Source organism: Anaeromyxobacter sp. K (assembly GCF_000020805.1).
Classification (GTDB): domain Bacteria; phylum Myxococcota; class Myxococcia; order Myxococcales; family Anaeromyxobacteraceae; genus Anaeromyxobacter; species Anaeromyxobacter dehalogenans.
The window spans coordinates 334,938-391,529 of the sequence record NC_011145.1 but is presented as its reverse complement, the minus strand read 5'-3'; the positions used below and the strand labels follow the sequence as shown (position 1 = coordinate 391,529).

General features: G+C 76.3%; 45 protein-coding genes (2 of these 45 running past the window's edge). 17 read left to right on the top strand and 28 right to left on the bottom strand.

Annotated features, from left to right (window positions below):
- From ANAEK_RS01690 to ANAEK_RS01675, 4 genes are all read right to left on the bottom strand, one after another.
- On the bottom strand, positions 1–1,157 hold the 5' portion of the coding sequence (locus ANAEK_RS01690; RefSeq protein ID WP_012524416.1) for a reductive dehalogenase domain-containing protein. 766 nt of this gene lie to the left of the window's left edge; 1,157 of the gene's 1,923 nt are visible here — the first part of the coding sequence; it begins with the start codon at positions 1,155–1,157; its stop codon lies off the left edge, out of view.
- 140 nt (positions 1,158–1,297) lie between these two features.
- Entirely contained in the window at positions 1,298–1,927 is a 630-nt protein-coding gene (locus ANAEK_RS01685; protein WP_012524415.1) for a sulfite exporter TauE/SafE family protein, read from the bottom strand.
- Positions 1,924–2,415, bottom strand: a complete 492-nt coding sequence (locus ANAEK_RS01680; protein WP_012524414.1) for a metal-sulfur cluster assembly factor — start codon at positions 2,413–2,415, stop codon at positions 1,924–1,926. The genes ANAEK_RS01685 and ANAEK_RS01680 overlap by 4 nt, the downstream gene beginning before the upstream one ends.
- A gap of 451 nt (positions 2,416–2,866) precedes the next feature.
- Positions 2,867–4,156: a porin gene (locus ANAEK_RS01675; protein WP_232288339.1), complete on the bottom strand. Its 1,290-nt coding sequence runs from the start codon at positions 4,154–4,156 to the stop codon at positions 2,867–2,869.
- 489 nt (positions 4,157–4,645) lie between these two features.
- Between ANAEK_RS01675 and ANAEK_RS01670 the strand changes: the two genes are divergently transcribed.
- A complete protein-coding gene (locus ANAEK_RS01670; RefSeq protein WP_012524412.1) occupies positions 4,646–6,271 on the top strand; it encodes a sigma-54-dependent Fis family transcriptional regulator in 1,626 nt (541 codons plus the stop codon).
- 134 nt (positions 6,272–6,405) lie between these two features.
- Positions 6,406–6,828 (top strand): peptide-methionine (R)-S-oxide reductase MsrB, encoded by a 423-nt coding sequence (msrB, locus tag ANAEK_RS01665; RefSeq protein WP_012524411.1) that lies wholly within the window; start codon positions 6,406–6,408, stop codon positions 6,826–6,828.
- 63 nt (positions 6,829–6,891) lie between these two features.
- Here msrB and ANAEK_RS23585 read toward each other — a convergent pair whose 3' ends face one another.
- Positions 6,892–9,528, bottom strand: coding sequence for a M1 family metallopeptidase (locus ANAEK_RS23585; protein WP_012524410.1), 2,637 nt, complete (start codon positions 9,526–9,528; stop codon positions 6,892–6,894).
- A 124-nt stretch (positions 9,529–9,652) separates the two neighbouring features.
- On the opposite strand from ANAEK_RS23585, the gene ANAEK_RS01655 reads away from it, so the two are divergent.
- On the top strand, positions 9,653–12,733 hold the full coding sequence (locus tag ANAEK_RS01655) for an Ig-like domain-containing protein (RefSeq protein ID WP_012524409.1): 3,081 nt from the start codon (positions 9,653–9,655) through the stop codon (positions 12,731–12,733).
- 68 nt (positions 12,734–12,801) lie between these two features.
- Here ANAEK_RS01655 and ANAEK_RS01650 read toward each other — a convergent pair whose 3' ends face one another.
- Entirely contained in the window at positions 12,802–15,093 is a 2,292-nt protein-coding gene (locus ANAEK_RS01650; protein ID WP_012524408.1) for an immune inhibitor A domain-containing protein, read from the bottom strand.
- Positions 15,094–15,294: 201 nt separating this feature from the next.
- A complete protein-coding gene (locus ANAEK_RS01645) occupies positions 15,295–16,128 on the bottom strand; it encodes a DUF6544 family protein (protein WP_012524407.1) in 834 nt (277 codons plus the stop codon).
- A 210-nt stretch (positions 16,129–16,338) separates the two neighbouring features.
- On the opposite strand from ANAEK_RS01645, the gene ANAEK_RS01640 reads away from it, so the two are divergent.
- Positions 16,339–17,109, top strand: coding sequence for an alpha/beta fold hydrolase (locus ANAEK_RS01640; protein WP_012524406.1), 771 nt, complete (start codon positions 16,339–16,341; stop codon positions 17,107–17,109).
- Here the strand turns inward: ANAEK_RS01640 and ANAEK_RS01635 are convergent.
- The 4 genes from ANAEK_RS01635 to ANAEK_RS01620 form a co-directional block, all read right to left on the bottom strand.
- Positions 17,099–18,232, bottom strand: a complete 1,134-nt coding sequence (locus tag ANAEK_RS01635) for a porin (RefSeq protein WP_012524405.1) — start codon at positions 18,230–18,232, stop codon at positions 17,099–17,101. The two genes, ANAEK_RS01640 and ANAEK_RS01635, sit on opposite strands and share 11 nt — an antisense overlap.
- A 23-nt stretch (positions 18,233–18,255) precedes the next feature.
- Positions 18,256–19,035, bottom strand: a complete 780-nt coding sequence (locus ANAEK_RS01630) for a C-GCAxxG-C-C family protein (RefSeq protein ID WP_012524404.1) — start codon at positions 19,033–19,035, stop codon at positions 18,256–18,258.
- Positions 19,036–19,150: 115 nt separating this feature from the next.
- Positions 19,151–20,008 carry a LuxR family transcriptional regulator gene (locus tag ANAEK_RS01625; RefSeq protein ID WP_012524403.1) on the bottom strand — a complete coding sequence of 286 codons (858 nt, stop codon included), beginning with the start codon at positions 20,006–20,008 and terminating at the stop codon, positions 19,151–19,153.
- Positions 20,005–21,030 (bottom strand): PAS and helix-turn-helix domain-containing protein, encoded by a 1,026-nt coding sequence (locus tag ANAEK_RS01620; RefSeq protein WP_012524402.1) that lies wholly within the window; start codon positions 21,028–21,030, stop codon positions 20,005–20,007. Before ANAEK_RS01620 ends, ANAEK_RS01625 begins: the two co-directional genes overlap by 4 nt.
- Positions 21,031–21,522: 492 nt before the next feature.
- Here ANAEK_RS01620 and ANAEK_RS01615 point away from each other — a divergent pair, with 492 nt between their 5' ends.
- Complete coding sequence (locus ANAEK_RS01615) at positions 21,523–23,469, top strand: BTAD domain-containing putative transcriptional regulator (RefSeq protein ID WP_232288338.1); 1,947 nt, start codon at positions 21,523–21,525, stop codon at positions 23,467–23,469.
- Between the two features lie 2 nt (positions 23,470–23,471).
- On the opposite strand, the gene ANAEK_RS01610 is transcribed toward ANAEK_RS01615, so the two are convergent.
- Both ANAEK_RS01610 and ANAEK_RS01605 read right to left on the bottom strand, forming a co-directional pair.
- Positions 23,472–24,032 carry a carboxymuconolactone decarboxylase family protein gene (locus ANAEK_RS01610; RefSeq protein WP_012524400.1) on the bottom strand — a complete coding sequence of 187 codons (561 nt, stop codon included), beginning with the start codon at positions 24,030–24,032 and terminating at the stop codon, positions 23,472–23,474.
- A gap of 3 nt (positions 24,033–24,035) precedes the next feature.
- Positions 24,036–24,572, bottom strand: a complete 537-nt coding sequence (locus tag ANAEK_RS01605; protein WP_012524399.1) for a peroxiredoxin — start codon at positions 24,570–24,572, stop codon at positions 24,036–24,038.
- 116 nt (positions 24,573–24,688) lie between these two features.
- On the opposite strand from ANAEK_RS01605, the gene ANAEK_RS01600 reads away from it, so the two are divergent.
- Positions 24,689–25,660, top strand: a complete 972-nt coding sequence (locus tag ANAEK_RS01600; RefSeq protein ID WP_012524398.1) for a LysR substrate-binding domain-containing protein — start codon at positions 24,689–24,691, stop codon at positions 25,658–25,660.
- Here the strand turns inward: ANAEK_RS01600 and ANAEK_RS01595 are convergent.
- Both ANAEK_RS01595 and ANAEK_RS01590 read right to left on the bottom strand, forming a co-directional pair.
- Complete coding sequence (locus ANAEK_RS01595) at positions 25,633–26,409, bottom strand: spermidine synthase (protein ID WP_012524397.1); 777 nt, start codon at positions 26,407–26,409, stop codon at positions 25,633–25,635. The two genes, ANAEK_RS01600 and ANAEK_RS01595, sit on opposite strands and share 28 nt — an antisense overlap.
- Before the next feature lie 46 nt (positions 26,410–26,455).
- Positions 26,456–26,764, bottom strand: a complete 309-nt coding sequence (locus tag ANAEK_RS01590) for a 4-oxalocrotonate tautomerase family protein (RefSeq protein WP_255344373.1) — start codon at positions 26,762–26,764, stop codon at positions 26,456–26,458.
- Positions 26,765–26,796: 32 nt separating this feature from the next.
- On the opposite strand from ANAEK_RS01590, the gene ANAEK_RS01585 reads away from it, so the two are divergent.
- Positions 26,797–27,690, top strand: coding sequence for a transposase (locus tag ANAEK_RS01585; protein WP_012524396.1), 894 nt, complete (start codon positions 26,797–26,799; stop codon positions 27,688–27,690).
- Positions 27,691–27,708: 18 nt separating this feature from the next.
- Here ANAEK_RS01585 and ANAEK_RS01580 read toward each other — a convergent pair whose 3' ends face one another.
- Both ANAEK_RS01580 and ANAEK_RS01575 read right to left on the bottom strand, forming a co-directional pair.
- A complete protein-coding gene (locus ANAEK_RS01580) occupies positions 27,709–28,917 on the bottom strand; it encodes a YbfB/YjiJ family MFS transporter (RefSeq protein ID WP_012524395.1) in 1,209 nt (402 codons plus the stop codon).
- A complete protein-coding gene (locus tag ANAEK_RS01575) occupies positions 28,917–29,900 on the bottom strand; it encodes a DUF1028 domain-containing protein (RefSeq protein ID WP_012524394.1) in 984 nt (327 codons plus the stop codon). The genes ANAEK_RS01580 and ANAEK_RS01575 overlap by 1 nt, the downstream gene beginning before the upstream one ends.
- A 246-nt stretch (positions 29,901–30,146) precedes the next feature.
- On the opposite strand from ANAEK_RS01575, the gene ANAEK_RS01570 reads away from it, so the two are divergent.
- Complete coding sequence (locus ANAEK_RS01570; RefSeq protein WP_012524393.1) at positions 30,147–30,770, top strand: NTP transferase domain-containing protein; 624 nt, start codon at positions 30,147–30,149, stop codon at positions 30,768–30,770.
- On the opposite strand, the gene ANAEK_RS01565 is transcribed toward ANAEK_RS01570, so the two are convergent.
- Positions 30,765–31,904 (bottom strand): hypothetical protein, encoded by a 1,140-nt coding sequence (locus tag ANAEK_RS01565; RefSeq protein ID WP_041454008.1) that lies wholly within the window; start codon positions 31,902–31,904, stop codon positions 30,765–30,767. The genes ANAEK_RS01570 and ANAEK_RS01565 overlap by 6 nt on opposite strands.
- Positions 31,905–32,109: 205 nt before the next feature.
- Here ANAEK_RS01565 and ANAEK_RS01560 point away from each other — a divergent pair, with 205 nt between their 5' ends.
- On the top strand, positions 32,110–32,805 hold the full coding sequence (locus ANAEK_RS01560; RefSeq protein WP_012524391.1) for a fibronectin type III domain-containing protein: 696 nt from the start codon (positions 32,110–32,112) through the stop codon (positions 32,803–32,805).
- A gap of 17 nt (positions 32,806–32,822) precedes the next feature.
- Here ANAEK_RS01560 and ANAEK_RS01555 read toward each other — a convergent pair whose 3' ends face one another.
- The 3 genes from ANAEK_RS01555 to ANAEK_RS01545 form a co-directional block, all read right to left on the bottom strand.
- A complete protein-coding gene (locus tag ANAEK_RS01555; protein ID WP_011419362.1) occupies positions 32,823–33,302 on the bottom strand; it encodes a DUF456 domain-containing protein in 480 nt (159 codons plus the stop codon).
- A gap of 81 nt (positions 33,303–33,383) precedes the next feature.
- Positions 33,384–34,781: a sigma-54 dependent transcriptional regulator gene (locus tag ANAEK_RS01550; protein ID WP_012524390.1), complete on the bottom strand. Its 1,398-nt coding sequence runs from the start codon at positions 34,779–34,781 to the stop codon at positions 33,384–33,386.
- Positions 34,778–36,250 carry an ATP-binding protein gene (locus ANAEK_RS01545; RefSeq protein WP_012524389.1) on the bottom strand — a complete coding sequence of 491 codons (1,473 nt, stop codon included), beginning with the start codon at positions 36,248–36,250 and terminating at the stop codon, positions 34,778–34,780. Before ANAEK_RS01545 ends, ANAEK_RS01550 begins: the two co-directional genes overlap by 4 nt.
- A gap of 245 nt (positions 36,251–36,495) precedes the next feature.
- On the opposite strand from ANAEK_RS01545, the gene ANAEK_RS01540 reads away from it, so the two are divergent.
- A complete protein-coding gene (locus ANAEK_RS01540) occupies positions 36,496–36,933 on the top strand; it encodes a cupredoxin domain-containing protein (protein WP_012524388.1) in 438 nt (145 codons plus the stop codon).
- A gap of 76 nt (positions 36,934–37,009) precedes the next feature.
- Here ANAEK_RS01540 and ANAEK_RS01535 read toward each other — a convergent pair whose 3' ends face one another.
- On the bottom strand, positions 37,010–38,344 hold the full coding sequence (locus ANAEK_RS01535) for a ferric reductase-like transmembrane domain-containing protein (protein WP_012524387.1): 1,335 nt from the start codon (positions 38,342–38,344) through the stop codon (positions 37,010–37,012).
- Positions 38,345–38,529: 185 nt separating this feature from the next.
- Between ANAEK_RS01535 and ANAEK_RS01530 the strand changes: the two genes are divergently transcribed.
- Positions 38,530–41,235, top strand: coding sequence for a pitrilysin family protein (locus tag ANAEK_RS01530; RefSeq protein WP_012524386.1), 2,706 nt, complete (start codon positions 38,530–38,532; stop codon positions 41,233–41,235).
- A gap of 183 nt (positions 41,236–41,418) precedes the next feature.
- On the opposite strand, the gene ANAEK_RS01525 is transcribed toward ANAEK_RS01530, so the two are convergent.
- From ANAEK_RS01525 to gluQRS, 3 genes are read right to left on the bottom strand one after another with little or no spacing between them, the layout of a single operon-like run.
- On the bottom strand, positions 41,419–43,542 hold the full coding sequence (locus tag ANAEK_RS01525; protein WP_012524385.1) for an ATP-binding protein: 2,124 nt from the start codon (positions 43,540–43,542) through the stop codon (positions 41,419–41,421).
- The gene (locus ANAEK_RS01520; RefSeq protein WP_012524384.1) at positions 43,542–44,135 is read right to left on the bottom strand and encodes a tRNA-(ms[2]io[6]A)-hydroxylase; all 594 of its coding nucleotides are present in this window, start codon (positions 44,133–44,135) and stop codon (positions 43,542–43,544) included. The genes ANAEK_RS01525 and ANAEK_RS01520 overlap by 1 nt, the downstream gene beginning before the upstream one ends.
- The gene (gene gluQRS / locus ANAEK_RS01515) at positions 44,132–45,103 is read right to left on the bottom strand and encodes a tRNA glutamyl-Q(34) synthetase GluQRS (protein WP_012524383.1); all 972 of its coding nucleotides are present in this window, start codon (positions 45,101–45,103) and stop codon (positions 44,132–44,134) included. The genes ANAEK_RS01520 and gluQRS overlap by 4 nt, the downstream gene beginning before the upstream one ends.
- Positions 45,104–45,214: 111 nt before the next feature.
- Between gluQRS and ANAEK_RS01510 the strand changes: the two genes are divergently transcribed.
- The 6 genes from ANAEK_RS01510 to tkt all read left to right on the top strand — a co-directional run bounded on the left by ANAEK_RS01510 (position 45,215) and on the right by tkt (position 54,552).
- Positions 45,215–46,774, top strand: a complete 1,560-nt coding sequence (locus ANAEK_RS01510; RefSeq protein WP_012524382.1) for a 4-alpha-glucanotransferase — start codon at positions 45,215–45,217, stop codon at positions 46,772–46,774.
- 38 nt (positions 46,775–46,812) lie between these two features.
- Positions 46,813–49,836, top strand: a complete 3,024-nt coding sequence (locus ANAEK_RS01505) for a malto-oligosyltrehalose synthase (RefSeq protein WP_012524381.1) — start codon at positions 46,813–46,815, stop codon at positions 49,834–49,836.
- A gap of 14 nt (positions 49,837–49,850) precedes the next feature.
- On the top strand, positions 49,851–50,291 hold the full coding sequence (locus tag ANAEK_RS01500) for a histidine phosphatase family protein (protein ID WP_012524380.1): 441 nt from the start codon (positions 49,851–49,853) through the stop codon (positions 50,289–50,291).
- Positions 50,292–50,330: 39 nt separating this feature from the next.
- Complete coding sequence (locus tag ANAEK_RS01495; RefSeq protein WP_012524379.1) at positions 50,331–51,869, top strand: AAA family ATPase; 1,539 nt, start codon at positions 50,331–50,333, stop codon at positions 51,867–51,869.
- Between the two features lie 15 nt (positions 51,870–51,884).
- Entirely contained in the window at positions 51,885–52,484 is a 600-nt protein-coding gene (locus ANAEK_RS01490; protein WP_012524378.1) for a hypothetical protein, read from the top strand.
- A 70-nt stretch (positions 52,485–52,554) separates the two neighbouring features.
- The gene (gene tkt, locus ANAEK_RS01485) at positions 52,555–54,552 is read left to right on the top strand and encodes a transketolase (RefSeq protein WP_012524377.1); all 1,998 of its coding nucleotides are present in this window, start codon (positions 52,555–52,557) and stop codon (positions 54,550–54,552) included.
- 132 nt (positions 54,553–54,684) lie between these two features.
- Here tkt and ANAEK_RS01480 read toward each other — a convergent pair whose 3' ends face one another.
- The 3 genes from ANAEK_RS01480 to ANAEK_RS01470 form a co-directional block, all read right to left on the bottom strand.
- A complete protein-coding gene (locus tag ANAEK_RS01480; protein ID WP_012524376.1) occupies positions 54,685–55,029 on the bottom strand; it encodes a LuxR C-terminal-related transcriptional regulator in 345 nt (114 codons plus the stop codon).
- A 354-nt stretch (positions 55,030–55,383) separates the two neighbouring features.
- Entirely contained in the window at positions 55,384–56,448 is a 1,065-nt protein-coding gene (locus tag ANAEK_RS01475) for an ABC transporter substrate-binding protein (protein ID WP_012524375.1), read from the bottom strand.
- Positions 56,449–56,452: 4 nt separating this feature from the next.
- Positions 56,453–56,592, bottom strand: partial view of a GGDEF domain-containing protein gene (locus ANAEK_RS01470; protein ID WP_012524374.1) — the 3' end only. The gene runs 766 nt beyond the window's last position; only the last 140 of its 906 coding nucleotides appear in the window; the start codon falls outside the window, past its right edge; its stop codon occupies positions 56,453–56,455.

Here is a 56,592-nt window from a genome sequence, read left to right as displayed (position 1 = left end):
CACATGCGGGTGATGCCCCAGCCCTGCTTCGGATCGCCCGCCTCCAGCGGGAAGTCGGTGAAGATGGTGGCGGACTTGAAGCGCAGGCCGCCCGCCGTCGGCACCACCGCGTCCGAGAGCCGGCCGTACTCGCCGATGCCGCTGTACACCGAGGCCGGCGTCTCGATGTTCTCGTAGTTCATCCCGCCGAACCCGACGCGGGCCACGTAGCCCATGTCACGGAGCATCTGCGCCATGCGGATGCCGATCCACGCGCTCGTCGAGTACGCCTGGCCGCTGTTCGACACCGACCACCAGGAGGTCCCGGCGTCGTTGTGGATGCGGGTCCAGTCCTGGTCGGTGAAGATCTGGATGACGTACTTCAGGTCCTTCGCGTCCTTCAGCGGCAGCGGCGTGCCGTACGTGCTGAGGTCGTGCGAGTAGAACCAGCGGGGATCGACGGCCGCGATGGCGATGCGCGGCGAGCCGAGCCACGACGCGATCGACTTCACCATGAGCGTGTTCTCGTGCGGCGTGTAGGTCGCCTTCGCCGAGCCCATCGCCTTGGCCACCTCGCCGAGGAGCAGGTCTCCCTTGTTCCAGCCGAGCTTCTTGTCGCGCTTCTCGCCCTGGAAGTTGCTCCAGCTGTAGCGGAGCGGGTTCGCCGGCTCGCCGCCGATGGTGGTGGCGCCGCGGAGGCGCTCCATGAGGATGGTGCCGCCGAACAGCGCCCGGGCGAGCGGGTAGCCGCTGATGAAGTTCGGCGGCCAGCCCCACTCCGTCATCATGCTCTGCTGGTCGGCGGGGTCGCCGTACACCAGGCCGCCCGCCGCGATGTTCGGGCCGGTGACGCCGGTGAGCACGCGCGAGAAGCCGTGCTCCATCTCGCTGAACCGGTGGACCTCGCCGACGATGTACTCCGGCTTGTCGGGGATGGGCCAGGGCGCGAAGAGCAGCGCCATCGCCACCGTCCAGAAGCCGGTCACCCCGAGCGCGGCGTTGCGGCGCATCGGCTCCGTCACCTGGAAGCGGAGTCCCCACCAGGCGAACCCGAGCGCGGCGATCACGAAGAGCGCCAGGAACGCGTAGATGTGGAAGTCGCTGAGGATGAAGGTCGCGAGGTCCAGGGCCCACACCGCGCCGATGCCCCAGAGGACGTAACGGTCCGTCTTGGTCATGGCGCGTTCCCTCGGGTCGATTCCTGTCCGTGTTGGTTGGTCATGGGTGCTGTCCATCTCCTGCTTCGGTCGGATGTCCGTGCTGCATTCCGGGGCATTCACCTCGCTGACGCGGAGGCCCGGGCTCCTGCGCCAGGCATCTACGCCAGGAGCTCCCTCAGCCCCTGCGCGAGGAGCGCGGCGCCGGCGATGACGGACGCGACGCGGCCCACGCGCTGCCAGAGCTCGCGCCGCGGCAGGTACCCGAGCATCGCGATGGGCAGGACGTACAGGGTGGTGGCGACGAAGAAGGCGAGGAAGAAGGCGACGCCGCCGAGCACCTGGCCCGAGCGATCCATCGCGTAGGCGACCGCGAGCAGGAACGGCGGACAGACCGAGAGCGCCGCGGCGAGGCCGAGCAGGAACGGGAACGCGCGCGACCGCACCAGGCGCGTGGTCGCGCCGCAGAGCCCGCGGTGCCCGAGGCCGCGCCCGAGCCCGTGGAGGATCAGCACCACGCTGAGCGCGAGCCACACCGGCGTCACCCAGCGGCGCAGCGGGCCAGCCAGGGACGACGCGAGGCCGGTGAGCACGCCCACCGTCGAGTAGGCGACCAGGCGGCCGGCCAGGAACTTCAGCAGGAACCCCCATCCGCCGCGGCGCGACCCTGGCCCTGCGTCGGGGCCGGGCAGCGCGAAGGGCAGCGCCAGCGGGATGCAGCCGATGAAGCAGAGCGGTCCGGTTCCCAGGCCGAGCAGGAAGCCGCTGGAGAGCGGCCCGAGGAGCGTCATGACCGCTCCTCCGCCCCGGCGCCGTGCTCGATCATCCGCTTGCGGACCTCCGGCGCGACCCGCTCCCAGCTCCACGGAGGATCCAGCGTCACGGTGAGCGACACCTCCTTCACGCCCGGGTGCGCGAAGAGCGCCCGGCGGACGTCCTCGACGAGCTGCTTCGCGAACGGGCAGCCGGGGACGGTGAGCGTCATCACCAGGGCCACCTTCCCCTCCCTCGGCTCGGCGATCTCGTAGACGAGCCCGAGATCGACGACGTCGATCCCGAGCTCGGGATCGAGCACCTCGTGCAGGCGCTCGCGGACCTGCGCCGCCGTGACGTCCCCGCGCGCGGGATCGCCCGCGGGCCGGCTCCACTCGTAGTGCGTGTCCGCCCGGCTCACCGCCGCCGCGATCAGGATGGCCGACGACGCCCCCAGCAGCAGGGCGGCGAAGATCCACTCCAGGGCGCGCGAGGCGCGGCTTCGGGGCTCGGGACCGGGCGACATGCCCGTCCGGGTTACATGGTCCGTGCCACGTGCTGCGCCCGCGGCGCGCTGCAATTGCGCACGGATATCAAGGTGCGCGGCGCTGCGCGGTTTCTCTCTGAAACGGGCGCGGGCAATCTGAAACGCGCCCGGCGCCGCCCGCGCGCGGGCAACGGCGACGTGCTCGCCCGCGGCGTGTCCGCGGAGCCGGTTCCGGGGCGTGGGTGAGGCGGCTCGCTGCGCACTGACCCGCGCGAGCGAGCGCGGTGAGACGGCGGGGACCCGGAGCGGACGATCCCGGGACCGTGGCGGCGAACCAGGGCGTCACGTCCGCAAACGAAGCGCCGCCACCCCCGAGCGTCCTCGGCGGTGGCGGCGCGAGCGCCCGGCGCCCGCCGGGCCCGGCGAAGACTGCGAGGAGCACCCCGGCCGCGGAGGAAGGCGGCCGGGGTGCCCCTCGTCCCCGTGCGCTCTACGGGGAACCCTTCGGCGCGCCGACGTTGGCCGTCGCCGCGAACGTGTACAGCAGGCCCAGGCCGAAGCCGCGGGTGTCGCCGCCCGGCGCGACCGCGCCCGGCCCGCCCACCACGCCGTAGCTGGCGGAGCGGTCGTTCCGCGTCTCGTAGTACGCGACGTACACGTCCGCCGCCTTGGTGAGCGCGTACGAGTAGCCGGCGTTCCACTGCGTGGCGCCGAGGCCGTTGACGGTGCAGGCGCCGCCGCCCACCACCTTGCACTCGCCCGCGTCGGACTGGCCGAACGAGCCGAACAGCTGGTGCGGGCCGAAGCGCTGCTGCAGGAGGGCGTAGTAGGCCAGCCGGGCGTACTCGCGCACCGCGCCCACGGCCCGATCCTCGTTCTGGTAGGAGAGCCGCTCGCCCACCAGCGAGACGCGCGTCCCGGTGGGCAGCGACAGCTGCGCGATCGCCTCGTGGCCCTGGTCGGTGGACGACCGGTTCGTCAGCGACACCGGCGAGCCGCCCAGCTGCGACAGGCCGAAGTAGTCCTGGTGCCGCTCGTACGCGTACCGCAGGAGCAGCGGGCCGTGGCCCCAGCTCACCAGGCCCGAGTAGATGGTCGGGCTGATGGACGGCGCGGTGGCCGACGCCACGGTCCTCGACTCGTTGGCCGAGTACGCGAGGCGCGCCGAGAACCCGTAGAGCTCGGGCGTCCAGTACTGGACGCTGTTGCCCTGGCGGCGGTTGAAGGCCGCGTCGGCCTTCCCGTTCACCCGGCCGCTCTGGGTGGTGGTGCCGGGGACGCCGAAGCCGGGGTTGGCGGTGATGGTGTTGTCGAACGGGTTCAGGCCGCGGACCGCGCCGACCAGCAGCACCGGGTACTTGTACGGCGTGTCCCAGTTGCCGAAGAACGCGCGGCCGAACTTGCCCTTCACGCCGACCGCGCTGTTGCGCGAGGCCCAGGCGTTCGGCGCATCGCCGTCGGGGCTGACCGCGCTCTCCACCTGGAAGAAGACCTGCAGGTCCTCGCCCAGCACGTCGAACCCGCCCTTGAAGCCGATGTTGGACGTGCCGGAGGTGAGGCGGAAGCGCTGCGGGATGGCGACGCCGGTGTACGCAGCATCGGAGACCTGCGTCGCGCCGCCGGTCGCGGGCGAGAGGCCGGGGCGCGTCGGGTCGGACACGCGCGCGTTGTCGAAGAACGGCATCAGCGTGCCGTAGAGGGTCACGTCGCCCTCCAGCGCGGAGGCCGCCGCAGGGAGGAGGAGCGCCGCGAGGAGCGCCAGGGAGCGTCTGTGGGTCATGTTCATGTTCGATCCGCGTCGTGCAGCGGGTTGGACGGCTACGGCACCTCGAGTCGAACGCGTGGCTGTGGGCGCACCCGTTGACGGTCGCCTCGGGCTGGCGGTGGCAGACGGACGCTCCGTCGGCCCCGGTGCGCCGAGTCGTGCGCCGCGGCGCCGCGTCGCGGTCCGGCGCACGGCGAGGAGCCCTCGAGCACCCGACGTGCCACCCGGGGCGTGACGCACCGTTCATGGACTTCACGGTTCTTTTCGGGCGGCCGGCCCGCGACCGGTCGCTCGTTCCGAGAACCGGTGACTCGTTTCGAGAACCGCCTGCGACCGGCGGTCCGCGCCGGCGCCGCGCCCGGCGCGGCCGCGCGCCGCAGCACGGACCGTGAACCCCCGCGACACCTGCAGTCCTGCGACCTCACGCCGCTTTTCCCGGGCCGCGGCCGGGCGCATCACTCGTCCTGAGAAACGGACCTCCCGTTTCGAGAAACCGGAGCGGTGATGCGCATCGAGGACCTCGACCTGAGGGAGATCCTCTCGTTCGATCCCAGGGGCGGGGTGATCCGCTTCATGGGCCAGCGCGTGGTGCTGTTCGACGCGGTGGCCCTCGGCCTGCTGCGCAAGGAGCTCACGGACGCGTTCGGGACGTTCGCGGCCCGCGGCGTCCTGACGCGGTTCGGCTACGCCCACGGGTGGCGCGTGGGCGAGGCGCTCGAGCACGAGCACCCGGACCTCTGGAAGGAGGGGAAGGCCGGCCCGTTCCTGCCGCCGCTGAAGGGCCAGTTCATCCTCGGGGAGAACGTCCGCACCGACGGCCTCGGCGACGCGCCGCTGGTCGAGACCGTGTGGCACCGCTCCTACGAGGCCGAGCAGCACCTGCTGCACATCGGGCTCTCCGACGATCCGGTGTGCTGGACCTCGGCCGCCTTCGCGAGCGGCTACCTCTCGTACAAGGAGCGGCGCGAGGTCTACGTCATCGAGGACCGCTGCGTCGGCAAGGGCGACTCCGAGTGCCACATCACCGCGCGCTTCAAGGAGCGCTGGGGCCCGGAGCTGGAGCGCCACCTGCCCTACTACCACATGGAGTCGATCGATCACGCGCTGCAGGAGGTGTCGAGCAAGCTGCGGCGCACCGAGCGTCGCCTGCGCGAGCGCCAGGCGGAGCTGGAGCGGCTCGCGACCTGCTCCGACCAGGACACCGGCCTGGTCGCGCGCAGCGAGGCGATGCGCCGGGTGCTGGAGCGCGCGCGCAGCGTGGCGCGCACCGGCTCGTCGGTGGTGGTGACCGGCGAGAGCGGCGTGGGGAAGGAGGAGGTGGCGCGCCTCGTCCACCGCTCCTCGGAGCGCGCCGGCGGGCCGTTCGTGGCCGTGAACTGCGGCGCGATCCCGGAGACGCTGCTCGAGCGCGAGCTGTTCGGCCACGTGAAGGGGGCGTTCACCGGCGCCGAGACGGACGCGGTGGGCCTGTTCGAGGCCGCCGACGGCGGCACGCTGTTCCTGGACGAGGTGGGCGAGGTCTCGCCCGCGATGCAGGTGAAGCTGCTGCGCGCGCTCCAGGAGCGCGAGGTCCGCCCCGTGGGAGACAGCCGCTCGCGCAAGGTGGACGTGCGGATCGTCGCGGCGACGAACCGCGATCTCGCCGTCGAGGTGGCGTCCGGCCGCTTCCGCCAGGACCTCTTCTACCGGCTCAACGTCATCGAGCTGCGCGTGCCGCCGCTGCGCGACCGGCCGGACGACGTGGTGCCGCTGGCGCGCTGCTTCCTCGCGAAGCTGTCCCGCAGCGCGCACCGGCCGGTCACCGGGTTCACCGCGCAGGTGGCGGACCTGCTGGTGCGCTATCCGTGGCCTGGCAACGTGCGGGAGCTTCAGAACGCGGTGGAGTACGCGGTGGCGCTGTCCGCCGGGAACCAGGTGGGCGTCGACGACCTGCCGGAGGCGCTGCGCCACGCGCCCCCCGCCCCGGCGCGGCCCGGCGTGATCCGGCCGCTGCACGAGGTGGAGCGCGAGCACGTGCTCGCGGCGCTCCGCACCGCCGGCGGCAACAAGGTGGCGACCGCCGCGGGGCTCCACATCGGGCTCGCCACGCTGTACCGGAAGCTGAAGGAGTACGGCGAGCCGGCGCCCTGAGCCTCGCGCCCGGCCCGTCCGTGCCCGGCGCGCGGCCGCGGGCGCGGTTACGTACCCCGGCGCGGCGAGGCCGCCCCTCGCGCGCGAGGTGCGCCGCGAGGCGCCCCAGGTGCCCCGAGGTGCCCGAGGTCCCCATGGACAAGCTCATCCTCTCCGACGCCGAGTGGCGCGCGCGGCTCACGCCGGAGCAGTACCAGGTGCTGCGCGGCCACGGCACCGAGCCGCCGGGCACCGGCTGCTTCCTGGGCACGCACGAGCCGGGGACGTACGTGTGCGCCGGCTGCGGGAACCCGCTCTTCCGCTCGGGCGAGAAGTTCGAGTCGGGCACCGGCTGGCCTTCGTTCACCCGGCCGGTCTCGGCCGACGCGGTGGTGGAGGTGCACGATCGCTCGTACGGCATGCGCCGCACCGAGGTGCGGTGCGCCCGCTGCGACGGCCACCTGGGCCACGTGTTCCCCGACGGTCCGCCGCCCACCGGGCTGCGGTACTGCATGAACTCGGCGGCCATGCGGCACGTGGCCGAGGGCGCGCCGCTCGATCCGCCCGGCGCGGGCTGAGGGCTCGCCCCCATCCTTCGCCTCGCCCGCCGGAGGGGATCGATCCACGCGGGCCGGGTGCGGCTAGCGCGCGAGGAAGCGCGCCACCGCGGGCCCGTTGCGAGCGCGGGCGGCGCGGCAGGCGCCGGCCTCCTCCAGCGCGCGCGCCAGCGCCGCCGGCGCCCCGTCGAACGCCTCGGCGCGCGGGCGCAGGAACGCGGCGACCTCGGCGGCGCGGCCGGGATCGCAGGCGAGCCCGGCGGCCTGCGCCACCAGCCACGACGCCTCGTCGCTGCGCAGCCGCGGCGCGAGCGCGTCCCACCGCCCGCGCAGGAGCGCCCAGGCGCGCCAGCGGGTCTCCCTTCCGGCGAGCGCCGCCCGCAGGATCCCGGAGGTGTCGCGCAGGTCCTCCTCGCCGGACGCGACCAGCCCGAGCGCGCGGTCCGCGAGCGCGGGCCGCTCGAAGCGGCCGAGGAACGCGAGCAGGCGCGCGCGGACGGTCCGGTCCCGCGAGGCGCGCGCCGCCGCGAGGATGCCGTCGAACAGCGCGACGTCGCCGGTGCGCGCCGCCACCTCCAGCGCCGGCCAGGCCGCCTCGGCCGGCACCGAGCGCCGGTCCGCGAGCCACCGCCGCGCCAGCGCCGCCGCCTCGCCGGCGAGCGGGGCGTCCTCGCCCTCGTCCGCCACCGCGGGCACGACCAGCCGCCGCAGCGCGGCCGTGTCGTCGGGCTCGCCGCGCCGGGGCATCCACCCGAGCGACCGCGCCCGCGGCCCCCACGTCTCCCGCAGGAACGCGCGCCAGCGCGCGTGGTCGTCGGGCCCGAGCCACTCCGGCTGCGCGAGGCGCGCGAGCTCCAGGGAGGCCTCCACCTGCAGGCGATCGTCGCTGGCGGCGAGCGGTCCCACCCGGCCCAGCGCGGCCTCGACCGGGAGGTCACCGCGGCGGGCCAGCAGCGACGCGTCGGTGGCGAGCGCGAGCCGCTCCGCCGGCGCGAGGTGCGGCCACAGGCCGGGGAGCGCGGCCGCGTCGAGCGCGGTGAGGTGGTAGCCGGTCCCGCCCGCGTTCGGCCAGAGCCACTCCGGGCAGAACGGCAGCGGGAGCTCGCCCTCCGGCCCGTCGCCGCCGACGAGGGCGCACGCCGTCTCCACCCGCGCGCCGGCGCCGGCGCGCACGCACAGCGGGATCGCCCACGTGGCCGCGGGATCCGGCGCGCCCGAGGCGAGGAAGCGCTCCTGGCGCACCACCGCCGCGGCGCCGCGCGCGTCGCAGCGCACGGAGGCACGGACGAGCGGGACGCCCGGGCGCTCCAGGAACCCGCGCAGCGACGCGGCCAGCGCCGGGGTCGAGCGGGCCGCCAGCGTGGCGAGGAAGTCCTCGCTCGCGGCGGTGCGGTCGGCGTGCGCGAGCAGGTGATCGCGCAGCACCGCGCGCCACGCCGCGCGCCCCAGGAACCGCTCGTACATGGCGGCCACCGCCGCGCCCTTGTCGTAGGTGATGGCGTTGTCGAACGCCCCCTCGATCTCGTGGCGCGAGCCGACCGGCTCGCGCAGCCGCTTCACGGCGGCGAGCGCGTCCGCCGCGAGCGCCGAGGCCCGGCCCTCGGCGCGCGCGCGCGCGGTGCGGCGCCAGGCCGGCTCGAGGGCGTCGGTGATCACCGGATCGACGAAGCTGGTGAGCGACTCGTTCAGCCAGGTGTCGTCCCACCACGCCATGGTGACGAGGTCGCCGAACCAGTGGTGGACGAGCTCGTGGGCCGCGATGCTCGCGTACCGCAGCCGCCGCTCGCGCGTCTCGGCGACCGGCGGGATGAGCGTGAGCGGCTGGCCCAGCGCCACGATCCCCGGGTGCTCCATGGTGCCCCAGAAGCGCGGCACGACCGCCACGTCGCACTTCTCGTAGGGGTACGGCACGCCGGTCTCGGCCTCGATGAGGTCGAGGAGGCGCGCGGTGACGGAGGCCGCGTAGCGGGTCTCGCCGCCGCGCCCGCGCGGCACCACGAAGCGCACCGGCACGCGGGCGGCGCCGCCGGCCCCCGCCTCCACCACGTCGAACGGCCCCACCACGAACGCGACCAGGTACGAGGGCAGCGGCCGCGTCTCCGCGAACTCCACGCGCGTGCCCCCGCCGTCCGGCGCCTCGCGGAGCGCCGGGGTGTTCGCGACGGCGCGGTCCCCCGGCTTCACCGTGAGCGACAGGCGCCACGGGATCTTGAACGAGGGCTCGTCGAAGCAGGGGAAGGCGCGGCGGGCGTCGGCGGGCTCGAAGAACGTGTACGCGTACCAGCGCCCCTCCTCCGCGGCCGCGTAGACGCCGCGGCTGCGCACGCGGTCGATGGTGCCGGCGAACGCGACCTCCACGGTCGCCTCGCCCGGCGGCTGCGGCGCGTCGGGCACGAGGCCCAGCAGCCCGCCCGCGGCGGGCACGGCCCGCGCCGGCCGGCCGCCCACCTTGGCCTCCTCGATCTCCAGCCCCTCGGCGTGGAGCCAGACGACGCGCGCCGGCGCGTCGAGCACCACCGGGTAGCGGACCCGGCCGCGGTAGCGCTCGGCGGCGGGATCGAGGGTCAGCGACACCTCCCCGCGGATGGGCCGCACGCCGGCGGGGAGGCGCAGGGCGGGCGGGACCTCGCCGGCCGGGAGCGGCGGCGGGCGCGGGGCGGGGTCGGCGGCGGCGGCCGCGGCGAGCGCGGCCACGGTGAGTGCGAGCGCGGGGATCGGCATCGCACCCATTAGCACCCGTCGCCCCGCCGGAGCCAAGTGCCCGACAGCGTCCCACCCCGTCCCGGCCTGCCGCTCGCGCGCGCGCACCCGGCGTGTACACTGCCCGCCTCCCCGGAGGACCCGCATGCACCGCACCGCAGCCCTGCACCCCCTCGCTCTCGCCCTCGCCTCCGCCCTCGCGCTCGCCGGCTGCTCCGGCGGCGGCGGCGGCGCCGGCCCCGGCGGCTCGTCCTGCGCGCTCCCCGCGGCCACGTCGCTGCAGGTGGTCGAGTCCGCGCCGGGGCAGGGCGCGGACGGCGTCTCGGTGAACGCGGCGGTGCGGATCCGCTTCAACACCTGCGTGGACACCCCCACGCTCGCGGGCGCGGTGTCCTTCCGGCGCGGCACGACGCCGATCCCGTTCACGCAGGCGTACGACGCGACCACCGCCACCCTGGTGCTCACGCCGGCGGCGCCGCTCGCGCTCTCGACCTCGTACGTGGTCATGGTCCTGCCCACCGCTCGCGGCGCGCGCGGCGAGCCGTTCAGCGGGTGGGTGCTCGGCTTCGACACGCGCGGCGCGCCGGACACGACGCCCCCCACCATCGCCGCCGACCCGGCCGGCGGCCACTTCAACCACCCGGTGGACGTGGTGCTCACCTGCGCGGACGAGCCCGGCGGCTCGGGCTGCGCGCAGACCGTGTTCGCGGTGAACGGCGGCGCGCCACAGACGTACGTGGGGCTCGTCCGCCTGGAGGCGAGCGCGACGCTGACCTTCTTCGCGCTCGACGGCGAGGGGAACCGGAGCGCCACCGGCACCGGCACCTACGTCATCGACGTCGATCCCCCCGGCGTCGCCTCGGTGTTCCCGCCGGACGGCGCCACCGGGGTCGCGCTGGACGCGGTGCCGGCGGCGGCGTTCGACGAGGACATGGACCCGGCGACGGTGACCGCCGCCCGGCTCACCCTCGCGCCGGCGCAGGCGACCGGCGCCGGGTACGAGCCCGCGACGCGCACGGCGCGGTTCCCGCCCGACCGCCGCCTCGAGTGCGGCACCACCTACACCGCCACGCTGGATCCCGGCGTCACCGATCTCGCCGGCAACGGCCTGCCCGCCGCGGTCTCCTGGACCTTCACCACCGACCCGGACTGCGTCGAGCCCGCCACCACCGCCAGCGTGACCGACGGCGTGTACGCGGCGCCGCAGCAGGTCACGCTCACCTGCACCGACGCGGGCGGCTCGGGCTGCGCGCGCGTGATCTACACCCGCGACGGCAGCGTCCCGGCGCCGGGCAACGGCACGGTGGTGGAGGGCGCCACCGCCGGCCCGATCGCGGTGGGCGAGGGCGAGACCGTGCTCCGCTACTACTCGGTGGATCGCGCCGGCAACCGCGAGGCGGTTCGCCAGCAGCGCTACTCCGTCTCGACGTCCGGCTTCACCTACGTCGCGACCACCGGCGGGCTGGCGCGCGGCGCCGGCGCGGTGCCGGCCCGGTTCGTCGCGCTGGGCGGCGCCGGCTGGACCTACGCGTTCCACCGCGACCCGGTCACCGGCCGGCTCTGGCGCGCCACCGAGCGCGGCGTGGCCGGGTCCGACGACGGCGCCGCGTGGTCGCTCACCCGGCTGCCGAGCGCGAGCGGCGACCGGATGCTCCCGGCGCGCGCCGTGTGGGGTCAGGGCAGCCTGGTCCTGGCGGGCACCGAGGAGGGCCTGTTCCGCTCGGTGGACGGCGGCGCGACGTTCGCGCCGCTCCTGCAGCGCACCGTGGACGGCTACGACGCCTGGGTGAATGCCATCGCGGGCGACGGGAAGGACGTGTACGTCGCGACCTCGCTCGGCCTCGCGGTCTCGCACGACCGGGCCCGCACGTTCGCCTGGACCGTCGCGGACGGTCCCGTCGCGGACGTGGCGCTCGACCCCGGCACCGGGGACCTGTTCGCCGCGACCTCGACCGGCCTGCTCCGCTCCACCGACGGCGGGGCGACGTTCGCGCGGCTCGACACCGGCACCGTCCCCGCCCTCCCCTCCGGCGACGTCCGCGCCGTCGCGGTGACCGCCGACCGCGTGTACGCGGCCACCGCCGCCGGCCTCGCCATCCTGGGCCGCGACGCGGCCGGCGCGCCCGCCTCGGCGACGTCCATCGCGCGCCCGTGCCCGGCCGGCGAGACCTCGATCCTCGACGTGGCGGTCTCCGGCCAGAGCGTCTGGGTCGTGAGCGGCCAGCGCTACTGGTCGGGCTCCACCGACGCGTTCTGCGCCTCGGTGGACGGCGGGACCACGTTCGCGCCGCGCTGGTTCGTGGCGCCGGACCGGACCAGCGCCATCGCCTCCACGGTGTACGCCGAGGGCGCGCGCGTGTACGTCGGCTACGCGCCCGGCTTCTTCCTGTCCACCGACGCGGGCGCGACCTTCCGCTCGGCGGAGCTGCCCGCCGGCGGCGTGCGCGACGTGGCCGCCGCGGGCGGATCGCTCTACGCAGGCCTCGACGCCGGCGTGGCCGTCTCCACCGACGGGTTCCGGACGTTCGTCCTGCGCACCGAGGCGGACGGGCTCGCGAACCCCGGCGTGGTGGATCTCGCGGCGGTGGGCACGCGGGTGTACGCGGTCACCACCTTCGGGCTCTCGATCTCCTCCGACGGCGGCGCCCACTTCGCGCCGCCGGCGACGCTCACGAACGCCTCCATGGCGGCCTGCGTCGCCGCGCCGGACGCGAGCACCGTCTACCTCGGGCAGATGTCCTGGCTGCAGGTCTCCACCGACGGGGGCGCGCACTTCGCGCAGCGGCTCCCGCCCGCGGGCTCGACGGGCTACCTCTCCGACACGGTGGGCGTGGACGCCCGGGGCGGCACCGTCGCGGTCGCCGCGCGCGACACGGTGTTCGTCTCCACCGACGGCGGCGCCACGTTCACCGAGCGTGGCGCGGCGGCCGGGCTGGTCGCACCGAGCGGCTACACGCTGTCGCTGCACGGCGTGGCGGTCGCGCCCTCCGGCGCGATCCACGTGGCGTCGAACGTGGGCCTGTTCAGCTCGACGGACGGGGGCGCCACCTTCGCCGCCGCGGCCGGCGGGCCGGCGTGGCTGGAGGCGGTCTCCGCGGGCGGCCCGGCGCTCTACCTGGGCGGCGACCTGCTCCACGTCTCGACCGACGACGGCGCCAGCTTCGTCTCGCGCGGCGCGCCCGACGGGCTGCCCGGCCGCCCGGGACCCGCGGTGTACGTCCCCTGAGCCGTCGCGCGGCGCGGGCGCGGTGGAGGGACCGGCGGCGTGCCGGCCCCTCCCCGCCCTGCGCACCGCTAGCGCTTCGGCGCGACCACCACCTGCATGAAGTCACCCTGCGCCGAGGTCCCGACCACGCGGATGGTGGTCCCGGTGTTCGGCACGATCACGCTCGACCAGCCGTAGTGGTTGAGTGACGGATCCGGCGGCACCCAGTAGCTCTGCGTGTCGTCGAAGAGCGGGTTGCCCGGCTGGCCGCCGAAGCAGCCCTGCTGGCTGTTCGCGTGCAGGCACACCACGTCGGTCGGCTCGAGGCCGAAGGTCGAGTCGAAGGCCTGGAAGCGCGGGCGCCACGCCTTCCCGTTGTCCGGGCGGAGGATCAACCCGGGGTGCGCGTCCACCGGCAGGAACAGGCCGCCGCAGCGGCCGCTCGCGCAGGCGTCGCCCACGTTGTTGTCCTCGAACGACGTGTCGTAGTACCAGACCAGCAGGCCGTCCTGGTACGGGAAGTGGTCCACCCAGTTCTGCAGGGTCGGATCGTTCAGGTAGCCGAAGGTGTACGGCCCGGTCTTCAGCGACTGGTCGTAGCCGCGGTACTGCCGGTACTCTGCGAAGTAGGCGTTGAAGAACGGCGTCGCGAGCGTGCCGTTCGTGCGGACGAACCCGTCGTAGGTCCAGCCCGGCTCGGTCTCCGCGCCGTCCAGCGGCTGGCCGGAGATCGCGAGGTCGTCGATCGACAGGCCCGCCTCGGCCACCGCCACGTCGGTCCAGTAGCGGAAGCCGAGCGTCACCGTCTGGCCCGCCCACGCGGACAGGTCGGCGGTGAGGTCCACCCAGGCCCCGCCGGTCGAGCCGGTGATCCCGTTGCCGAAGTTCTGGCCGTTCGGGTTCGTCGCGCTCGAGAGGTTGGTGGCGACCGGCGCGCCGTTCACCGTCAGGTACGCGTAGTCCCAGTCCAGCTCGATGTCGAACTTCACCTTGGCCGCGAGCGACGCGCCCGCGGGCAGCGTCACCTGGCGCGTCATGGAGTGGTCGAGGCCGTTGCCGGAGCCGGAGTAGTAGAAGTACGTGCCGGCGTACGGCGTCCCGATCTCGCTCTCCACGACCTTGTCCGGCAGCAGCACCACCAGCGTCTGCGCCTGCTTCGTGTTCGCCTCCGCCGGGCCGAGCTTCAGCGACGCGTACTGCCCGGCGCGCACCACCTGGTAGTTCGACCAGCCGAGGAAGATCTTCTCGTAGGCGCTCATGTGGATGGGCTTCGTGCCCAGGCCGTCCTCCGGCAGCCCGGAGGCGCCGTAGGACCCCACGGAGTAGAGCGTCCAGAAGCCGGTCGAGTTCTCAGCGCCGCCGGTGTTGCCGGAGGTGTCGTAGAGGTCGGGCAGGCCGAGGTCGTGGCCGAACTCGTGGGCGAACACGCCCACCCCGCCGTTCTCCGGCTCGATGGTGTAGTCGCCGATCCAGTAGTTGCTCGCGCCGATGCGGATGCCGCCGAACTTGTTGAACGCCGGGCCGGTGGCGCCGATGTTGTTGTAGAAGGCGTACCAGCGGTGGCTCCAGATCGCGTCGTCGCCCTGCGCGCCGCCGCCGGTCTCCTCGCCCTCGCCCGCGTGGATCGCCTGGAAGTGATCGATGTAGCCGTCCGGCTCGTTGAAGTTCCCGTCGCCGTCGTAGTCGTAGCGATCCCAGACGTCGTACTGCGCCAGGTAGGCGTTGATCTCCGCCACGGTCCGTCCGGCCGCGATCTGCCCGTTGTACCAGGCGTTCACGGCGTCACGGACGAACAGCCAGGTGCGGGCGCACACGATGCCGCCGCAGTAGTTCGAGCCGTAGTTGGCCTCGTTGAACGGGACCTTCACCCAGTCGGTGACCTCGCCGTTCACGGTGTAGCGGTTCGAGGAGAGCTCCTTGTAGAAGTTCCGCATCGAGACGTCGCCGGGCGCGTCCGAGAAGAGCAGGTCCTCGTAGTACGCGCGGCTGAAGTCCGGGGCCCAGATGGTGACGTTGTCCACCGTGCGATCCGGCTCGGGGATCTGGTTGCGCAGCGGGCCGGCGGTGCCGCCGTAGGTCGCGTTCACCTGCTCGCCGAACTCGCCCACCACCGTCCAGATCCGGTCCTCGCCCTGCCGCTCCAGCTCCACGTACTGGCCGCGCGCGACCTGGTGCGTCTTGCCCTTGGTCTTGCCGCTGAGCTTCGCCTGGATCGCGATCGCCTTGCGCGCCGCCTGCGCGTCGCCGAGCGGGTGCGAAGGGTTGTCGGTCGTCGGGGCGACGTCCGGGAGCTGCGGCTCGTCGGCCGCGGCGGACGCGGCGGACGGCGCGAGCGCCAGCGCCGCGAGCAAGGCCAGCGTGGTGGTGCGTGTGGTGCGCATCGGTTTCCCCCGAGTGAGCGTGCGTGTGGGTGAGGCGAGCTGGCAGTGTTCCCCACTTCGCGCCACCGCCGCCGCGCCCCATGGGCGGAACCCGAACGTCGTGCGACGCGCGGAAAACTGCGTGGGGCATCGCGCCCCGCGCGCGGACGATCGGTGCGCGCGATCGTGGCGTGGCTCCCCACCCGGCGAGGGATCCGCGACCTAGAACGGCTGCCGGACCCCGTGCTCGAGGCGCTCCACCTCGAAGCGCGCGTACGGCCGGTCCCGGCCGTCGAGCTCCCAGCTCGCCTCCAGCCGGAACGGGACGCGCACGCCGCCCACCTCGCGCCAGTCGGCGCATCGCCCGGTCCACGGCGTGAGCACGCCGCGCCCCTTCACGTCGCGGTAGCGCAGCGCCGTGATCCGCTCCGGCAGGCCGTCGCCGCCGAAGTGGAACGTCACCTCCACCTCCCGCCCGCGCACGCGGAGCCGCGCCCGCGCGCTCGACGCGTCGCGCGGCAGCCACGCCACGTGCCGCGCGTCGAGCAGCGCCGTCGGGAGCCAGACCAGCTCGGCGACGAGCCGCTGCAGCGCGCCCGCGTCGAGCTCCGGGCCGGAGAGATCGGCCACCACCAGCGCGGAGGCGAGCGCGATCCGCATGCCGCCCTCGCCGCCCGCCGAGCGATCCCGCGCCGAGATCTCGAGGCCGGCCGCGAGCCGCACCCGTCCCCACCACACGAAGCCGGGCGGCTCGGCCGCGAGGTACTGCACGCCGCGGATCGGCCGCCACGCGCCGTCGAGCGCCGGCCGGAACGAGCCGCCGTGCCGGAGCCGGGCCGCCGCGAGCGGGGTCGCCTCGAGCGCCCCCGCCACCTGGAGGTAGCGCCGCACCGGCGCGGGCAGGGCCCCGGGATCGAGGCGCGCCGGCGGCGCGTCCTCCCGGAGCGCCCAGAGCGATCGCGCCTCCGCGGCGATCTCCCGCGCGAACCGGGCGCGCCGGACGCCGACCAGCGCGGCGCCGGCGGCGAGCGCGAGCACGGTGATCCACCCGATCATGGGCCTCCCCGTTCCGGCGGCGGTGCCGTGCCGCGCGCCGTCCACCCGGGCCCCAACCTCGCAGGATCCGGGGCGGCCGCCAACGACCGCGACGCCGCATGGGCTGCGGCGTCCGGCGGAGCCCGCGGTGGCCGCCCAGGACGGCCTGCGTCTGACCTATGACCAGCGTCAGACGCGCCGCGTCAGGCCACCGTGTCACCGTGTCACACCATGACCGCCTCCGACGGACCGCTGCTCACGCTGCTGCTGCCGGGCCTGGACGGCACCGGCCGGCTCCTCGATCGGTTCGTGGCCGCCGCGAGCGGACGGCTCGAGCTGCGCACGCTCTCGTACCCGCCGGACCGGGCGCTCTCGTACGCGGAGCTCGCCGAGCTCGTGCGCGCCGAACTTCCGCGCGGGCGGCGCTTCGCGCTCGTGGGCGAGTCCTTCGGCGGGCCGCTCGCGCTGCGCGTCGCGGCCGGGCGGCCACCGGGGCTGGTCGGCGTGGTGCTGGCGGCGAGCTTCCACCGCCGGCCGGCGGCGCGGCTGGTGTCGGCGCTCCGGCCGCTCTCACCCGCGTTCTTCCGGCTTCCGCTGCCGGCGCACGCGGTGCGGGTTTTGCTCGCCGGGCACGACGCGCCGGACGCGCTGGTGGCGGACGTGCAGGCCGCGGTCGCGTCGGTCCGGCCGCGCGTGATGGCGCGCCGCGCGCACGAGGCGCTGCACGTGGACGCGACCGGCTGGCTCCGCGACTGCCCGGCGCCGGTGCTGTTCCTGGGCGGGCGGCAGGACCGGCTGCTCCGCACCGGCCTCGCCATCGAGATCCGCCTGGTGCGGCCCGACGCCGAGATCCGCATGCTCGACGCGCCGCACCTCGTGCTGCAGCGGCGGCCCGCCGAGGCGATGCGCGCCGTGGAGGCGTTCCTCGAGCGCTCGCCGGCGGCCACCGCGCCGATGCGCGCGGCGTCCGCCGACGAGCCGGAGCTCTCCGCTAGAAGATGACCTGCGCGAACAGCGTGGTGCGGTCGCCGGTGCGACCCGCCGCGCCCGTCTGCCCCTGGTCGAGCTCGTGGTTGAGGATGAGCCGGGCGTTCACCGGGATGACGTCCACGTAGGCGCCGATGGTGTAGCGCTCCAGCCGCCCGCCGGGCGCGGTGCGGTCCGCGTCGAAGCGCTCGGCCCGGAAGATCGGCCCGAGGTTCCAGGGGGTCTTGCCGTACGCGCCCGCGTACCAGCCGCGCGCGGTGCGGCTCGAGCGCGTCACCGTGGTCACCGCCGCGGCGGTGGCGTAGCGCGACTGGTCGCGCTCCGACTGGATGAGCTCGGCGGCGGCGAAGAGCCAGGGCGTGTCGAGCGTCGCGTCCACGCCGTACGTGTGGAAGTAGAAGTAGGTGTCGTCGACCGGCGTGCCCACGCCGTCGAAGGCGCCGTTCCCGCCGGTGCCCTGCACCTGCTGGCCCGTGCCGTACGAGCCGCCCGCCTTCAGCGTGATCGTGCCCTGCTTCAGCGTCAGCCCGGCGCGGCCCCAGAAGTTCTTCGTCTCGAGGTCGTCCTTCTTGTTCGGCCCCGCGCCGTTCACGAACGAGCCCAGCACCTCGGCCGAGACCGGCCCGACCTTCGGCGTCTGGACGAGGAGCCCGGCGCCGAGGTCGCGCGCGTCCGGACCGCGCGCGAGCGCGCCGACCACGTACGAGGTGTTCACCCACAGCAGCTTGGTGTCCGACTCGTACTGCTCGTAGCCGAACGGCGTCTTCCACTGCCCCATGCGCACCTCCACGCCGGGCAGGGCGAGCAGGGAGACGTAGCCGTCCTTCAGCTTCGAGTCGGCGCCGTCGAACAGGATGCTGTAGCCGACGAGCTCGTGGACCTTGCCGCGGGCGCCGATGCGCGCGCGGCGAAGCTCGAACGTGGAGGTGTCGTCGGCGCCGTTCAGCCCCTCGGTGCGCGAGTACTGCGCGTTCACGAAGCCCCAGAACGTCGGCTTCGGGGCGTTCGCGAGCGCGCCCGCGAGCGTGGGCGCCGCCTTCACCGGCGCGGGGGCCGGCTGCGCGGCGGCCGCCGCCGGATCGGCGGCGGGGGTGGTCTGTGCGAGCGAGAGTGCGATCAGGAATGGTGTCAGCGTCATGGTGTCGTTTCTCGGGCGTCGGATCAGATGGCGGGGTGCTTGGTGCCCAGGTTGAAGTGGCACCCTCCGCAGGCCATCTTGGCACGGGTGTTCTCGAGCGTGCCGCCCTTCTCGTGACACGAGGCGCACTCCGCGGTCGCCTTGTCCTCGAGCACCGGGAACGCCTTCCCGGCGTGCTGCGCGTTCAGGATGATCGCCGCGTGGCGCGCCACCGAGGCGGTGAGCACGCCGCAGCGCTCCTTGCGCTCGGGTGAGTAGGCCTTCTTGCCGGAGGCCTTGCACCAGGCCGAGACCGACGCGTGGCAGAGCACCGAGCCCGCCACGGACTTCACGTTCGGGAACTTGGCCGACGCCGGGACCCAGTCCGGCAGCGACGCCTGCTCGTACTGGCGGAACAGCGCGTCCACCAGCGGCTCCGGCTTCGCGGAGAGGAGCTGGAACGCCGCCGCCGCGCCGTTCAGCGCGCCGCAGAGCGTGGCCCAGCCGGCGACGCCACCGGCGCCGTAGGTGAACAGCTTCGTCGGGAACGAGGTGTACGGCGCGCCCAGCTTGTCGGCCACCTGCCCGGCCAGCGCGTCGAAGGCGCCGTACATGCAGTGGCCCTCGAGGTAGCCCTTGAACGCGCGCTCCGCGGTGGCGTCGGGATCGAGGGGCGCGTACGGCCACGGGATGGCCTGCATCCCCTTGCCGGCGGCCGGAGGGGCCGCGCCGGCCTGCCTCGCCACCGCCAGCGCCGCGCCCGCGCCCGCCGCGCCGCCCACCAGCTTGATCCAGCCCCTGCGCCCGATGCTGTCGTCGTGCATGATCCGCTCCGATGGTTGGGCCCCCAACTACGGGCGCGCACCGTACGAGCGGACGCAGGGGTCGATCAACGCGGTCTGGGGTCGCGCGGCGGAGCGTCCGGCCCCGCGCGGGAGCTCACATCAGCACCCGCGCCAGGTCGGCGCGCGACTCGGCGCCGAGCTTGCGGAGCAGGTTCGCCTGGTGGAACTTCACCGTCCGTAACGTGATCCCGAGCGCCCGCCCGATGTCGGCGAGCCCCTCGCCCTGCAGCAGCCGGTTCAGCACCGCCTCCTCTCGATCCGAGAGCCCGGCGCCGCGCGCCAGCGCGCGGGCGCGCGCCCCCACCAGCCCGTGCACCGCGGCCTCGGCCAGCCGCCGGACGGTGAGGCGCACCCGCTCCGCGCCCTCGGGCGCGGCGGTGACGACCTCGTAGCCCGGCGCGGGCGCGAGCGTGCGCGCGTGGACGCGCGGCCAGACGCCGCCGCCGCGGACCGGGCAGTCGATGCACGGCTCGCTGCGGCCGTGCAGCGCCTCGTGGCAGCGGGCCGCCGGCACCGGATCGAGCGCGGCGCCGCCGAGCGGCCTCACCCAGGCCAGGAGGCCAAACGCGCCCGGCCCGGTCTCGATGGCGTAGTCGAGCTCCCCCGCCCCCAGCCCCGGGAGATCGCCGAGCACCTCCAGCACGCGGAGCAGCGCGCCCGGCTCGGCCGCCGGCTCGCACCCCGGCTCGAGCGCGACGCGCAGCCGCCGCCCCGCCGCCGTGGTCACCTCCCGCTCCACCCGGCCTTCCGCCGGCGCGGGCGCCCCCGCGAGCACCGCCGCGACCGGGCGCCCCTCCAGCGCGCGCGGCGCCGCGCCGAGCAGCCGCTCCAGGCTGGCCGTCGCCAGGCGCACCGTCCCGCCCGCGTCCACCCACGCGGCGGGCTCGCGCCCGCGCTCCAGCATGGCGAGCGCGACCGCCCCCCAGTCCGGCTCGGTGCGGGCCCGGGTCACGAGGCCAGCCCCAGCAGGTCGCGGCGCGAGGACGCGCCGAGCTTCCGGAGCACGTTCGTCTGGTGGAACTTCGCGGTGCGTGGCGTGATCCCGAGCGCCGTGCCGATGTCCGCCGCCTGGCGGCCGATGAGGAGCAGCCGCAGCACCTCCTCCTCGCGCGGCGAGAGCTCGAAGCGGCGCACCAGCTCCGCGGTGCGCGCCTCCCGCACCGCCGCGAGCGCCGCGTCGTCCACGCGGCGCACCGCGACCAGGACCTCGTCGCCCGGCAGCGCCGTGGCGGTCGCGACCTCGAACCCGCCCGTGCGCGCCGCGCGCCGCACCTCCACCCGCGGCCACGCCTCGCCGCCGCCGCGCAGCGCCGGGCAGCCCGGGCACGGCGAGGGCCGCCCATGGAGCACCTCGTGGCAGCGGCGCCCGACCCGCAGCGCCGCCTCGGCACCCGCGCCCGACAGCGCCAGCAGCCGGCCGAAGTCCGACGCGCCGGCCGAGATGCGGTAGTCGAGGTCCCCCGCCGCGCCGCACGCCACCGGCGGCGGCGCGCGCTCCACCACCTCGTGCACGTCGATGCACAGCGCCGCCGAGGCGCCGCGGCCCACCGCCGCGAGCTCGACCTTGAGGCCGTACTCGCGGCCGCCGCGGAGGGCGGTCAGCTCGGTCCGGTGCAGCGCGCCGCGGAAGGCCGCGCGCAGCAGGGCCTGGGCGCGGCCCGGCGCGTCGTCGCAGAGCAGGTCGCAGGCGCTGCGCCCCTCGAGCGCCGCCGGCTCGGCCCCGAGCAGCGCCGCGAAGGCGGCGTTCACCAGCCGGAGCACGCCGTCCCGGTCCACCCAGGCCAGCGGGCGGCGCTCGGCGTCCGCGATGGCGCGGGCGACCGCCGCCGGCGCGGGGCCGGCCGGGGCGCGTCCCGCCGACGCGGTCGCGTCCGGTGCGTCCGCGGAGAGCAGGCGCAGGAGCGATCGCCGCGCGGGCGTGGCGCCTTGCGCCGGCAGCGCGCGGCACGGGTGAGCCTCGGGACTGCGGATCATGTGTTTCCCCCCCAGGGAACGGCGCGGGCCACGGGGCCCGGCCAGTGCGGGTCATAGGACCGGGGGCGTGACCGGCGCGTGACGGGCGACAGGAGGGGCGGGGGTGGTGTGGGGGGACCGGATGGGGCCGGGGAATGAGACGGCTTGGGCTCAAACGACCCTGGGTGAGGAGCAGGCCGAACGACTCTGGGCCGAACGACTCTGGGCCGAACGACTCTGGGCCGAACGACTCTGGGCCGAACGACTCTGGGCCGAACGACTCTGGGTAAGGGCGCGCCCGGGCGTGCCGGCCGTCCGACGAGTGCGGGTGGAGGGGTGCGACGCCTCGGGCGGGGCGCGAAGCAGGCAGCAACGACTCCGGGTGAAGAGCAAACGACTCTGGGTCGGGTGGAAGCGGCGCAAGGCGCCCCCTGGTCGGGCACAGCCCCAATGGCCCGTTCGGGTCCGACGAGAGGTAGGCGAGAAACCCACGCTTCACCGCCCCAGGAAGAGATGATGCCCGCCTCACCGAACTGGACCCTTCACCTGCTCGGCGCGCCCCGGCTCGCGGGCGCGACCGTGCCGGTCCGGCTGGATCGTCGCACGGCGGCGCTGCTCGCGCTCCTCGCCATCGACGGTCCGCAGCCGCGCTCGCGCGCCGCGGGGCTGCTGTGGCCGGACTCGCCGGAGAAGACGGCCCGCGCCAACCTTCGCCAGCTGCTGCGCCGGCTGCGCGAGGCCGCGGCAGGGGACCTGGTCGGCGCCGGTGACCCGCTCGAGCTCTCACCGGCGGTGACCGTGGACGCGCGCGACCCGGCGAGCCCGGACGCGGCCTGGCCGGACGGGCGGCTCCTCGACGGGGTCGACCTGGACGAGGCGCCGGAGCTGGCGGAGTGGCTGGCCGGCGCGCGCCGGTCGCTCGACGCCGCCCGCCTCGACGCGGCGCTCGCGGCGGCGGCCCGGCTCGAGGCGGCGGGCCAGCTCGGCGCGGCGCTCGCGCAGGCCCAGCGCGCGCTGGCGCTCGAGCCACTCTCGGAGGAGGCGCACCGCCGCGAGATCCGGCTGCGCTACCTGGGCGGCGATCGGGCCGCGGCGCTCGCCGCCTACGAGCGCTGCCGCGCCGCGCTCCGCGACGCGCTCGGGGTGGAGCCGTCGCCGGAGACGGTCCGCCTCGCCGAGGAGGTGGCGCGCGGGCGGCGCGTCCCGGCCCGGTCGGGCGGCCCGGCGGCGCTTCCACTGTCGGTGACGCGGCCGCCGGCGCTCGCCGGCCGCGAGCGCGAGTGGGCGCTCATGGAGGAGGCCTGGGCCGCCGGCAAGGGCATCGCCCTCGGCGGCGCGCCGGGCGTCGGGAAGAGCCGGCTCATGCAGGACTTCCTCTCCACGCACGCCCGGCCGCTCTTCTTCGAGGGCCGGCCCGGCGACCGCGCCGTGCCGTACGGCACGCACGCGCGCACGTTCCGCGAGACGCTCGGCGCGCTCGCCTCGGCCGGCGCGGCGCTGCCCCCGTGGGTGCGGACGGAGCTGGCGCGGATGCTCCCCGAGCTCGGGCCCTCGCCCGGCCCGCTCGCCACCGAGGCGGATCGCGTCCGCTTCTGGAACGCGAAGCTCGAGGCGATGCGGGTCGCGTTCCGGGCCGGGTTCGACGCGCTCGGCTTCGACGACACGCAGTTCGTCGATCCGGCCAGCGCCGCGGCCGGGGCCTACGTGCTGGAGCAGCTCCTGCGCGACGCCGAGACGCCGCTCCGCACCGTGCACTGCTTCCGGACCGCGGAGATGGCGCCGGAGGTGCTCGCGCACATCCGCGCGCTCGCCGAGGCGGGGCGCGCGCTGTACCTCGAGCTCGAGCCGCTCGCGGACGACGCGGTGGAGGAGCTGGTCCGGAGCCTGGACGTGCCCGGGATCGAGCGGGTGGCGGCCGAGGTGGCGCGCTACGCCGGGGGGAGCCCGCTGTTCGCGCTCGAGACGGTGAAGCACCTGGTGGAGACCGGCGCCGTGGAGCGGGGGATCCCGGATCGCACGCCGCCGCGGCTGGAGGCGCTGCTGCGCGCGCGCTTCGACCGGCTCTCCGCGCCGGCGCTCCAGCTCGCGCGGGCGCTCGGCGTGCTCGGCACCGACTTCACGCTGGAGCGCGCGGCGGCCGTGGTGGAGGCGCGCGCCATGGACGTGGCGGTGGGGTGGAGCGAGCTCGAGGCAGCCCAGCTCGTCCGCGGCGCCGCCTTCGGCCACGATCTGCTCGCGGAGGCGGTGGTGGCCGCCACCCCGGCGCCGCTGCGGGGCTTCCTGCACGGCCGCGCCGCCGAGGTGCTCGCGGCGACCGGCGGCGCGCCGGGCCGGATCGCGGCGCACTGGGAGCGCGCCGGCGATCCGGTCCGGGCGGACGCGTGCCGCCGCGAGGCGGAGTCCGTCGCCCGCGCCACCCTCCTCGCGACGGAGGCGGCGGGGTACTTCCGGGCCGCGTAGCGCTACCCGGCCGCCGCTGCCGCGGACGGGACCGCGGCGTACCCGGCGAGCTCGAGCGAGACCGCCGCCGCGTGCAGGACCGCGGCGATCCGGACGGCCTCGTGGACCTGGTCCTCCGAGAGGCCCCCGGCGACCACCACCTGCTCGTGCGAGCGCACGCACGTCTCGCACCCGTTCACCGCGCTGACCGCGAGCGCGAACAGCTCGAAGTCCACCTTGCTCGCGGCCGGCTTCACCAGGCGGTTCATGCGCAGGCGCGCCGGCTTCTCCGCGTACGACGCCTTCCCGACCATGTGCCGGAACCGGTAGTACACGTTGTTCATCGCCATCACCGCCGCGGCCGCGAGCGCGTCCTCGACGACGGCGGGCTCGACCTCCGCCCGCGCGTCGGCGAGGACCGCCGCGAGCAGCCGCTCGTTGCGGGCCGCCGCGGCCGTCGCCACCGCGACGCCCCAGCGCTGCGCCGGGGTGAGCGTCCCGGGCTGCAGCACCGCCTGCAGGTTCAGCTTGATGTCCCGGGCCGGCTCGGGGAGCGCCTCCCGGATCGCGTCGAGGGTGGCCATGGCTCAGGCCACCTGGAGCGTGGACTCGCCCTTCTTCCAGTTGCAGGGGCAGAGCTCGTCCGTCTGGAGGGCGTCGAGCGTGCGGAGGACCTCGTCCACGTTGCGCCCGACCGAGAGGTCGTTCACCGACACGTGCCGGATGACGCCCTCCGGGTCGACGATGAACGTCGCGCGGAGCGCCACGCCGTCCCTGTGCAGCACGCCGAGCGCGCTCGAGAGCTCGCGCCGGGTGTCGGCGAGCATGGGGAACGGCAGGTTCTTCAGGTCGGGGTGGCTCTTCCTCCAGGCCAGGTGGACGTAGTGCGTGTCGATGCTCGCCCCGAGCACCTGGGTGTCGCGGTCCTGGAACTCGCCGTTGCGACGGCCGAACTCGGCGATCTCGGTCGGGCAGATGAAGGTGAAGTCCATCGGCCAGAGGAAGACTACCTTCCACTTGCCCGGGTGGCTCGCCTGCGTGAGGGTCTCGAACTCGTTGCCGCTCTCCAGGCTGGTCACGGCCTGCAGCGAGAACTCGGGGAAGCGGTCGCCCACGGTCAGCATCGGTGTCTCTCCTCGTCGAATCGGTTCGGGCGCGGCGTCCATCGCCGCGACGGGACACAAGATGCCCGCGGGCTTCTGATTGAGCCATTACATCGTTTCGATTACGTTGTTAGTCCATGGCTATCACTCGCCTGCCCCCGCACCCGTTCTCGCTGCGCCAGCTGCAGTACGCGGTCGCCGTCGCCGAGACGCTCTCGTTCCGCCGCGCGGCCGAGCGCTGCCGCGTGGCCCAGCCCTCGCTCTCCACGCAGATCGCGCAGCTCGAGTCGGCGCTCGGCCTCCGCCTGTTCGAGCGCGATCGGCGGCGCGTGCTCGTCACCGGGGCGGGGCGGCCGCTGCTCGAGCAGATGCGCCGCCTGCTGCTCCAGGCGGACGACCTGCTGGAGGCGGCGCGCCGGGCCGGGGATCCGCTCGCGGGGGCGCTGCGCGTCGGGGTCATCCCGACCATCTCGCCCTACCTCCTGCCCGCCATCGCGCCCGCGCTCCGCGCGGCCTACCCCGCGCTGCACCTCACCTGGCTCGAGGATCGCACCGCCGAGCTGGTCCGGAGCCTCCACGCCGGCACCCTCGACGCGGCGCTGCTCGCGGTCGAGGCGGAGCTCGGCGACGTGGAGGTGGCGCCGGTGGCGCGCGACGCGTTCGTGCTCGCGACGCCCCCCGGGCACCCGCTCGGCGTGGCGCGGGGGCCGGCCTCCGCCGCCGAGCTGCGCGACGCGAGCGTGCTGCTGCTCGAGGACGGGCACTGCCTGCGCGAGCAGGCGCTGGCGTTCTGCTCGCGCGCGCGCACCCGCGAGCTGGAGTTCCGGGCGACCAGCCTCTCGACGCTCGCGCAGATGGTCGCGGGCGGCGCCGGCGTGACGCTCCTGCCCGAGCTGGCGGTTCCCACCGAGACGCGACGGGCGGATCTCCGCCTGCGCCCGTTCGCCGACCCGGCGCCGTTCCGGACCGTCGCGCTGGTGTGGCGCCGCAGCTCGCCCATCGCCGAGGCCCTGCGGCGGCTCGCCGGCACCGTGAAGGCGGCGTACCCCGCGCCCGCGGGCCGGGCGGCGGGATCCGAGCGTCAGCGGCCGCGGGCGCCGCGGGCGTGAGGTCCGGTCCGGCGTCCGGCGCCTCCGTCGCGGGGCGGCGAGCCCGGCCCGCGTGCGCCGCCGCCCTGGGCCGGCGCGGTCGCGAGGAACACCACGTGCCGCACGCCGCCGCCGCCGCCCTGCGTGGCCGGGCCGCGCGCCGGGACCGTCACCGCGCGGGCGTCGAGGCCGGCGCGCTCGAGCCGGGACAGGTACCGCTCGTCCGGCCCCGCCGACCAGACCGCGAGCACGCCGCCCTGGCGCAGCGCCGCGCGGCAGGCGCGGACGCCCGCGTCGCCGTAGAGGCGGTGGTTCGCCCCGTGCGCGAGCGCGGACGGTCCGTTGTCCACGTCGAGGAGGATCGCGTCGTAGGCGCCGCGCGCCTCGGCGATGCGGGCGAGCACGTCGCCGAGCTGGAGGCGCACGCGGGGGTCCTCCAGCGGCCGGGCCGCGAGGTCCGCCACCGGGCCGCGGTTCCAGGCGGCGAGCTCCGGGACCAGCTCGGCCACGACCACCTTCGCGTCGGGCGGCAGGCGGTCGAGCAAAGCACGCAAGGTGAAGCCGAGGCCCACGCCGCCGAGCAGCACCGCGCGCGGGCGGGCGCAGCGCTCGAGGGCCAGCGCGGCGAGCGCCTCCTCGGAGCCGTGGGCGCGCGAGGACATGAGCACGTGGCCCGCGGCGCGGATCACCCACTCGTCCCCGCGGCGCGCGAGCGCGAGCTCGGTACCGTCCGGCGCGCGGGCGCGTTCGACCGTCTCCCAGGGTTGCATGGCTCGATTCCTCGCGTCGCCGCCGGCGGGGGGGCCGCGGCGCGCGTCAGCTCCCGCGCTTGCGGCGGACCGTGACCGACTCGCCGCCGATGCCCCAGTTGTCCGTGTCCACCTCGTCGATGACCACGACCGTGGTGGACGGGTTCTTCCCGAGCTCGTCGCGGAGCAGCTCGGTCACCTTGCGGATGAGGGTGGCCTTCTGCTCCGCGGTCGCGCCCTCGCGGGTGATCTTGATGTTCACGTATGGCATCCGTGCCTCCTCCCCCTCTCCCCGACCCAGAGTAATGCGTTTCGGCCGGTGCGTCCGCGATTCGGACCGTCGCCTCGATGCAAGCAGGCGGACCGAGCGACTCATCCGTCGGCACGGCGTGTGCCTGGGGCCGAGGCATGACCGCACCGCGCCAGATTCTCTCGGGAGTCACCTACCACGTCACGCGCCGCTGCGCGCAGCGTGAGCTGCTCCTCCGACCTTCGGAGCTCGTGAACGAGACGTTTCTTTACGTGCTCGGCGTCGCCCTGCGGCGGTACGGGCTGCTCCTGCACGGGTTCTGCGTGCTCTCGAACCACTTCCACCTGGTGGTGACCGACCCCGGCGCGCGCCTGCCCGCGTTCGAGCAGTACCTCGACTCGCTCGTGGCGCGCTCGCTGAACGCGGCGCTGGGCCGATGGGAGGCGTTCTGGGCGTCGGGGAGCTACAGCGCCGTGACGCTCGCGACGCCGGAAGACGTGATCGACCGGCTTGCATACTCGCTCGCAAACCCGGTGGCCGCGGGGCTGGTGCCGAAGGCATCGGAGTGGCCCGGGCTCTGGTCGTCGCCCGAACGGATCGGTGGCGAGAGAATCGTCGCGCGCCGGCCCGAGCACTTCTTCCGTCCCGGCGGCAGCATGCCGGAGTCCGTCGAGCTCCAGCTCACGCTTCCTCCCGGCTTCGACGACGTGCAGCAGTTCCGGGAGCGCCTCGCCCAGGCGCTCGCCGATCGCGAGCAGCTCGCCGCAGAGCGCATGCGGGCGGAGCGCCGGAGCTTCCTCGGAGTCCGCCGGGTGCTCGCGCAGGAGCCAACCGCCCGCCCGGCATCGGTGGCGCCGCGCCGCGGCCTCCGGCCGCGGGTCGGCGCGCGAGACAAGTGGAAGCGCATCGAGGCGCTCGGTCGGCTCAGGTCGTTCCTGAACGAGTACCGCGAGGCCTTGAAGGCGTTGCGCGCCGGGCTACGCGACGTGGTGTTCCCGAACGGCACGTACTGGCTGCGTGTGGCACATGGCGTGCGCTGCGCGCCCGGGTAGCGCGCTTGATCGTCGCGCTCACGCGTTCGGTTCCGTTCTCGACGCCAGCGATGCACGCGAGGGGATGAGGAGGACGAGCGCCCCGATGGCAACGGCGGCGGACGCGCCGAGGACGGCGGGCCTCGGGTCCCCCAAGCGCTGCGCGACGGCTCCGGCTGCCAGCGGACCGACGATCTGCCCGACCCCGTAGATGGCGGTGAGCGTTCCCACGGCGCGCCCGAGCGCCTGCGGGCGGATCTCGCGCGCGGCCGCCACGGTCAGCGTGGTGATTCCGATGAACGTTCCTCCGAACAGCGCCGCGCCGGCGAGCGCGGCCCACGCTGCGGAGAACAGCGATGGGAGCGCCATGCCCGCCGCCTGGACGAGGTGCGCGGTGATGAGCGCCGACCGGACCCCGACCCGGCGCCCGAGCGCGGCCCAGAGGAGCGCAGAAGGCGCGGCCGCGAGGCCCGCCAACGCCCACGTCCACGGCGCCAGGCCCTCCAGCCCAGGGGTTCGCCGCACCGCCGCCACGGCGAACGTGCCGCTCACGATGTAGCCCAGCCCCTCGAGGAAGTACGCGGTCGCGAGCCGGCCGAAGCCGACCGGCGCGCGGCCCCTTCCGACCGCGACGCCTCCCCCCGACCCAGAGTCGTTTGCGAGGGGGCCGGAAAGGGCGCCCCATGCCGGCGCCCCCAGGGCAGCCGCCGCGCCTCCCAGCACCCACCACGGCACGCGCCAGCCCCCGCCGGGTGGCGCGAGCGCCGCGACCACCGCCGCCAGCGCGATCCCGACGCCCACCCCGCCGTAAAGTACTCCGGGTCGGGGGAGAGGTCGGGGGAGAGGTCGGGGGAGAGGTCGGGGGAGATGGTCGGGCGGGACCTCGAGCGCCGCCGCGGAAGCGAGCACGAACACGAGGCCGCTCGCGACGCCGGAGCCGAAGCGTACGGCGGCCCACCCCGCCTCCGAGCCGACCCCGGTCACCGCCGCGGTGAGCACCGCGGTCGCCGCGAGCCCGAGCCGCAGCGCCCCGCCCCGCCGCGGGCTCCCGGCCAGGCGCCGCGCCCAGAGCACGCCCGCGAGGTAGCCGACCAGGTTGGCCGACGCGATGGCCCCGCCGGCGGCGTCGTCGAACCCGAGCCCGTGCTGCACCCCGGGCAGCAGCGCCGTGTACGCGAACCGTCCGATGCCCATCGCGGCGGCGAGCGCGAGCGCGCCGGCGACCGCGCGGCGTGTGGCGGCGCTCACTACCGGACCAGCTTCTCGAACCCCGCGTCGCCGCGGAGGGCGGCCAGGTCCGCGTCGGTGCGCGCCTGCGCGGCGAGCTTCGGGTTCGCCTCGAGCGCCCGGCGCAGCGCCTCCAGCGCTCCGGCCCGCTGCCCCGCGGCGAGCCGGATGACCGCGAGGTCGTACAGCACCTCGCCGTTCACCGGCGCGCGGGCGGCGGCGCGCTCCTGCGCGGCGAGCGCCGCCGGGAACTGCTTGCGCCGGAACGCGGTCCAGCCCTCGTTCCACGCGGCGTTCATCTGCGCGTAGTCGAGCAGCCGCTTCAGCTCCTCGAACGGCCGCGGGTGGTCGTCCACCCGAACGTCGATCTCGCGATCGTCGAACCCGCCGTACCCGGCGCCCTCCTTCACGACCAGCAGGGCCGCCGACTGCCGCCCGCGCGAGTCGCCCCCGGCCGCGTCGCCGGCGGCGAGCGCGGCGTAGAGCCGATCGGCGAGCGACCCCTTCCCCGCGACGAACGCGCGCTCCATCGCCGCCACCACCGCCTCGCCGGTCAGGATGTTTCCCTGGATCGCGTAGTCGGGCCCGCTCCGCCCGCCCGCCCACGCGTTCGTGCCCTTGCCGGTGTACGTCACGGAGGCGCCGCCGGCCGAGACGATGCCGACCTGCCGCAGCTCGCGCTCCGGATCCGACCGCAGCAGGATCTCGAGCGCCTCGACGGGCGTGGCGCCCTTCGCGAGCAGGTCGAGGCCGCGCGGGCCATAGCTCGTGTTGCAGAAGGCCTGCGTGGCCACCGCGCCGACGCCGGCCCGGGCCCAGGGCACCACCGTGCCCACCGCGAAGAAGCGCGAGGCCACCGCCACGCCGAGCTCGCCGGTCGCCGGGTCGCGCGCGGCGATGGAGAACGTGGCGACGGGCTCGCGCGGCGTGCCCCCGCGGGCGGCGCCGGCGGCGAGCGCGCAGGCGAGCGCGAGGACGAGGCGGCAGGCGGGCAGGTGGGACATGCGATCGCTCCGGCGGTGGATGCGCCGACGCTAGCATCCCGCCCCACCGGGCGCACGCGCGGGCGGGCGCACGCGCCGCGGGGACGGCGTTCCCAGGTGGGGCCGGCGTCGATTCGACCGGCCGCGCGGCCTCGGCGACGACAAGAGATCGCGCCGCACCATGTCCTCGTCCCAGCGCCACGCCCCGCGTCCGCTCCCCGGCCTTCCCCCCGCCGCGCCCCCTCGATCCCCGGCGCCGGATCGCCCGTGACCGAGACCGCCGAGACGCTGGGATTCGGCGGGCTGGTCCTCGCCGCGGGCCCCTCGGTCCGCATGGGCGAGCCGAAGCAGCTGCTCCTCTGGCGCGGCGAGCCGCTCGTGCACCGCGCCGCGCGCGCGGCGGTCGAGGCCGGGCTGTGGCCGGTGGTGGTGGTGGTGGGCGCGTGCGCGGAGGAGGTCCGCGCCGCGCTCGCCGGGCTGCCGGTCGCGACGGTCCTGAACCGCGACCACGCGGCCGGCGTCTCGGGGTCGCTGCGGCGCGGCCTGGCCCGGCTCGGCGAGTGCGCGCCATCGCTCGCGGGCGCGGTGATCCTCGCCTGCGATCAGCCCGGCGTGGACGCCGCCCACGTGGCGGCGCTCGCGGGCGCGCTCCGCGTCAGCGGACGGCCGGTGGCCGCCTCGACCGACGGCGGTGCGCTGCTCGTGCCTGCGCTGTTCTCCGCCGCGCTGTTCCCCGAGCTGCGCGCGCTCGACGGCGACGAGGGCGCGGAGCGGCTCCTGTCCCGCGATCCGGCCCGGGTCGCGCCGGTGCCGCTCGCGCACGGCGGCTGCCACGTGGACACGCCGGAGGACTGGCGGCGCGCCCGCCTCATGGGCGGCGGCGGCTCATAGGCGGCGCGTCCAGGCCACCCCGAGCGCCAGGTCCGGTGCGTTCGAGTCGTAGAACCAGCGCTGCCCGCCGCCGCGCGCGTCGCGCGCGTGCTGCGTGCCCGGCGTGAAGTCCTCGGACGCGTACACCGTCAGCTCGCCGACCCGCAGCCCCGCCGAGACCTGGTTGTGCGCGCGGAACAGCGCGTACCAGGCGCTCGCCTGCGGCCGCTCCACCTCGGGGGAGAGTGTCCAGCCGTGGCGGCCGAACGCGGGCGCGAGGAGCCGGTCCTCCACGACGACGGCGACCCCTTCGCCCAGCCGAGCCACGAGCGACGCCTCGATCCCGGCCTGCAGCGGGCGCAGCCGCAGCCGGGCGCCGCGGGGGAGCGGGCCGACGGCGCGGAGCGAGGCCATCCCGTGCCCGGTGAGCCAGCGCACCGGCGCCCAGGTCGCCGCCAGGCCGACCCCGGCGTCCGGCGACCCGGAGCCGCCCAGCCGCGACGGCGCGCCGGTGGGGAGCTTCACGTCGAGGCGCAGCGCGAGGGCCAGCCGCCCCGGGCCGCCGGCGCCGTCGCCCGCGATGCGGAGCGCCGTCCGGACCGCCACGTCGCCGAGCGCGGTGCGCGGCCCCGCGACGCCGATGCCGCGTCCGTCCTCCCGCCCGAGCCGCACGTCCACCGCGTCGCGCGGCCAGGCCTCGCGCTGGAAGTTCCAGCTCCCGATCGCCCCGTGCCACGCCTCGATGGGCCGATCGGTCCAGCCACCCCAGGTCCGCAGCAGGCGCGCCTCGACGCGCGTGGTGAGGCGCTCCCGGAGCGCGCCGGCCCAGGCGCGCGGCCACGGGATCGCGACCGCCGCCTGCAGCACGTCGGTCTGGGCGTCGAGCCGGACGACCACGCGGTCGCCGCCGCGCTCGAGCACGGTGGGCACGGACCAGGCGTTCGCCGCGAGCCAGCGCACGTCCACGTTTGGTGAAGCAGCGCCGCGCGCGTCGTCCAGCGGCATGTCGAGCGAGAGCCCTCGCAGCGGTCCGGGCGTCCAGGCGCCCAGCGGGGCGTCCGGTGCCGGGGCGGCGGCGCGGGCCCCGGGCGCGAGCGCGGCGAGCAGCGCGAGCGCGACCGCACGAGGACCCGCGAGTCGTGGCCGGCGCCGCATGGGCCGGAGATGGTAGCCGAGCCGGTGGGGCCTGCCCGGCCCGGCGTCGGAGGGGCACATCCGGTCGCACCCGTCGGCACGACCCCGTCCCCCGCCCCTGTGTCAGGGCGGTCCGAAGGTGGCGTGCTAACCTGCCGGCCGGTGCGCGGTGGCCTCGCCGCGCAGCGGTGCTCCCGGGTCTGGGGCGCCGCACTGGGGGGAGGCAATGTTCGGCTCGCGTGTCGCCGTCCTCGCGTCCGTGCTCGCCGCCGCGCTCGCCTGCGAGCGCGCCGCGCCGCGGCCCGGCCCATCGCCGGCCTCGGTGGCGCCCGCCGCCGCGCCGCGCGCGCCCGACCCGCCCCGCGACCTCGACGCACGCGCCGTCACCGACCGTCACGTGGTGCTGCGCTGGAAGCCGGGCGCCGGCGCGACGCGTGCCGCCGCGTACGAGGTGCTGGTGGGCGACCGCGTGCTCCACGCGGAGGCGCCGCCGCTCGACGACCGCGAGGTGGGCCCCGCCCGCGCCTACTGCTACGCCGTTCGCGCGGTGGACGCCGCCGGGAACCGCTCGCCGGCGTCCCCGGCGGCGTGCGTGCGGACGCCGGACCTGGTCGCGCCCACCCCTCCCGGCGCGCCCGGTGCGAGCGCGCTGGGAACGGAGAGCGCGATGGTCTCCTGGTCGCCGTCGCACGACGACGTCGCGGTCGCGGGCTACGAGGTCCTGCGCGACGGGCACGTGGTGGCGCGCGCGAGCGCCGCCGCGACGGACGCGGTGGAGGCGGGGCTCGTGCCGGGGCGGGAGCACTGCTGGTCCGTCCGTGCCCGCGACGCCGCCGGCAACGCCTCGGCCGCGGCGGGCCCGGTGTGCGCGCGCACCTCGGACGCGTCGCGGGCCGGCCGGCTCGGCGCGCCCCGGCCGTAGCGGCGCACCGGCGCCGCCTACCAGATCAGCGCCAGCGCCACCGCGCCGACCACGGCGAACGCGAGCGCCACCTTCACGGCGCTCCCCAGCACGAAGCCGAGGAAGGCGCCGGCGCCCGCCTTGAGCGCCCGCTTCACGTCGGGGTTCCGTGCGTACTCGAACGCGATCGCGCCCACCGCGGGCCCGAGCACGATCCCGGGCAGCCCGAGGAAGAACCCCACCAGCAGCCCCACGCCCGCGCCCGCCACGGCCCAGCCGGACGCGCCGAACGCCTTCGCGCCGAGCACGCTCGCGAGCCAGTCCACCGCCCAGATCGCGACCGAGAGCACCGCCGCGACGGCCACGGTGCCCCAGCCCACGCGCTGGAAGTCCCCGGCCCACGCCACCAGCACGGCGCCCGCCACGAGCAGCAGCGATCCTGGCAGCACCGGCAGCACCACGCCGGCCACCCCGGCGACGAGCGCGGCGGCGCCGAGCGCGTAGAGCAGGATCTCCATCGCCACCTCCGCCTACGGTATGCCGCGCCGGGACCGCGCCGTCCACCGCCGCCGGCGCGCGCGGCACCGGGCGCGGACCGCCTACTTGAAGTCGTCGGAGCGGAGCCCGTACCGGCGCAGCAGCCGGTGGAGGCTCTCGCGCTCCATGCCGGCGCGCTCGGCGGCGCGGGTCACGTTGCCGCCGAACTCGGCCAGCAGCGCCACCAGGTACTCGCGCGAGGTGCGGTCGCGCGCCTCCGCCACCGCCTCCTTGTACGGGAGCTTCGCGAGATCCGCCGGCTCCGGCCCCACCGGCGCCGCACCGGCCACCTCGGCCGGGAGGTCGGCGACGCGGACGCGGTCGCCCGACGAGACCGCCACCGCCCGCTCGACCGCGTTCTCGAGCTCGCGCACGTTGCCGGGCCACGGATAGCCCGCCAGGCGCCGGAGCGCCTCCGGCTCGAACCCGCCGGCCAGCTCGCGCCGGAGCGCGCGCGCGTGCTTCGCGAGGAAGTGCTGCGCGAGCAGCGGCACGTCCTCGGCCCGCTCGCGGAGCGGCGGGAGCGTCACCGGGAATACGTGCAACCGGTAGAACAGGTCCTCGCGGAAGCGGCCGGCCCGCACCTCCTCCCGCAGATCGCGGTGCGTGGCGGCGATGACGCGCACGTCCACCTTGAGCGGCTGCGTGTCGCCCACCCGCCGGATCTCCCGCTCCTGCAGGGCGCGGTTCAGCTTCACCTGCGCCGGGAGCGGCAGCTCGCCCACCTCGTCGAGGAACAGCGACCCGCCCTGCGCCTCCTCGAACAGGCCGGCCTTCGCCGCGGCGGCGCCGGTGAACGCGCCGCGCGCGTGCCCGAACAGCTCGCTCTCCACCAGCTCCGCCGGGAGCGCCCCGCAGTTCACCGGCACGAAGCGCCGCTCGCGCCGGGCCGAGTGGTAGTGGATGGCGCGGGCCGCCAGCTCCTTGCCCGTGCCGGTCTCGCCCAGCAGCAGCACGGTGATGTCGAGCCCGGCCGCCTTGTCGAGGAGCCCGTAGACGGCGCGCATGCGCGCGCTGCGGCCCACCAGGTTGTGGAAGGAGGACGGCTCGCCGGCGGAGGCGTCGTCGCGCCGGGCGGCGTCGGCGAGGCGCTTGTGCTCGGCCGCGCGCGCCACCACCGCCAGCGCCGCGTCGGGGTCGAACGGCTTCTCGAGGTAGTCGAACGCGCCCATGCGCATGGCGCGCACCGCGTCGGCGATGGTGGCGTAGCCGGTCATCATCACCACCTCGGTGTCGGGCGCGCGCGCCTTCACCGCGCCGAGCAGCTCGAAGCCGTCCGCGCCCGGCATGCGGATGTCGGTGACGACCACGTCGTACGGACGCGTGGCGACGAGGGAGAGCGCGCGGGCGCCGTCCTCGGCCTCCTCCACCGCGTAGCCGTCCGCGAGGATCTTCGCGAGCAGCTTGCGCATGTTCTCCTTGTCGTCCGCCACCAGCACGCGCACCGGCCCGCCCGTCATGGCTTCGCTCCTCCCGCGGCCCGCCACCGGGCCGCCGCGGGCGCGGTGGGCAGCGTGAGCGCGAAGCAGGCGCCGCCCTCCGCCGCCGCCGCGACCGCCAGCTCGCCGCCGTGGGCGCGCGCGATGGCGCGCGACACGGCGAGCCCCAGGCCCGTGCCGCCCGGCTTGGTGGTGAAGAACGGCTCGAACATCTTCCCGCGCGCCGCGGCGGGGATGCCCGGGCCGGAGTCCTGCACGGTGAGCTCCGCCACGCCGTCCCGCTCCCGCAGCCGCACCGCCACGCGCCCGCCCGGCCCGGAGGCCTCGCCGGCGTTCCGCACCAGGTTCACGAGCACCTGCCGCAGCTTCTCGGCGTGGCCGGGCGCGCTCGCCTCGCCCTCCACCTCGGCCGACACGCCCTCCAGCAGCCGCGCCTCGCGCAGCCGCGCCACCACGTCCTCCGCGAGCGCGCGCAGGTCCACCTGCTCCGACGGCGGGGGGAGCGGCCGGGAGAGGTCGAGCAGCCCGTCCACGATGTGCTTGGCGCGGAGCGCCTCCTCCTCCACCACCGCCAGGTCCTCGGCGAGCGCGCCGTCGGCCTTCTTCCGCAGGAGCTTGGCGTAGCCGAGGATCACGCCGAGCGGGTTGTTGATCTCGTGCGCCACCCCGGCGGCGAGCCGGCCGATGCCGGCCAGCTTCTCCGAGCGGACGAGCTGCTCCTGGTGGTCGCGCACCGCCGCGGTCATCTCGTTCCAGCGCCGCGCCAGCGACACCAGCTCCGGCGCGCCGCGCACCTCGATGCGCGTGTCGAGGTCGCCCTCCGCGATCCGGGCCGCGCCCGCCTGGAGCTGGGCGACCGGCACCGCGATGGACCGCCCGATGGCGAGGCTCACCGCCGTGGCCACGAGCGGCGCCGCCACCAGGATCGCGACCAGCACCGCGAGCGTGCGTCGCTCGGCCTGGTCGGCGCCGGCGCGCGCCTGCGCGATCTGCGCCTCGAAGCGCGAGACCAGCTCCTGCGTGAGGTCCTGGATGTGCGTCACCACGAGCTGCGCCCGCCCGTGCTCCTCCTGCACGCTCTGGCGCTCGCCGCGGAGCACCGCCGGCACGATCGAGTCGCGGAAGATGCGGTCGAGGCGGCCGCTCTCCGCCTCGATGCGATCGACGAGCGAGCGCTCCTCGGGGCGGTCGGCCGCCTGGCGCAGCGCGCGGGTGAGCCGCAGCACGGTGTCGCGCGACTCGGCGTAGAAGCCGAGGTGGCTGCCGTCTCCGATGATGATGGTGTGCGCCTGGTGGGCGTACTGGTCGCGCACCGCGCTCGCCAGCTCGAGGGAGAGGCGCACGCCCTCCTCGCGCCGCATGGTCTCGGCGATGCCGCGGTGGATGCGGGCGGAGCCGATGATCGCCGCCGCGGACGCGATCGCCAGCAACAGCACGAGCGCCCCGAGCCCGAGGGCGAGCCGCTTGGCGGTACCGGTGGCGTGCATCATCGCGGGAGGTCTCACGGGCGTGGCCTCGACGGCCTGCAGGATCCGAACCGGCGGAGGCTGGGCGGCCTTCCGGGCGCCCTGGGCGGCCGCGGGGCGCGGCGGCCGTGACCGCCCCGGTCACAGTGTAGCGGACGCCGGCACCTCGCGCCCGGCCACCCACGTCGGATCCCGGGCACTTCGCCGCGTTCGCGGGCCGGCACGCCCCATGCTGTGGTGAATGGCCCGAACCCTGTCAGGAGAACCGCATGAACCTGTGGAAGCTCGCCCCCGCCGCCCTGCTCGCCTTCGCCGCCCCCGCGCTCGCCTCCGAGGCCGAGGGCGGGTGCGAGAACTGCCCGGCCCACAAGGCGCACGCCGAGCACGGCGCGAAGGCGGTGCCGGCCGCCGCCACCGCCGCCTCGAGCACGGTGAAGAAGGGCGTCCGGACCATCCCGGTCACGGTGACGTCCGACGGCTTCACGCCCGCCGAGGTCAAGGCCAAGGCCGGCGAGACCGTGAAGCTGGTGGTGACGCGCAAGGTGCAGCGCACCTGCGCCACCGAGATCGTGATGAAGGACTTCGGCGTGAACGAGCCGCTGCCGCTCGACAAGGCGGTGACGGTGACGGTGAAGCCGAAGGCGCCGGGCACGTACCGGTTCGCGTGCGGCATGGACATGATCGCCGGCAACCTGGTGGTCGAGTAGTCGCAGTCGCCGGGCGGATCGCCTGGCCGTGGGCCCGCCGTCCCCCCCCGGGCGGCGGGCCCTTCGTCACCCTGCGTCACACGAGGTCGAACCGCTCTGAGTGGATGTCGCGGAGCGGGACGCCGAGCCGCACCAGCGCCGTCTCCACCGCGTCCATCATCGCCGGCGGCCCGCACACGAAGCAGCCGCGGTGCCCGCGCGGCAGGTGTCGGCGCAGGACGTCCTCGCCCACCACGCCCACCTCGCCCGTCCAGCCATCCGGCGGGTGCTCGAGCACGTGCACCACGGTGAGGTCGAGCCGGGTGGCGAGCTCGGCCAGCGCCTCGCGGAACGGGGTCCGCTCCCAGCGGCCGGTGCCGAACACGAGCTGGTGCGGCCGGCGATCGCCGCGGTCCGCGAGGGTGCGCAGCATCGAGAGGCAGGGCGCGACGCCGATGCCGCCGGCGACGAACAGGTACCCGTCCGCGTCCGGGAACGCGTCCACGCTCATGGTCCCGTAGGGCCCGTCCACCCAGGCGCGCGCGCCGGGCCGGGTCGCCTGGACACGTTGCGTGAAGTCGCCGAGCGCCTTCACCGTGAGCTCCACCCGCGGCGCCCGCTGCGAGCTGCCGGAGATCGAGAAGGGGTGCTCGCGCGCCGCGAACGGCGAGGCGCCCAGCGTGAGCCAGGCGAACTGGCCGGCGCGGAAGCGGAAGCCCTCGTGGCCGTCGGGATCGAGCACCAGCGTCACGGCGTCGCCGCGCTCGGGCCGGACCTCGCTGACGCGGTAGGGCCGGGCGCGGAGCGCGAGCGGCTTCGCGACCCGCACGCGCAGCAGCAGCGCCACCCAGGCCAGCGTCCAGGCGATCCACATGACCCGGGTGACGGGGCCGGCCAGCAGCCGCCGCGCCGCGGCCGCGTGCCACAGGCCGAGCAGCACCGCCGCCGTCGCCGCCGCGCCGTGCAGCACGCGCCAGGCCTCGTACGGCAGGCGCAGGCGCCGCCGGCCGTAGGACGTCACCGCGAGGACGAGGAGCGCGTACAGCGACCAGACCCCGGCGCCGACCGGGCCCGGGGCGCGCCAGGGCAGGAGCCACTCCGCCAACCCGCCCAGCCCCGGCCCGAGCAGGACGAGCGGGTGGAGCAGCAGGAACGCGAGCGCGACCGCGGTGACGTGGCGGTGGAACGCGTAGACGACGTCGGTCCCGAACGGCGGCGCCAGCCACTGGAAGCGCGCCGTGAGCAGGAACTGCATCGCCATGATGGACAGGCCGAGGAACCCGAGCGCCGCGGCGAGCTCCTGCCGGAGATCGCCGCCGCCGCCGGGCGCCGGCACCGCGGCGAGCCAGAGCAGCGGGTACAGCGCGAGCAGCACGTAGAGCGCGATCCAGAGGCCGACCCGGGTCAGGTCCTGGAGGCGGACCGCCCTCACGGCGCGAGGCTCCGGGCCAGCGCGAACAGCGCCGCCGCGGCGAGGAGGATCACCCCGACGGCGAGCGCGGCGAGGAGCGCGAGCTTCTGGCGCACGATCCCGTTCTACCACCCCGGCGCGGCCGTTCGCGCTGCGTGACGCCGTGCCGCAGGCGTGCTTTCCTGCCCGCTCCGGAGGAACCCCGCATGCTCGCGCCGCTCGTCCCGCTCGCCGCCCTCGCCCTCGCCGCCGGCCCCGCCGCGCCGCCGCTCGAGCTCACCACCTTCTCGCTGCCGAACGGCCTGACCGTGGTGCTCGCGCCCGACCACCGGCTGCCGCAGGTGGCGGTGGACACCTGGTTCCAGGTGGGCTCGAAGGACGAGGCGCCCGGGCGCACCGGGTTCGCGCACCTGTTCGAGCACCTCATGTTCATGGGGACGAACCGCGTCCCCGGGAACCGCTTCGACGTGATCATGGAGTCGGGGGGCGGCTCCAACAACGCGTCCACCTCGTCGGACCGGACCAACTACTACAGCGTCGGGCCCTCGCAGCTCCTCCCCACGCTGCTCTGGCTGGACGCGGACCGGCTGCAGGCGCTCGCCGACGCGATGACCCGGGAGAAGCTCGACCTGCAGCGCGGGGTGGTGCGCAACGAGCGGCGGCAGAGCTACGAGAACACGCCCTACGGCGCCGCCGAGCTGGTCGTCCCCGAGGTCATGTACCCGGAGGGCCACCCGTACCACCACCCCGTGATCGGCAGCCACGCGGACCTCGAGGCGGCCACGCTCGAGGACGTGAAGGGCTTCTTCCGGACCTGGTACGTGCCCGCGAACGCGACGCTGGTGGTGGCGGGCGACTTCCGGCCGGACGAGGTGCGCCCGCTCGTGGAGAAGCTGTTCGGCGCCGTCCCGCTGCGCGCGCCGCCCGCGCCCGCGCGCGCGGCGCCGGTCCGGCTCGAGCGCGAGGTGCGCCGCATCCTGTCCGACCGGGTGGAGCTGCCGAAGCTCATCCTCGCGTGGCACGCGCCCGCCGCCTACGCCGAGGGCTCGGCGGAGCTGGAGCTCCTCGCCGACGTGCTGGCAGAGGGGCCGTCGTCGCGCCTCGACCGTCGGCTCGTGCAGGAGCTGCGGCTCGCGGAGTCGGTCACCGCGTACCTCGACCCCGGGCGGCTCGGCTCGCTGTTCCGCGTCGAGGTGACCGGCACGCCCGGCGCCGACCTGGAGCGGGTGAAGCGCGAGGCGCTGGCGGTGCTCGCGGAGCTGCAGGCGAAGGGGCCCGAGGCGCGCGAGCTCGCCCGCGTGCGCGCGCAGGCGGAGCGCCGCCGGCGCGAGGAGCGAGAGCACCTCGTACACCGCGCCGACAAGCTGAACGAGTACCTCGCCTACTACGGCGAGCCGGACGGCTTCGCCCGCGACCTCGCCCGCGTCACGTCCGCCACCGCCGCCGGCCTGCGCGAGGCCGCCCGCGGCCTGGGCGAGGGCCGGCTCGACCTGCGCGTCCTCCCCGCCCGCGCCGGCGTCGCGAAGGCGGAGATCCCCGACGCGCCGCCGCCGCCGCTCGCCGTCCGCCCGTTCGACCCGCCCGCGCCGGAGGTGTTCCGGCTCGCGAACGGGCTCGAGGTGCGGGTCGCGCCGCGCCCGGGCACCGGGCTGTTCGCGGCGCACCTGGTCCTGCCAGGCGGCGCCGCCGCGGTCCCGGCCGAGAAGGCCGGGCTCGCGCCCATCCTCGCCGAGCTGCTCACGTCCGGCGCGGGCGGGCGCAGCGCCGCGGAGTACGCCGATGCCATCCGCGCGCTCGGCGCGAGCGTCGAGGCCGAGGCGCGCCCCGCCTCCCTCCAGGTGTCGGTGAGCGGGCTCTCCGCCCACCTCGCCCCGGCGCTCGACCTGTTCGCGGACGCGGTGCTCCGCCCGAACCTGGCGCGCGCCGACTTCGAGCGCGAGGCGGCGCTGGCGCTGGCGCGCGTGGAGGCCCGGCCCGACGATCCGCGCAAGGTGGCGCCGGTGGTGGCCGCGGCGGCGCTCTTCGGCAGGGGCGACCCGCGCGGCCGGCCGGTGGACGGCTGGGCCGCCACGGTGCGCACCGTCACGCTCGACGACGTGCGCCGGCTCGCGCCGCGGCTGCTCGACCCGCGCGGCGCGACGCTGGTGGTGGCGGGCGACGTCGATCCGGCGGCGCTCCGGCGCCTGCTCGCGCCGCGGCTCGGCGCCTGGCGCGGCACCGGCCCCGCGCCCGCGGCGGCGCCGGCCCCGCTGACCGCCGCGCCGGGCGGGCGCGTCCTGCTGGTGGACCGGCCCGGCGCCCCGCAGACCCGCATCCTCCTGGCGCGCCCGGTGGCCCCCGCGGCCGAGCCGGCGCGCGCGCTCCGCGAGCTCGTGAACGTGGTGCTCGGCGGGAGCTTCACCTCGCGCCTGAACCAGAACCTGCGCGAGAAGCACGGCTACACCTACGGCGCGCGGAGCGCGTTCGAGACCGAGGGCGGGCAGGGGTTGTTCACCGCCGGCGCGGCGGTGCAGACCGAGGTGACCGGCGCGGCGCTCGTGGAGCTGCGGCGCGAGCTGGACGGGCTCGCCGCCGCGGGCGTGGACGCGGCCGAGACCGCGAAGGCGCGCGAGACGGCGCGGCACCGGACCGTGGAGGAGATCCAGACCACCGCCGGGCTGGCCGACGCGCTCGCCGCGGCGGTCCTGGAGGGCCGCCCGCCCGACGCGCTCCGGCGCGAGGCCGAGGCGCTCGCCGCGGTCGAGCCCGCCCGCGCCGCCGCCGAGGCGAGGACGGGGCCGTACGCCTTCGGCGGGCTCACGGTCGTCCTGGTCGGCGACCGGAAGGCCGTGCTGCCCCAGCTCGAGAAGGCCGGGGTCCCGCGGCCGGTGGTGGTGGACCCCGACGGCACCCCCGTCCCCGACCCAGAGTAATTTTCGCGGGCGGGGGAGCGGAGGGGGCGAAACGTTCGTTCCGCGGCCGCTCGCGCCGGAATGCCCGCAGATCGCCGTCCGCGGGACGGACGGCGGACCGCAGCGCAGCCGCCGCTCCTGGATTGCCCGCCCGGCGACGCTCGCTTCGGGGGTTGCCTCCGGGCCGCCCCCCGCGGGCCGGCGTCAGGCGCCGCGCCGACGGACGGCGCGCGCCACCTCGGCGGCGAGCTCCTCCAGGCTGAACGGCTTGTGCAGGATCCCGCGGAACCCGCCCTCGAGCGCCTCGCGCACCCGCGCGTCGAGCCCGTAGCCGGTCATGAGCACGGCGGGGAGCTCGGGCTGGGCGCGGCGCAGGGCGCGCAGCGTCTCGGGGCCGTCGCCGGCCGGCATCGCGAGATCGACCAGCGCGAGGTCGAGCGCGCCGCGCCCCTGCACCTCGAGCGCCTCCTCCATCGAGGCCGCGGGGAGCGCGTCGTAGCCGAGGCGGCGCAGGAGCCGCGCGGTGGTCTCCCGCACGCCGCGCTCGTCGTCCGCCACCAGGACGCGCCCGGCGCCGTGCTCGGGCGCGCCCGCCGGGACCGCCTCGTCGCGCTCGGGCGCCGGCGCCTCGGGCAGGAGCACGGTGAACCGCGCCCCCTTCCCCTCCTCGCTCTCGAACCCGACCCAGCCGCCGTGGTTCTGGACGATGCCGTACACCATGGCGAGGCCCATCCCCGTGCCTTGCCCGGCGGGCTTGGTGGTGAAGAAGGGATCGAAGACGCGGTCGCGCACCACCGCGGGGATGCCCACGCCTGTGTCCGCCACCATGACCGCCACGTGCGGGCCGGGCGCGAGGCCGGGCCGTGCGCGCGTGCCCTCGGCGTCGAGCTCCACCTCGGCGACCTCGAACGTCAGCGTGCCGCCGGAGGGCATCGCGTCCCGCGCGTTCACCGCCAGGTTGAGCACGACCTGCTGGAGCTGGTCGGGGTCGCCGCGCACCACCGCGCTGCCGGCGGCGAGCCGGTGCCGGATGGCGATGCGCTTGTCGAGCGTGCGCTCGAGCAGCGCCGACACCTCGCGCACCAGCGCGTGGACGTTCACCGGCACCTGCTGGTACTTGCCCCGGCGCGCGAACCCGAGCAGCTGCCGGGTCAGCGCGGCGCCCCGGCGCGCGGCCTGGCGGATCCCGGCGGCCGCCTCGTCCGCGGCGGTGCCGGCCTCGCCCAGCAGCTCGGCGTAGCCGAGGATCCCGGTGAGCAGGTTGTTGAAGTCGTGCGCGATCCCCCCGGCGAGCAGCCCCACCGCCTCCATCTTCTGCCCGTGCCGCGCCTGCGCCTCCGCCGCCTGCCGCGCCTCCTCGGCGCGCTGCCGCTCCACCAGCTCGGCCGCGAGCCGCCGGTTCGCGAGCGCGAGCGCCGCGGTCCGCTCGTCCACCGCGCGCCGGAGCTCCTCCGGCAGCCGCAGGAGCCGGTGCGCGAGCAGCCCGCTCGCCGCCGCCACCAGCAGGAGCAGCGCCGCCGGCATGACCAGCCCGCCCCAGCGCACCCAGCCCTCCCGCGGCGCCACGTCCAGCTCCCACGCCTCGCCCGGCAGCCGGACCTTGACCGCGACCGCGTCGCGCGGGAGCGCGCCGCCCGAGGACGCGAACGGCCGCGCGGCGCCGTCGCGCCGGAGCGCCCAGTCGAGCCCGCCCGCCGACAGGGCCGCCACCCGCGTCCGGCTCACCACGTCCTGCAGCCGCACCGCCACCGCCACGAAGCCCCAGAACGCCTCGCCGCCGCCGGGCGCGGCGCGGAACACCGCGATGCGCCCCACCACCCCCTGCCCGCCCTGGCGCAGCTCGAACGGCCCCTCGGCGGTGAGCTGGCGCGACTCCAGCGTGCGCTCGGCCGAGTCGCGGTGCTCGGGATCCGCGAGCAGGTCGAGGCCCAGCGCCGCCTCGTTGCCGGCGAGCGGGTGGATGCGGGTGAGCACGCCGCCGGGCGCGAGCTGCAGGCTGCTGATGCCGCCGTAGTGCGAGAGCAGCTCGTCGGCGATCTGCTCGAACCGGTCGACGTCGGCGTGACGCACCAGCGCGGCGAGCGCGTGGGCGGCGGCGAGGCTGCGCGACAGGTCGTCCTCGATGGCGCGCGCGGCGAGGTCCGCGCGCTCGAGCACCGCGCGCCGCCGGCCCCGCCCCTCTGCGACCTCGTGCTGCTGGAGCACCGCGCCGCCGAGGACGAGCACCGCCGCCGCCGCGGCGACGCCGCCCCACGGCGCCCTGCGCCCGGGGCGCGGCGCGTCACCGGGGCCGGGGGCCGCGGGCGGCGCTGACGCCTCGGGCGCCATCAGTGGATGCGGGGCAGCAGCGGCAGGGCCGCCACCACCCGCGCCTCCTCCTCGGCGAGCACCTCGAGCCGCGCGTCCGCCGCGGCGTCCACCTCGCGCGCCAGGTCCACGAACAGCCGCTCGTGACCGGCCTCCGACTGCGCCAGGCGGGCGTAGAGCTCCCGCAGCCGCGCGTCGGGCAGCGCGCCGGCGAGCAGCCACAGCCGCTCGCAGCTCCGCGCCTCGATGAGCGCGGCGACCAGCAGGCGGTCCACCAGCCGGTCCTCGGGCCGTGGCCCGCCGCGCACGTGGCGCAGCAGCGTCTGCGCGTACGGATCGCCGTCGTCGGGCGGCAGCGCCGTGCCGCGCCGGCCCAGCTCGGCCAGCACCCCCAGGAAGTGCTGCAGCTCCTCCTGCGCGAGCTTCGCGAGCGCCCGCACCATCGCGGCGCGCTCGGGGTGGTCCGCCACCAGCTTGAGCGCGCTCGCCGCGGCCTTCTTCTCGCAGTGCGCGTGGTCCTGCAGCGTGCGATCCAGCTCCGCGAGCGCGACGTCGATCCAGCGCGGGTCGGTGGGAGAGCGGAGCAGGCGCACGCGCGCAGTGTACGCGATCACGGGAGGAGCGCCGCGATCCGTTCCGGGGAGAGGACGGCGGGTCCGCGCGGCAGCCGCGCCATCGAGAAGCGGCCGACCAGCTCCCGGGGGGTACACGCGGCGTGCGGGTCGGCGGCCGCCAGGCCGGAGAGGCCGGCGAGCAGCGCGACCACCGCGCGCGGGTCCGCGCCGCGCGCCCGGAGCTCGCCCAGCGAGAGCGCGCCGTGCCGCTTCGCGAGCCGCGCGCCGTCGGGGCCGACCACGAGCGGCACGTGCGCGAAGCGCGGCGGGACGACGCCCAGCGCGCGGTACAGGAGGAGCTGGCGCGCGGTGGACGGCAGGAGGTCGTCGCCGCGGACCACCTCCCCCACCTGCATGGCCGCGTCGTCCACCACCACCGCGAGCTGGTACGCCGGCACGCCGTCGGCCCGCGCGATCACGAAGTCGCCCACCTCCGCCGCGACGTCGTGCGCCACCGGCCCGTGGACGCCGTCCTCGAAGCCGACCGGGCCCGCCGCGACGCGCAGCCGCCAGGCCGGCCGGCGCGTCGCCGAGCGCCTGGCCACCTCTGCGGGGGAGAGCGTGCGACAGGTGCCCGGGTACCGCGGCCCCTCGTCCGAGGCGCCGTGCGGCGCCTGCGAGGCCGCCGCGATCTCGGCGCGCGAGCAGAAGCACGGGTAGGCGAGCCCTGCGGCGCGGAGCCGGTCCAGCGCGGCGCCGTACCGCGGCAGGCGCTCCGACTGGCGATAGGGGCCGAGCGGTCCGCCCACGTCCGGCCCCTCGTCCCAGTCCAGGCCCAGCCAGCGCAGCTCCTCCAGGATCTGCGCCTCCAGGCCGGGCCGCACCCGCGGACCGTCGAGGTCCTCCACCCGCATGACGTAGGCCGCCCCGGCGGTGCGCGCCGCGAGCCAGGACAGGAGCGCGGTGCGCGCGTTGCCGAGGTGCAGGGGTCCGGTGGGGGAGGGAGCGAAGCGGCCGCGGCTGGACACGGGTGCCCCGGGAGGTCGGTGCCGGTTGGGCGCTGCGAGGATATCCGCTGCGCGCCCGCCCCGCGCGCCGAAAACTTGTGAGGGCGGGGCAACCGCCACACTACTCCACCCATGGCCCGCCAGGCAGGCGTCCTCCTCCCCCTCTTCTCGCTCCGCTCCCAGGCAGACTGGGGCGTGGGCGAGATCCCCGACCTCGTCCCCTTCGCGCGCTGGTGCGCGGACGCGGGCTTCTCGCTGGCCCTGCTCCTGCCGGTGAACGAGGCCTCGCGCGGGCAGAACAGCCCGTACGGCGCGATCTCCGCGTTCGCGCTCGACCCGGTGTACCTCGCGCCCTCGGCGCTGCCCGACTTCCAGGCCGCCGGCGGCCTCGACGCGCTCTCGCCCGACGAGCGCGCCCGGCTCGCCGCGGTGCGCGCCGCCCCCGCGGTGCGGTGGGACGAGGTGCGCCGGCTGAAGCGCCGCGCGCTGGAGATCGCGTTCGCCCGCTTCGAGCGCGAGGAGTGGAACCGCCGCACCGAGCGCGCCCGGGCGCTGGAGGCGTTCGCGCGGCAGGAGGCGGGCTGGCTCGACGACTACGCGCTGTTCGTGGCGCTGCACGACGAGGCGGGCGGGCGCGCCTGGACCGACTGGCCGGCGCCGCTGCGCGACCGCGATCCCGCCGCGCTCGCCACCGCCCGCGCCCGGCACGCCCGCGAGATCCTGTTCCATGCCTGGGTGCAGTGGCAGGCCGAGGAGCAGTGGCGCCGCGCCCGCGCGGCCGCGAACGGCGCCGGCGTCGAGCTGGGCGGCGACCTGCCGTTCATGGTCGCGCCGGACTCCGCCGACGTGTGGGCCCGCCGCGGCGACTTCCGGCTCGACGCGCGCGTGGGCGTTCCGCCCGACGCGTTCAGCGCCACCGGGCAGGACTGGGGCCTGCCGGTCTACCGCTGGGACGTGATGGACCGGGAGGGCTACCCCTGGCTCACCGCGCGCGCGCGCCGGATGGCGGACCTGTTCGACCTCTACCGCGTGGACCACGTGGTGGGCCTGTACCGGACCTACTACTTCCCGAACGACGGCGCGCCGCCGGCGTTCGTGCCGTCCGAGGAGGGCGCGCAGATCGCGAACGGCGAGCGCGTGCTCGGCATCTTCTCCGAGGGCGCGCGGGTGGTGGCCGAGGACCTCGGCGTCGTCCCCGACTTCGTGCGCGCCTCGCTGGAGCGGCTGCGCATCCCCGGCTACCGGGTGCAGCGCTGGGAGAAGAACTGGGAGGCGGGCGGGAACGCGTTCCGCGATCCGGCGCGCTGGCCACCGGTGTCGGTCGCGACCACCGGCACGCACGACAGCGAGTCGGTGGCGGACTGGTACGAGGGGCTCGCGAAGGAGGAGCGCGCGCAGCTCCTGGCGCTGCCGGCGCTGGAGCCGCTCCGTGCCCGGGCGCCCGAGCGCTGGGACGACGGCGTGCGCGACGCGCTGCTCGCGCTCGTGTACGGCGCCGCGTCGGATCTCGCGCTGCTGCCGTTCCAGGACGCGCTCGGCATGCGCGACCGCGTGAACGTGCCCGGCACGGTCACCGGCGAGAACTGGACGTTCCGGATCCCGATGGACCTGGGCGCGCTCGCGGCCGACGCCGCGACGCGGACCCGGCTGCGAGAGCTCGCGGTCCGGGCCGGGCGGGCGCCGCCCGGCTAGGCGGCGCGGGCCGCCGGGGCGCGGCGAAGGGGGGCGGGTTGGGGGCGGCGGAGAACGGCGCGAACGCGGCGAAGGTCGAGGAGCTCCTGGGCGCGCTCGCCGAGGCGCTGGCCCGCGGCGAGGGCGTGACGCCCCGGCCGGCCTCGACGTACCGGCTGCAGCTCCACCCCGGCTTCGGGTTCGACGCCGCCGCCGCGCTGGTGCCGTACCTCGACGCGCTCGGCGTCTCCGACCTGTACCTGTCGCCGGTGCTCGCGTCGGCGCCGGGCTCGACGCACGGATACGACGTGGTGGACCACGCCCGGCTCGACCCGGAGCTGGGCGGGGAGGAGGGCTACGCGCGGCTCGCCGCGGCCTGCCGCGCGCGCGGGATGGGCATCCTGCTCGACTACGTGCCCAACCACATGGGCATCGGCCCCTGGAACGCCTGGTGGATGGACCTGCTCGAGAACGGCCCGTCCTCGGTGCACGCCCCGGCGTTCGACGTGGACTGGACGCCGCTCAAGTCCGAGCTCGCGAACAAGGTGCTGGTGCCGGTGCTGGGGGACCAGTTCGGGCGGGTGCTGGAGCGCGGCGAGCTGCGCCTGGCGCGCGAGGGCGGCGCGCTCGCCATCCGCTACTTCGACCACGCGTTCCCGGTGGCGCCGCGCTCGGTGCCGCTCGTGCTGCGCCACGGCATCGAGCGGCTGCGCGAGGCGCTCGGCCCGGAGGACCCGAGCCTGCAGGAGCTGGAGTCGATCTGCACCTCGCTCGACAAGCTGGCCCCGCGCAGCGAGACCCGGCCCGAGGCGGTGGCGGAGCGCGCGCGGGAGAAGGAGGTCGCGAAGCGGAGGCTGGCCGCGCTGTGCGACGCGAGCCCGGCGGTGCGGGCCTTCGTGGACGAGAACGTGGCCGCGTTCAACGGCACGCCCGGCGATCCGCGCAGCTTCGACCTGCTGCAGCGGCTGCTCGACGCGCAGGCCTACCGCCTCGCGTTCTGGCGGGTGGCGGGGGAGGAGATCAACTACCGGCGCTTCTTCGACGTGAACGCGCTCGCGGCGCTGCGCATGGAGGAGCCGCGGGTCTTCGCCGAGGCGCACCGGCGGGTGCTGGCGCTGCTGCGAGACGGCGCCGCCACCGGCCTGCGCATCGACCACCCCGACGGCCTCTACGCGCCGGCCGCGTACTTCCGGCGGCTGCAGGCGTGCTACCTCGCCGAGCGCGCCCGCGTCCTGGCCCAGGCGCGGGGGACGGCGCTCGAGAACGGCGCCGAGGCGCTCCTGCTGGAGCGGCTCTTCGCGGAGCTGGAGGCGGGGCGGCTCCCGGCGCGGCCGCTCTACGTGGTGGCCGAGAAGGTGCTGGCCGCGGGGGAGCGGCTGCCGGAGGGCTGGGACGTGGACGGCACCACCGGCTACGAGCTCCTGGCCGCGGTGAACGGGCTGTTCGTCGATCCCGCCGCGGAGCGCGCCCTGGACGCGCTCTACGCGCGCGTGGCCGGCGGCCGTCAGGACTACCGGCGCACGGTGGAGGAGAAGAAGCGGCAGGTGATGTCGTCGTCGATGGCGAGCGAGATCAACATGCTGGCGCACCGGCTCTCGCGCATCAGCGAGACCGACCGGCGCACCCGCGACTTCACCCTGAACGAGCTCACCCGCGCGCTGGTCGAGTACGTGGCGCTGTTCCCGGTCTACCGCACCTACGTCACGCGCCGCGGCGAGGTGGACGCGCGCGACCGGGCCTACGTGGAGGCGACCATCGCCCGCGCCCGCCGCCGCAGCCCGCTGGTCGACCCGTCCATCTACGACTTCCTCCGGGACGTGCTCCTGCAGCGCTACCCGGACGGCCTGCCCGAGGCGGCGCGCGGCGCCTGGCTGGAGCTCGCCCTGAAGCTGCAGCAGGTCACCGGGCCGGTGACGGCCAAGGCGGTGGAGGACACCGCGTTCTACTGCTACGTCCGGCTCGTCTCGCTGAACGAGGTGGGCTCGGACCCGGGCCGGTTCGGCACGTCGGCGGAGGCGCTGCACGCGCTCCTGGCCGAGCGCCGCGCGCGCTTCCCCGGGTCCCTCTCCGCCAGCTCCACCCACGACACCAAGCGCAGCGAGGACGTGCGGGCGCGCATCTCGGCGCTGTCCGAGCTCCCGGGCGAGCTGCGGGCCGCGGTCTCGCGGTGGGGCCGCGTGAACCGCGCCCACGTGCGCCGCCTCGAGGGCCGCACCGCGCCGGACCGGCGCGACGAGTACCTGCTGTACCAGACGCTCCTCGGCACGTTCCCCGACGGCGGCCTCACCCCGGGCACGCCCGCGCACGCCGAGTACGTGGAGCGGATCCAGCGCTACCTGGAGAAGGCGCTCCGCGAGGCGAAGATCCACACCAGCTGGACGCATCCGGACGAGGACTACGAGGGCGGCGTGCGCGCCTTCGTGGCGGGCGCGCTGGCCTCCCGCACGTTCCTGCGCGACCTCGGCGCGCTGGCCGAGCGCGCGGCGCGGGCCGGACGGATCTCCTCGCTCGCGCAGGTGGCGCTGAAGCTGGCCGCGCCCGGGATCCCCGACGTCTACCAGGGCACCGAGCTGTGGGACCTCTCGCTCGTGGATCCCGACAACCGGCGGCCGGTGGACTGGGCGCACCGGGCGCGCGCGCTCGAGGCCATCCAGGCCGAGCTCGCCCGCGGGCCGGAGGCGCGCCGCGCGCTGGCGCGGCGCCTCTCGGCGCCCGACGCCCTCGCCGGCGGCGAGGCGAAGCTGCTCCTGCTCGCGGAAGGGCTCCGGCTGCGCCGGCGCGAGCGCGCCCTGCTCCTCGAGGGCGACCACCGCCCGCTCGCGGCGGAGGGGCCGCTGGCCGGGCACGTGGTCGCCTTCGCCCGCACGCTCGCGGGCCGGGCGGTGGCGTGCGCGGTGCCGCGCCTGGTGGTCCGGCTGCAGGATCAGGGCGGCGGTGCGCCGCGCTGGGAGGGGCGGCTCCCCCTCGGCGGGCTCGCGGCCCGGTGGGTGGACGTGGTAACCGGCACCGTCCACCGCGGGGAGGCGCCGGCGCTCGCCGAGCTCTTCGCGGACTTCCCGGTCGCGCTGCTCGCCTCGGAGTGAATCCAGGAGCCCCCATGCCGCCCATCCGCGTCTACCTGGTCCGCCACGCCAAGGCGGAGGCACGGGCCGGCGACGACGCCGACCGCCGGCTCACGCCCGACGGGCGCGACGGGTTCGCGGCGCTGGTGGCGCGGCTGCGCGGGCGGCTCGCGATCCGCGGCGTGATCGCCTCGCCCTACGCGCGCGCCCGCGAGACCGCCGAGCTGCTCGCGGCCGCCACCGGCGCGCCGCTGGAGGTGGATCCGCGGCTCGCCGCCGGCACGTGCGGCGGCGCGGAGCTCCTGGCGCTCGCGCGCGCGGCCGGCGACGGCGCGGCGCTGGTGGGGCACAACCCGGAGGTCGCCGAGGCGGTGGCGCTCGCCGCCGGGCGCGGCCTGGAGGTGCGGCCCGGGACGGTCGCGGCGGTGGACCTCGGCGCGGGCTCCGCCGGGCTGGCCTGGCTCGACGCCCCCTGAGCGACGCGCGGCCGCGCCGCGGCTGCTACACTCGCGCGCATGTCCGCCCCCGGCGCCGCCCCGCGCCCCCAGCCCGCGTTCGTGCAGGAGCTCGACACGCTGGTGCGGGCCCGCTACCCGCTCGTCTACCTCGTCACCTCCGAGGAGCAGCGGCTCGAGGCCATCCTCGACGGCCTCGCCGACCGCCACGGGAAGGCGCTGCTCGGCTGGTCCATCGCCCGGGGCTTCCGGCGGCTCGGCGGCACCCGCGGCCCCGCGCCCGAGGGCGCGAAGGATCCGCTGGAGGCGCTCGCCGCCATCGAGAGGCTGGCCGAGCCGGCGCTGGTGGTGCTGAAGGACTTCCACCCGTTCCTGGCGGATCCGGCGGTGGTGCGCGGGCTGCGCGAGCTCGGGCACGCGCTGAAGTCCACCTACACCACGGTGCTGCTGCTCTCGCCCACGCTCGCCATCCCGCCCGAGATCGAGAAGGAGATCTCGGTCCTCGACGTGCCGCTGCCCGGGTACCGCGACCTGCTCGACCTGCTGAAGGAGATCGTCGGGGTGGTACGCCAGAACGGGCGCGCCCAGGTCGAGCTGAACCAGGACGACGCCGACCAGCTCATCCAGGCCGCGCTCGGCCTCACGCTCTCCGAGGCGGAGAGCGCGTTCGCGAAGGCCATCGCCACCGACGGCCGGCTCTCGCGCGACGACGTGCCGCTCGTGCTGGAGGAGAAGCGGCAGGTGATCCGCAAGAGCGGCCTGCTCGAGTACTTCGCCACCGACGCGCGGCTGGCGGGGGTGGGCGGCATGGCGAGCCTGAAGGCCTGGCTCGGGCGACGCGGCGCCGCGTTCTCCGAGGCGGCGCGCCGCTTCGGGCTCCCCGAGCCGAAGGGCCTGCTGCTCCTCGGCGTGCAGGGCTGCGGCAAGAGCCTCACCGCCAAGGCGATCGCGGCGCAGTGGCGGCTGCCGCTGCTCCGGCTCGACATGGGCCGGATCTTCAGCGGGCTGGTGGGCTCGTCGGAGGAGAACCTGCGCCGCGCCATCCGCGTGGCGGAGAGCGTCGCGCCGGTGGTGCTGTGGGTGGACGAGATCGAGAAGGGGCTCTCCGGGACGCAGTCCTCGGGGGTGAGCGACGGCGGCGTCACCGCGCGCGTGTTCGGCGCGCTGCTCACCTGGCTGCAGGAGAAGACCGCGCCGGTGTTCGTGGTCGCGACCGCGAACCGCATCGAGCAGCTGCCCCCCGAGCTCCTGCGCAAGGGGCGCTTCGACGAGATCTTCTTCATCGACCTGCCGCTCGCACCGGAGCGGCGCGAGATCTTCCAGATCCACCTGGCGCGGCGCCGCCGCGACCCCGCGCGCTTCGACCTCGACGCGCTGGCCGCCGCGAGCGAGGGCTTCAGCGGCGCCGAGATCGAGCAGGCGGTGGTCTCCGGCCTGTACGACGCGTTCGCCGAGGGGGTGGACCTCGCGCAGGGCCACGTCGAGCGCGCCGTGCGCGAATCGCTCCCGCTCTCGACCACGATGCGCGAGGACATCGCGCGGCTGCGCGAGTGGGCGCGCGCCCGCACCCGCCCCGCCTCGGCGCCGGCCGCCGGCTGACCGGAGCGCGCCCGCATGGCCTCGCGCCTCCGCCGCTTCCTCCACCTCGAGCGCCCGCGCGACGGCGCCCCCGCGCCCGACCCGGCGGCGCCCGGGACCGCCGATCGCGCCGCACGCTTCGGCGCGGTGCAGCGCCCCGGCCTCGCGCCGGCGGAGACGCCCGCGACCGGGGCGCGGCTGGAGCGCTTCGGCGCCGAGCCCGAGCCGGCCCTCCAGCTCCTCGACCGCGGCGACCGCCTCCCGTTCACGCGCTGCCTGCGCTGCGGCATGGACGGCCACGCGCTCGCGGTCGAGTGCGCGGGCTGCGGCGCCGCGCTCGACACGCCGGAGCAGCGCGCCGCCGACGAGCGGCTGCGGGTGGAGCGGGCGCGCCAGGCCGAGGTCGAGGCGCGCGAGGCCGCCGCCCGGCGGGAGGCGCTCGCCCGGGAGGAGGCCGGGGAGGCGGGCTCCCGCCGCGCGCTCGCCGAGGCCCTGGCGCGCGAGGTGGGGGAGCGCGAGCGGCGGCGGCTCGAGGCGGAGGGGCTCGGCGGCGGGCCGGGGCCGCTCGAGCTGGGCGCCCGGGTGCTCCGCGCCCTCGGGGCGCGCTGGGGACGGGGCGGCGGCGGGCGGGGCTGACGCCCCCCTTGATCTCGACGGTGCGGTGGGCGATGTTCCGCACCTCTTCCCACCCCCGCGAGGAGTCCCCGTGCCGAACGCTCGCCCCGAGCTCGTCGAGAAGGCCGTGAACACCATCCGCATGCTCGCCGCTGACGGCGTGCAGCAGGCGAACAGCGGCCACCCCGGCATGCCCATGGGCGCCGCGGACATGGCCTTCGTCCTCTGGACGCGCCACCTGCGCTTCGACCCCGCGGAGCCGCGCTGGCTGGGCCGCGACCGGTTCCTCCTCTCGGCCGGCCACGGCTCGATGCTGCTGTACTCGTTGCTCAACCTGGCGGGCTTCGACTGCACGCTCGAGGACCTGAAGCACTTCCGCCAGCTCCACTCGCGCACGCCCGGGCACCCCGAGTACGGCTTCCTGCCCGGCGTCGAGATCACGAGCGGGCCGCTCGGCCAGGGCTTCGCGAACGGCGTGGGCTTCGCGCTCGGCCACGCCATGCTCGCGGCGAAGCTCGGGCCCGGCAACCCGGTCTCGGACGCGTACGTCTACGCGATCGTCTCCGATGGCGACCTGATGGAGGGCGTCTCGGCCGAGGCGGCCAGCTTCGCCGGCCACCACAAGCTCGGCCGGCTCGTCTACCTGTACGACGACAACGGCATCACCATCGACGGCAAGACCAGCATCACCTTCTCCGGCGAGGACGTGACCCGGCGCTTCGAGGCCTACGGCTGGCACGTCCAGTCGGTGGACGGCCGCGACCACGACGGCATCGATCGCGCCATCCAGGCGGCGAAGGCCGAGCTGGGCCGCCCCAGCCTCATCCGCGTGCACACCACCATCGGCTTCGGCTCGCCCGCCAAGGCCGGCAAGTCGAGCGTGCACGGCGCGCCGCTCGGCGAGGCGGAGCTCGAGGCCACCAAGAAGGCGCTGGGCTGGCCGCTCGAGCCGCGCTTCCTCGTCCCGGACGACGTCCGCGCCTACTGGGCCGAGGTCCGCGCCGAGAAGGCCGCGCAGAAGCGGGCCTGGCGCGCGGCCGAGCAGGCCTGGCGCGCCGCCAACCCGGAGCAGGCGGCGCTGCTCGACGCGCACGTGGAGCGCTGGGTGCCGGAGCGGATCCTCGACCGCGCGCGCGCCGAGCTGCCCGCGCCGGACGCGACCCGCAAGGTCTCGCAGGCCATCCTGCAGAAGATCGCGCCGCTCGTGCCCTGCCTGGTGGGCGGGTCGGCCGACCTGGCCGAGTCGAACCTCACCGAGATCAAGGGCGCGGGCTCGGTGGCGCCGGGCAGCTTCGCCGGCCGCAACCTCCACTTCGGCATCCGCGAGCACGCCATGGGCGCGATCGCGAACGGCCTCGCGTACGACGGCCTGTTCGTCCCGTTCGTCGGCACCTTCCTGCAGTTCGCCGACTACATGCGCCCGCCGGTCCGGCTCGCCGCGCTCTCGAAGCTGCAGGCGATCTACGTGTGGACGCACGACTCGATCTTCCTCGGCGAGGACGGCCCCACGCACCAGCCCATCGAGCACCTCACCGCGCTGCGGGCCATCCCGAACCTGCACGTCTGCCGCCCGGCCGATCCGGAGGAGACCGCCGCCGCCTGGGCGCACGCGCTGCAGCGCCGCGACGGCCCGACCGCGCTCGTCCTCACCCGCCAGAAGCTCGCGCCGGTGAAGCGCTCGGTGCCGCTCGACCCGGAGGCGATCCTCCGCGGCGGCTACCTGGTGGACGCGCCCGCGGGCGCCACGTTCACGCTCGTCGCCACCGGCTCGGAGGTTCCGCTCGCGCAGGCCGCGCTCGAGGCGCTCGCGAAGCAGGGCGTGGTGGGCCGGCTCGCGTCGATCCCGTGCCTGGAGTGCTTCCTCGCGCAGCCGAAGGCCTGGCGCGACGAGGTGGTGCCGCCCGGCCAGCGGGTGGCGGTGGTGGAGGCGGCGCGCGGCACCGAGTGGTGGCAGCTCGCCGGCCGCGACGGCCTGGTGCTCGGGATCGAGCGCTTCGGCTCGAGCGCGCCGGAGAAGGCGCTCGCCGAGGAGTACGGCTTCACGCCGGCGCAGGTCGCCGCGCGCGTGACGCGCTGGCTGGCGGGGTGAGCGCTGTAGGGGGGGCTCGCGGGGCCGCGCCGCGCAGGCGGGCCCTCGTCGAGGCGTGAGGCGCGCCCGGCGGGCCGCCACGATGCGGCGGCCCGCCAGACGCGGGAGACGTCCGGGTCAGGAGCGCCGCGGCTAGCGCGCCATCACGGCGCCGCTGGTCGTCGCGGCGGCCTGCTGCGGCTGCGCCGGCGCCACCGGGCGCGGCTCGATCCGCTCGCCCTTCGCCAGCATCTTCAGCGACAGCGAGAGCAGGCTCGCGAGCAGCTCGCCGGAGCCGGGGACGTCGAGCTTGCGGTAGATGCGCTTGCGGCGCGCGCGGATCGTCTCGGGCGAGACGCCGGCGGCGGCCGCCGAGTCCTTGCACGCGAACCCCTGCGCGATCCGGAGCACCTCGGCGCGCTCCGCCGGCGTGAGGCTGGTGCCCTCCATGAACTTGGCGGCGAACGGCGTGAGGATCTCGATATCGATCTGAGCCATCGTGATTCCTTCCCCGGAAGTGCCCGCTGTGGGGCCTGTCACCCAGCATCCACCCGGTCGGCCGAGCCAGAGGGGCCTTCGCACGCCCCTGCTTGGTCGCCCGTTGCTGGCGATCCCGACGATAATAACGCCCCCTATGGTTTCTAGCCCCCAAACGGGACTGCTAGGTAAGCAGGCGTTCCCCGCGGTGATTTCCCACTTTCATCCCACCCGGGGCGGCTGAGATAACCCTGGAGGGCTGAACCGCGAGACCCCTAATGGGGCGTGAACGGCGTCGCAGCCGCTCCGTGAAGGGTGTGCGGAGGACCCGGGGGCGACCGCGACCGTGGGTCCGGGCAGACGCGGCGAGCACGTTCACGGTGCGTGTTCGAGACGCCCCGGCCGTCCCTCGGGGGCCGCCGCTTCCCTCGCCGCCCCGCGTCCGGGCCCCGCGGCAGCGAACGCGTCCGGCCAGCGCTCGAGCAGCGGCGCGAGCCGGGCGGCCTCCGCGGCGAGCCCATCCCAGTCGAGCGGGAGCGCGCGCAGGTTGCCGGCGGGCTCGACGCCGACCGGCACGGGGACCTCCGGGCGCAGCGGCAGGAGCCCGGGCGCGCGCGCGACCAGGATCCGCTCCGCGTCCGCGCCGGCCAGCCAGGCCACCAGCCGCACTGCCGCGGGCGAGGGCGCGCCGCCCGCCGCCGGCGCGAGCGCCGCCGCCGCGGTGGGCAGGACCACCGCGCCGCGCCCGGCCTGGTCCGGGTAGACGACGCGCAGCGCGGCCGCGCTCGCCGCCCCGGCGGCGCCGTCCACCGAGCCCGCGAGGCCCACCGCCGCGCGACCCGCCGCCACCGCCGCGCGCACCTCCGCGTCCGAGCCCACCACCACCGGCGCGTTCGCCGCGACCAGCCGCAGGAACCGCCCCAGGCTCGCCTCGCCGTACACGAGCGAGAGGGCCGCGCAGGCCGCCGGGCCGGCGCCGCGCGCCGGGTGCGCGAGCGCGACGCGGCCCCGCAGGCGCGGATCGGCGAGGTCGCGCAGGTTGGTGGGGTCTACCGGGAGCCGCGCGTCGCGCGCCACGAGCAGCACCCGCGCGCGCGCCGCCACCGGGGCGAAGCGGCCCTGCGGGTCGGCGAACTGCACCGTGGCCGGCTCCGGCGCGGCGCTGCCGGGCACGAGCCGGGGCGCGAGCGCGAGGAGGGCCGCGGGATCCGAGGCCCAGGCCACCTCCGCCTCCTCGGCGCGGGGCACGAGCACCACCCGCGCCACCGCGAAGCGGGCGGCGAGGTCGCGCACCACCTCGGCCGGCAGGTCGGGCGAGGCGTGCAGGCGCACCTCGGGGAGCGCCGGGGCGGCGCGGCGGCACGCGGCGAGCCCGCCCGCGGCGACCAGCGCGGTCGCGACGACGAGGGCGGGCGCGGCGGCGGCGAGGGAGCGGCGCATGCGGTCACCCCATCACGATGCGGTCGCGGCGGCGCGGCGGCTCCGCCGGCTCGGCCCGGTCGCCGCCCGCGGCGCGCGCCCGCGTGAGCGCCTCGGCGGCGCGCTTCACCAGCCCGCCGAACGACACCGTCCCGCCGCCGTCGT

Excerpts from the sequence above, each read along its gene's own strand:
- ANAEK_RS01685 (WP_012524415.1), bottom strand. The coding sequence starts at position 1,927 with ATGACGCTCCTCGGGCCGCTCTCCAGCGGCTTCCTGCTCGGCCTGGGA.
- ANAEK_RS01680 (WP_012524414.1), bottom strand. The coding sequence starts at position 2,415 with ATGTCGCCCGGTCCCGAGCCCCGAAGCCGCGCCTCGCGCGCCCTGGAG.
- ANAEK_RS01675 (WP_232288339.1), bottom strand. The coding sequence starts at position 4,156 with ATGACCCACAGACGCTCCCTGGCGCTCCTCGCGGCGCTCCTCCTCCCT.
- ANAEK_RS01670 (WP_012524412.1), top strand. The coding sequence starts at position 4,646 with ATGCGCATCGAGGACCTCGACCTGAGGGAGATCCTCTCGTTCGATCCC.
- msrB (WP_012524411.1), top strand. The coding sequence starts at position 6,406 with ATGGACAAGCTCATCCTCTCCGACGCCGAGTGGCGCGCGCGGCTCACG.
- ANAEK_RS23585 (WP_012524410.1), bottom strand. The coding sequence starts at position 9,528 with ATGCCGATCCCCGCGCTCGCACTCACCGTGGCCGCGCTCGCCGCGGCC.
- ANAEK_RS01655 (WP_012524409.1), top strand. The coding sequence starts at position 9,653 with ATGCACCGCACCGCAGCCCTGCACCCCCTCGCTCTCGCCCTCGCCTCC.
- ANAEK_RS01650 (WP_012524408.1), bottom strand. The coding sequence starts at position 15,093 with ATGCGCACCACACGCACCACCACGCTGGCCTTGCTCGCGGCGCTGGCG.
- ANAEK_RS01645 (WP_012524407.1), bottom strand. The coding sequence starts at position 16,128 with ATGATCGGGTGGATCACCGTGCTCGCGCTCGCCGCCGGCGCCGCGCTG.
- ANAEK_RS01640 (WP_012524406.1), top strand. The coding sequence starts at position 16,339 with ATGACCGCCTCCGACGGACCGCTGCTCACGCTGCTGCTGCCGGGCCTG.
- ANAEK_RS01635 (WP_012524405.1), bottom strand. The coding sequence starts at position 18,232 with ATGACGCTGACACCATTCCTGATCGCACTCTCGCTCGCACAGACCACC.
- ANAEK_RS01630 (WP_012524404.1), bottom strand. The coding sequence starts at position 19,035 with ATGCACGACGACAGCATCGGGCGCAGGGGCTGGATCAAGCTGGTGGGC.
- ANAEK_RS01620 (WP_012524402.1), bottom strand. The coding sequence starts at position 21,030 with ATGATCCGCAGTCCCGAGGCTCACCCGTGCCGCGCGCTGCCGGCGCAA.
- ANAEK_RS01615 (WP_232288338.1), top strand. The coding sequence starts at position 21,523 with ATGATGCCCGCCTCACCGAACTGGACCCTTCACCTGCTCGGCGCGCCC.
- ANAEK_RS01610 (WP_012524400.1), bottom strand. The coding sequence starts at position 24,032 with ATGGCCACCCTCGACGCGATCCGGGAGGCGCTCCCCGAGCCGGCCCGG.
- ANAEK_RS01605 (WP_012524399.1), bottom strand. The coding sequence starts at position 24,572 with ATGCTGACCGTGGGCGACCGCTTCCCCGAGTTCTCGCTGCAGGCCGTG.
- ANAEK_RS01600 (WP_012524398.1), top strand. The coding sequence starts at position 24,689 with ATGGCTATCACTCGCCTGCCCCCGCACCCGTTCTCGCTGCGCCAGCTG.
- ANAEK_RS01595 (WP_012524397.1), bottom strand. The coding sequence starts at position 26,409 with ATGCAACCCTGGGAGACGGTCGAACGCGCCCGCGCGCCGGACGGTACC.
- ANAEK_RS01590 (WP_255344373.1), bottom strand. The coding sequence starts at position 26,764 with ATGAGTCGCTCGGTCCGCCTGCTTGCATCGAGGCGACGGTCCGAATCG.
- ANAEK_RS01585 (WP_012524396.1), top strand. The coding sequence starts at position 26,797 with ATGACCGCACCGCGCCAGATTCTCTCGGGAGTCACCTACCACGTCACG.
- ANAEK_RS01575 (WP_012524394.1), bottom strand. The coding sequence starts at position 29,900 with ATGTCCCACCTGCCCGCCTGCCGCCTCGTCCTCGCGCTCGCCTGCGCG.
- ANAEK_RS01565 (WP_041454008.1), bottom strand. The coding sequence starts at position 31,904 with ATGCGGCGCCGGCCACGACTCGCGGGTCCTCGTGCGGTCGCGCTCGCG.
- ANAEK_RS01560 (WP_012524391.1), top strand. The coding sequence starts at position 32,110 with ATGTTCGGCTCGCGTGTCGCCGTCCTCGCGTCCGTGCTCGCCGCCGCG.
- ANAEK_RS01555 (WP_011419362.1), bottom strand. The coding sequence starts at position 33,302 with ATGGAGATCCTGCTCTACGCGCTCGGCGCCGCCGCGCTCGTCGCCGGG.
- ANAEK_RS01550 (WP_012524390.1), bottom strand. The coding sequence starts at position 34,781 with ATGACGGGCGGGCCGGTGCGCGTGCTGGTGGCGGACGACAAGGAGAAC.
- ANAEK_RS01545 (WP_012524389.1), bottom strand. The coding sequence starts at position 36,250 with ATGATGCACGCCACCGGTACCGCCAAGCGGCTCGCCCTCGGGCTCGGG.
- ANAEK_RS01540 (WP_012524388.1), top strand. The coding sequence starts at position 36,496 with ATGAACCTGTGGAAGCTCGCCCCCGCCGCCCTGCTCGCCTTCGCCGCC.
- ANAEK_RS01530 (WP_012524386.1), top strand. The coding sequence starts at position 38,530 with ATGCTCGCGCCGCTCGTCCCGCTCGCCGCCCTCGCCCTCGCCGCCGGC.
- ANAEK_RS01525 (WP_012524385.1), bottom strand. The coding sequence starts at position 43,542 with ATGGCGCCCGAGGCGTCAGCGCCGCCCGCGGCCCCCGGCCCCGGTGAC.
- ANAEK_RS01510 (WP_012524382.1), top strand. The coding sequence starts at position 45,215 with ATGGCCCGCCAGGCAGGCGTCCTCCTCCCCCTCTTCTCGCTCCGCTCC.
- ANAEK_RS01500 (WP_012524380.1), top strand. The coding sequence starts at position 49,851 with ATGCCGCCCATCCGCGTCTACCTGGTCCGCCACGCCAAGGCGGAGGCA.
- ANAEK_RS01495 (WP_012524379.1), top strand. The coding sequence starts at position 50,331 with ATGTCCGCCCCCGGCGCCGCCCCGCGCCCCCAGCCCGCGTTCGTGCAG.
- ANAEK_RS01490 (WP_012524378.1), top strand. The coding sequence starts at position 51,885 with ATGGCCTCGCGCCTCCGCCGCTTCCTCCACCTCGAGCGCCCGCGCGAC.
- ANAEK_RS01480 (WP_012524376.1), bottom strand. The coding sequence starts at position 55,029 with ATGGCTCAGATCGATATCGAGATCCTCACGCCGTTCGCCGCCAAGTTC.
- ANAEK_RS01475 (WP_012524375.1), bottom strand. The coding sequence starts at position 56,448 with ATGCGCCGCTCCCTCGCCGCCGCCGCGCCCGCCCTCGTCGTCGCGACC.